At 70.4% G+C, this 55371-nt stretch carries 30 protein-coding genes and 3 pseudogenes; 21 read left to right on the top strand and 12 right to left on the bottom strand.

The genetic code is table 11. The annotated features are described in order from the left end of the window. Window positions 1-151 precede the first annotated feature (151 nt). On the top strand, window positions 152-1645 hold the full coding sequence (locus ACGFU6_RS30045; RefSeq protein ID WP_393615430.1) for a UDP-N-acetylmuramoyl-L-alanyl-D-glutamate--2,6-diaminopimelate ligase: 1494 nt from the start codon (window positions 152-154) through the stop codon (window positions 1643-1645). Window positions 1646-1700: 55 nt separating this feature from the next. Here ACGFU6_RS30045 and ACGFU6_RS30040 read toward each other — a convergent pair. The 5 genes and pseudogenes from ACGFU6_RS30040 to ACGFU6_RS30020 all read right to left on the bottom strand — a co-directional run. Then, window positions 1701-2153 (bottom strand): annotated as a pseudogene (locus ACGFU6_RS30040) (GNAT family N-acetyltransferase); the annotation flags it as partial. A gap of 93 nt (window positions 2154-2246) precedes the next feature. Beyond that, window positions 2247-2468 carry a hypothetical protein gene (locus tag ACGFU6_RS30035; protein WP_393615429.1) on the bottom strand — a complete coding sequence of 74 codons (222 nt, stop codon included), beginning with the start codon at window positions 2466-2468 and terminating at the stop codon, window positions 2247-2249. Window positions 2469-2914: 446 nt separating this feature from the next. Further along, entirely contained in the window at window positions 2915-3844 is a 930-nt protein-coding gene (locus ACGFU6_RS30030; RefSeq protein WP_393615428.1) for a TIGR03619 family F420-dependent LLM class oxidoreductase, read from the bottom strand. A 70-nt stretch (window positions 3845-3914) separates the two neighbouring features. After that, window positions 3915-7142 carry an alpha-L-rhamnosidase gene (locus ACGFU6_RS30025; protein ID WP_393615427.1) on the bottom strand — a complete coding sequence of 1076 codons (3228 nt, stop codon included), beginning with the start codon at window positions 7140-7142 and terminating at the stop codon, window positions 3915-3917. A gap of 467 nt (window positions 7143-7609) precedes the next feature. Beyond that, window positions 7610-8248, bottom strand: coding sequence for a DUF1707 domain-containing protein (locus tag ACGFU6_RS30020; RefSeq protein WP_393615426.1), 639 nt, complete (start codon window positions 8246-8248; stop codon window positions 7610-7612). 862 nt (window positions 8249-9110) lie between these two features. On the opposite strand from ACGFU6_RS30020, the gene ACGFU6_RS30015 reads away from it, so the two are divergent. After that, window positions 9111-12509, top strand: coding sequence for a CARDB domain-containing protein (locus ACGFU6_RS30015; RefSeq protein WP_393615424.1), 3399 nt, complete (start codon window positions 9111-9113; stop codon window positions 12507-12509). Between the two features lie 111 nt (window positions 12510-12620). Here the strand turns inward: ACGFU6_RS30015 and ACGFU6_RS30010 are convergent, their stop codons facing one another. Next, complete coding sequence (locus ACGFU6_RS30010) at window positions 12621-13457, bottom strand: alpha/beta fold hydrolase (RefSeq protein ID WP_393615423.1); 837 nt, start codon at window positions 13455-13457, stop codon at window positions 12621-12623. After that, window positions 13454-14047 carry a TetR/AcrR family transcriptional regulator gene (locus ACGFU6_RS30005; RefSeq protein ID WP_393615421.1) on the bottom strand — a complete coding sequence of 198 codons (594 nt, stop codon included), beginning with the start codon at window positions 14045-14047 and terminating at the stop codon, window positions 13454-13456. The genes ACGFU6_RS30010 and ACGFU6_RS30005 overlap by 4 nt, the downstream gene beginning before the upstream one ends. Before the next feature lie 533 nt (window positions 14048-14580). On the opposite strand from ACGFU6_RS30005, the gene ACGFU6_RS30000 reads away from it, so the two are divergent. The 6 genes from ACGFU6_RS30000 (at window position 14581) to ACGFU6_RS29975 (ending at window position 30780) form a co-directional block, all read left to right on the top strand. Then, entirely contained in the window at window positions 14581-15474 is an 894-nt protein-coding gene (locus tag ACGFU6_RS30000; protein WP_393615510.1) for a sterol desaturase family protein, read from the top strand. Window positions 15475-15553: 79 nt separating this feature from the next. Next, window positions 15554-24976 (top strand): amino acid adenylation domain-containing protein, encoded by a 9423-nt coding sequence (locus ACGFU6_RS29995; RefSeq protein ID WP_393615420.1) that lies wholly within the window; start codon window positions 15554-15556, stop codon window positions 24974-24976. Then, window positions 24966-26642, top strand: a complete 1677-nt coding sequence (locus ACGFU6_RS29990; RefSeq protein WP_393615419.1) for a phytoene desaturase family protein — start codon at window positions 24966-24968, stop codon at window positions 26640-26642. The genes ACGFU6_RS29995 and ACGFU6_RS29990 overlap by 11 nt, the downstream gene beginning before the upstream one ends. 59 nt (window positions 26643-26701) lie before the next feature. Further along, window positions 26702-28399 carry a phytoene desaturase family protein gene (locus ACGFU6_RS29985; RefSeq protein WP_393615418.1) on the top strand — a complete coding sequence of 566 codons (1698 nt, stop codon included), beginning with the start codon at window positions 26702-26704 and terminating at the stop codon, window positions 28397-28399. Further along, window positions 28396-29451, top strand: a complete 1056-nt coding sequence (locus tag ACGFU6_RS29980) for an MDR family NADP-dependent oxidoreductase (RefSeq protein WP_393615417.1) — start codon at window positions 28396-28398, stop codon at window positions 29449-29451. The genes ACGFU6_RS29985 and ACGFU6_RS29980 overlap by 4 nt, the downstream gene beginning before the upstream one ends. Before the next feature lie 144 nt (window positions 29452-29595). Then, window positions 29596-30780: a cytochrome P450 gene (locus tag ACGFU6_RS29975; RefSeq protein ID WP_393615508.1), complete on the top strand. Its 1185-nt coding sequence runs from the start codon at window positions 29596-29598 to the stop codon at window positions 30778-30780. A gap of 5 nt (window positions 30781-30785) precedes the next feature. On the opposite strand, the gene ACGFU6_RS29970 is transcribed toward ACGFU6_RS29975, so the two are convergent. Next, on the bottom strand, window positions 30786-31709 hold the full coding sequence (locus ACGFU6_RS29970) for a hypothetical protein (RefSeq protein WP_393615416.1): 924 nt from the start codon (window positions 31707-31709) through the stop codon (window positions 30786-30788). 234 nt (window positions 31710-31943) lie between these two features. Between ACGFU6_RS29970 and ACGFU6_RS29965 the strand changes: the two genes are divergently transcribed. Continuing rightward, the gene (locus tag ACGFU6_RS29965) at window positions 31944-40094 is read left to right on the top strand and encodes a type I polyketide synthase (protein ID WP_393615414.1); all 8151 of its coding nucleotides are present in this window, start codon (window positions 31944-31946) and stop codon (window positions 40092-40094) included. A 15-nt stretch (window positions 40095-40109) separates the two neighbouring features. Here ACGFU6_RS29965 and ACGFU6_RS29960 read toward each other — a convergent pair whose 3' ends face one another. Next, window positions 40110-40454, bottom strand: a complete 345-nt coding sequence (locus ACGFU6_RS29960) for a helix-turn-helix domain-containing protein (protein ID WP_393615413.1) — start codon at window positions 40452-40454, stop codon at window positions 40110-40112. A gap of 577 nt (window positions 40455-41031) precedes the next feature. Here ACGFU6_RS29960 and ACGFU6_RS29955 point away from each other — a divergent pair. The 5 genes and pseudogenes from ACGFU6_RS29955 to ACGFU6_RS29935 all read left to right on the top strand — a co-directional run. After that, window positions 41032-41724: pseudogene (locus ACGFU6_RS29955) on the top strand (DUF5954 family protein); the annotation flags it as partial. Window positions 41725-41878: 154 nt separating this feature from the next. After that, window positions 41879-42130 (top strand): DUF5954 family protein, encoded by a 252-nt coding sequence (locus ACGFU6_RS29950; protein ID WP_393615411.1) that lies wholly within the window; start codon window positions 41879-41881, stop codon window positions 42128-42130. A 308-nt stretch (window positions 42131-42438) separates the two neighbouring features. After that, the gene (locus tag ACGFU6_RS29945; protein ID WP_393615410.1) at window positions 42439-42798 is read left to right on the top strand and encodes a hypothetical protein; all 360 of its coding nucleotides are present in this window, start codon (window positions 42439-42441) and stop codon (window positions 42796-42798) included. Then, window positions 42795-43142 carry a hypothetical protein gene (locus ACGFU6_RS29940; protein ID WP_393615409.1) on the top strand — a complete coding sequence of 116 codons (348 nt, stop codon included), beginning with the start codon at window positions 42795-42797 and terminating at the stop codon, window positions 43140-43142. Before ACGFU6_RS29945 ends, ACGFU6_RS29940 begins: the two co-directional genes overlap by 4 nt. Window positions 43143-43393: 251 nt before the next feature. Beyond that, entirely contained in the window at window positions 43394-44608 is a 1215-nt protein-coding gene (locus ACGFU6_RS29935) for a serine hydrolase domain-containing protein (protein ID WP_393615408.1), read from the top strand. A gap of 374 nt (window positions 44609-44982) precedes the next feature. Here the strand turns inward: ACGFU6_RS29935 and ACGFU6_RS29930 are convergent, their stop codons facing one another. Beyond that, window positions 44983-45285 (bottom strand): hypothetical protein, encoded by a 303-nt coding sequence (locus tag ACGFU6_RS29930; RefSeq protein WP_393615407.1) that lies wholly within the window; start codon window positions 45283-45285, stop codon window positions 44983-44985. A gap of 1419 nt (window positions 45286-46704) precedes the next feature. Here ACGFU6_RS29930 and ACGFU6_RS29925 point away from each other — a divergent pair. Further along, on the top strand, window positions 46705-46920 hold the full coding sequence (locus tag ACGFU6_RS29925) for a DUF6243 family protein (RefSeq protein WP_393615405.1): 216 nt from the start codon (window positions 46705-46707) through the stop codon (window positions 46918-46920). 887 nt (window positions 46921-47807) lie between these two features. On the opposite strand, the gene ACGFU6_RS29920 is transcribed toward ACGFU6_RS29925, so the two are convergent. Together ACGFU6_RS29920 and ACGFU6_RS29915 are read right to left on the bottom strand one after the other, a co-directional pair. Next, window positions 47808-48605: a transporter gene (locus ACGFU6_RS29920; RefSeq protein WP_393615403.1), complete on the bottom strand. Its 798-nt coding sequence runs from the start codon at window positions 48603-48605 to the stop codon at window positions 47808-47810. 178 nt (window positions 48606-48783) lie between these two features. Further along, window positions 48784-49689 carry an ABC transporter ATP-binding protein gene (locus ACGFU6_RS29915; RefSeq protein ID WP_393615401.1) on the bottom strand — a complete coding sequence of 302 codons (906 nt, stop codon included), beginning with the start codon at window positions 49687-49689 and terminating at the stop codon, window positions 48784-48786. A gap of 280 nt (window positions 49690-49969) precedes the next feature. On the opposite strand from ACGFU6_RS29915, the gene ACGFU6_RS29910 reads away from it, so the two are divergent. From ACGFU6_RS29910 to ACGFU6_RS29885, 6 genes and pseudogenes are all read left to right on the top strand, one after another. Then, complete coding sequence (locus tag ACGFU6_RS29910; RefSeq protein WP_393615399.1) at window positions 49970-51205, top strand: sensor histidine kinase; 1236 nt, start codon at window positions 49970-49972, stop codon at window positions 51203-51205. Continuing rightward, window positions 51202-51909 carry a response regulator gene (locus ACGFU6_RS29905; protein ID WP_393615398.1) on the top strand — a complete coding sequence of 236 codons (708 nt, stop codon included), beginning with the start codon at window positions 51202-51204 and terminating at the stop codon, window positions 51907-51909. The genes ACGFU6_RS29910 and ACGFU6_RS29905 overlap by 4 nt, the downstream gene beginning before the upstream one ends. A gap of 29 nt (window positions 51910-51938) precedes the next feature. Next, window positions 51939-52079: pseudogene (locus ACGFU6_RS29900) on the top strand (IS630 family transposase); the annotation flags it as partial. Further along, window positions 52076-52666 carry a histidine phosphatase family protein gene (locus tag ACGFU6_RS29895; RefSeq protein ID WP_393615396.1) on the top strand — a complete coding sequence of 197 codons (591 nt, stop codon included), beginning with the start codon at window positions 52076-52078 and terminating at the stop codon, window positions 52664-52666. The pseudogene ACGFU6_RS29900 and the gene ACGFU6_RS29895, both read left to right, overlap by 4 nt. A gap of 134 nt (window positions 52667-52800) precedes the next feature. After that, window positions 52801-53154, top strand: coding sequence for a hypothetical protein (locus ACGFU6_RS29890; protein ID WP_393615394.1), 354 nt, complete (start codon window positions 52801-52803; stop codon window positions 53152-53154). A gap of 345 nt (window positions 53155-53499) precedes the next feature. Then, window positions 53500-54240, top strand: coding sequence for an alpha/beta hydrolase (locus tag ACGFU6_RS29885; RefSeq protein WP_393615392.1), 741 nt, complete (start codon window positions 53500-53502; stop codon window positions 54238-54240). Window positions 54241-55371 lie beyond the last annotated feature (1131 nt).

Below are 55371 nucleotides of genomic sequence, written 5' to 3'. Positions count from 1 at the left end.
TCCCCCCCCCCGCCCCCGTGTTTGCACCACCCTACCCCGGGCACCCCCCCCCCCCCCCCCCCCCCCGCGGCGCCCCCGGCGGGGGGGCCGCGCGGCAACCCCCGCGGGGGCCCCGGGCGGGGCCCCGGCCGCATCTTCGAGAGGACCCCGCATGAATCTGAGGGAGTTGCTGTCCGGGCACGATCACGAGGTCCTCCTCGGTGATCCTGAGACCCCGATCACCGCCGGAGCGTGCTTCGACGCCCATCGCGTGACCCCGGGTTCGCTCTACATCGCCGTGCCCGGCCACCTCGAAGGGGGGCCCGGGGCCGTCGGCCCGGCACTCGCGCGGGGAGCCGTCGCCGTGCTGGTGGACAGCGCGGCACCGGACATCCTGGCGGCGGTGCGGGCATCGGCCGGCGGCGCCTGCGTGGTGAGGGTCTCGGACACCCGTACGGCGGCCGCGGTCGTCACCTCCCGCTACTACGGAGAGCCCGGCCGGACCATGGACATGGTGGCCGTCACCGGCACCAACGGGAAGACCTCGGTCTCGTACATGGTCGAATCCGTGCTCAGGATCGCCGAGGGCGCCCGGGTCGGGGTGATCGGCACAGCCGGCAGCCGGATCGGTGACGAACTCATCCCGATGCCCCGCTCCGCCCTGAGCACACCGGAGTCACCTGACTTCCAGTACCTCCTGGGACACATGCGCGACCACGAGGTCGGCACGGTCGTCCTGGAGGCCACCTCGATGGGCCTGCTGCACCACCGGGTGGACCGGGCCTTCCTCGACGTCGGCATCTTCACCAACCTGACTCAGGACCACCTGGACGACCACGGCACCATGGAGAACTACCGCGACGCCAAGCTCCGCCTCTTCCAGGGGCTGTGCAGAAGCGCCGTGGTCAACGCGGACGACCCGGTGGGCGCGGCCATCGCCCCGACGATGCCGGGCAGGGTTGTCACGTACGGCATCGACAACGAGGCCGACTACCGGGCCACGGACCTGAGCATGAACGCCTTCGGGACCCGCTTCACCCTCCACCACGAGGGCGGCAAGTACCCAGCGGCGATCCCGGTCCCCGGACGCTTCTCCGTGTCCAACGCGCTGGCCTCCGTGGCCGCCTGCCACCTCCTGGGCCATGACCTCGCCGGACTGGTGGCCGCACTCGACCGGATGCCTCCGGTCCCCGGCCGGCTGGAGCGCTTCGAGACGCCGCGCGGCACCGCGGTGATCGTGGACTACGCCCACTCCCCGGACTCTCTGGACAAGGTCCTCGCCACCGTCCGCGACTTCTCGCGGGGAGGCAGGGTCATCACCGTCTTCGGCTGCGGCGGAGACCGCGACGTCACCAAGCGGGCCCGCATGGGCGAGATCGCCGGGACCCGCTCCGACCTCTGCGTCCTGACCTCGGACAACCCCAGGAACGAGGACCCCGAAGCGATCATGGACCAGATCGCACCGGGCCTGGAGGCCACCGGAACCAGGTTCGAACGCCGCGCGGACCGGCGCGCCGCGATCGCCTACGCCCTGGAGAACGCCGGACCCGACGACATCGTGCTGGTGGCGGGCAAGGGCAGCGAGCCGTTCCAGATCGTCGGCGAACAGCTGATCCCCTTCAGCGACATGGCGACCGTGCGCGAACTCGCCGCCCTCCAGGACTGACAACAGGCGCCCTGCCCCCGGCGGGCGGGGCGCCCAGGCCTACAGAGGCCGTCGGCAGCCTGAGATCGATGAACGGCACGCTGTCACCCGGAAGTACGTACCTCTCGGTCTCGACGAATCCGAGGCCCAGCGCGAACCGCAGTCCCTCGGGATTGGACTCCAGCACACAGGTCTCGATGACGTCGGCGCCGAGCCTTCGGGCTTCGGCCAGACCGTGCGCGTACAGCTGCCCGCCGAACCCCCGGCCGCGGTGGGCGGGCAGCACGCGCGCGATCACGGTGGCCGCCGACGAGTCCACGGCGGGCGGCCGTACGGTGGAGCAGCCCACCACGACGTCACCCAGATACGCGACCGCGAGCCGGTTGCGGCGGGACCGCTCGCCGACCTCCGGGAGGGAGAGGGCGGCGGTGGGAATGATCGTGTTGTGGACGTACTGCCACGCCACGAGCATGGCGTCGCCCTCGGCCCACTCGATACGGAGGTCGGTTGTCGCGGTCGTCGCACTCATCGCAGCAGGAAACCGCGCAGAGGGTGACGCGTCAAGCCGTGCCGGGCGGACGCGCGCTGACCGCCCGGCACCGGACAACCGGCCGGACCGGGATCAGGCGCCGAACCCGTGTGCGGTGAAGCCCGCCCGGCCCGCGAGCAGGGTCAGCTCCTCCACCCTCGCGGCTCGCAGGCACACCACCGGGTAGCAGTCCGATTCGATGTCGAGGACCGCCAACGCCGCACCGACGTCGCGGAAGTGCCGCCCGCAGGCCTCCAGGAACTCATAGGTCGGCAGCAGCATGTCGTCCGCCCCGACCAGTACCCAGGGATCCACCGACGGCTGGGACGCCAGCCCCCGCAGCCGGGCGCGGATCTCCTCGGAGCCCTCCTTCCGGTCCAGCTCCGCCAGCAGCCGGTGCTCGGCGAGCGCGTCGACGAGCGCTGTCCGGGCACCGGCCCGTCGATGCCGCGGTCCGCCAACGCGGCGCCATGGTCGCGCACGTACCCCGCAGGATCGTCGTGGGCGTGCAGGACCCGCGCGGCGACAGCCTCATGAGCCGGAGCGAGCAGGGCGGCGACAGCGGCCAGGGAGATGCGGGCTTCGTCGGCAGGGGACATGGTGAGCGCTCCTTCGGCAGCCGTGCGGCCGCGTCCGACAGAGTGAGGAGACGCCCTGTCCGGCGCCACGTGAAAACCCTGCCACAGGGGTACGACAACCGGCCCCGCACACCGGTCACAGCGCCCGCCCGGGACGGCCGCGCCGTCCCGGGCGGGCAGGGATCAGACCCCCGCGGCGCGCGCCGCCTCATACACCTCGGTCGCCACGTCGATGAACTCCGTGGCATCACGACACGTGCCCTGGAGGTCCAGCATCATCTCCGGAACCCCGGTCTCCGCGTGTGCCACCAGGTCCTCGACGATCTGCGCCACGCTTCCGTGGAACGGCTGCCGGCCGTCGCCCTCCACCGGCTTGGCGCTGTACCGCGCGTTGGCACGGACACAGACACCGAGCGGCCGCTCACGCCCCCGCTCGGCAGCGACGTCCCGCACCCGCTGCCACTGCTCGGCCAGCCGCGACGCCCCCGACGCGACGGGCATCCAGCCGTCGGCCCGGTCGACCAGCCGGCGAACGGCCCGGGGCCCGTTCGCCGCGAGCAGGACCGGGATGGGGCGAGCGGGTTTGGGCCCCACCTCGGACGGGGCGATCGTGGTGAGAGCCCCCTCGTACGCGACGGGGTCGGGACCCCAGACGGCCGCGCACACGTCGAGCAGCTCGTCCAGGACCGCGCCGCGCTGCTCGAAGGGAGCGACGGACGCGGCAGCGTACTCGTCCAGGGACCAGCCCGTGCCAAGACCCGCGATCACCCGGCCACCGCTGGCCGCGTCGAGTGAGGCGAGGGAACGGGCCAGCTGGAAGGGAACGTGGAGCGGCGCGACGAGAACGCTGGTGCCGAGCCGGGCGCGGCCGGTGGCCGCGGCGGCCAGCGTCAGGGTGATCAACGGGTCCGCGACGCTCCGGTACTTGTCCGGCCAGGCCAGCCCAGGGACCCCGTACAGCCCCTGGGTGGCCGGTTCGGGAAACAGGATCCGCTCGAAGACCCACAGGCTCTCGTACCCGGCCGCCTCCGCGGCCCGTGCCACGGCGGGGACGTCGCGGCCGATGTCGTACTGCCTCATCTGCGGAAGGCCAAGACCGAGCGGGATCGGCATACGTGTGACTCCCTCTGAGAGATGTATGGGACAACTACCTTACGGCGAACCCATAGTGACGGCGCGTCCTCTACGGAGAACCGACGCCCTGTGCCGAGAAGCGGTGGCTCCCCGAACCGACCCGGTACACCGCGCAGCCGTCCTCCTCGCGCAGGAACACCGCACGGGTGCGGTAGACGGACTTCGGGGCGTCGGCCGGGACCCACACCTCGGCGGTCGTGTTGGGAGGCACGGTGCACCGCAGATCGATGCCGCCCGAGCGCAGGCTCCAGTCCGTGGAGACGGGACCGTAGACCGAGGCGAACGTGGCGCGGGCCGATGTGACGGAGCCGCCCGGCCGGGGCCGGATGGCGATCTCGCGGTATCCGGGCCGGCCCGCCGCGATGCCGGCGATGTTCGCGTACATCCATTCACCGACCGATCCGTACGCGTAGTGGTTGAAGGAGTTCATGTCCGGGGTCTGGAAGCTGCCGTCGGGCTGGATGGAGTCCCAGCGCTCCCACATGGTGGTGGAGCCCTTGTCGATCTGGTAGCCCCAGCTGGGGAATGACCGCTGCTGGAGCAGACGGTAGGCGACATCGGTGTGCCCGGTGTCGGTCAGCACCGGCAGCAGCCTGGGCGTGCCGAGGAAGCCCGTCGACAGATGCCAGTCCTTGGCCTGGATCAGCGCGACGAGCCGGTCGGCCGCCGCCGTGCGCAGCGCGTCCGGCAGCAGGTCCATCGACAGGGAGAGGACGTAGGCCGTCTGCGTGTCGCCCTTCACTCTTCCCTCGGCCGTGACGTACGCGGCCTGGTACGCGGCGCGAATGCGCGAGAAGAGATCGAGGAACGGGGCCGGGTCCTCGCCCAGTTCCTTGGCCGTACGGGCCGCGAGGTCGGCGCTGTGCGCGAAGTACGCGGTCGCGATGACGTCCTTCGGTGTCTCGTCGGAGACGTTCAGCCAGTCGCCGTAACCACTGGCAGGCCGCAGCAGGCCGTCGCTGTTCTTCTCCAGGTACGTCAGCCAGGACCGGATGGACGGCCAGGCATCCTCGAGGACCTGCCGGTCCCCGTACGCCTGGTACAGCGACCAGGGGACCGTGACGCCCGCGTCGCCCCAGCCGGCCGCGCCGTTGCCGACGTTGCCGACGATGGGCGCCACGTCCGTGAAGGCGCCCTCGGCGGTCTGGGCGTCGCGCAGGTCCACCAGCCACTTGGTGAGGAATCGGGCCGACTCCATCGTGTAGGCCGCCGTCGGTGCGAAGACGTTGATGTCACCCGTCCACCCGAGACGCTCGTCGCGGGCGGGCGTGTCCGTCGGGATGGAGAGGAAGTTGCCGCGCTGGCCCCAGGTGATGTTGCTGTGCAGCTTGTTGAGCATGGGGACGTCGGTCTCGAACTCGAAGGTGAACGGAGCGGACGTGTGCATGACGCGGCCGGTCAGCGCACTGGCCGGGGGAGTGCCGGGCAGGCCGGTCACCTCGACGTAGCGGAATCCGTGGAAGGTGAAGCGCGGTTCGTACGTCTCGGCGCCGCCGCCCCTGAGGATGTAGGTGTCGGTCGCCGCGGCGCTGCGGAGATTCGCGGTGTAGACGGTGCCGTCGGGGTTCAGGACCTCGGCATGCCTCAGCCGCACCGTCGTGCCCGCCTTGCCGGAGAGGCGCAGCCGTACCGAACCGACCATGTTCTGGCCCAGATCGAAGACGAAGACGCCCGGCGAGGGCTCGGTCACCTTCCTGGCGGGCAGCTCCTTAGCCACCCGGACCGGACCGTCCACCTGCGCGACGACCAGTCGGGGCGCGCTCTCGACCGCGCCGGTGACCCCGGACCAGCTCCGGTCGTCGAAGCCGGGCGAGGTCCAGCCGGCGGTCTCCTTGCGCGCGTCGTACGTCTCCCCGCCCAGCAGATCGGCGGAGAGGATCGGCCCCGAGGCGGCCCGCCAGTCCGTGTCCGACGTGATGCGCCGGCTCGTCCCGTCCGTGAACTCGATCTCCAACTGGGCCAGCAGCGAAGGGCGCTCACCGTACTGATGGGGCCCGAACATGCCGACACTGCCCGCGTACCACCCCGGCGCCACAAAGGCGCCGATGGCATTCGCGCCGGACCGCAGGAGCGCGGTGACGTCGTACGTCTGGTACTGGACGCGCTCGCGGTAGTCCGTCCAGCCCGGAGCGAGCTGATCGCGCCCCACGCGGTGCCCGTTGAGATGGGCCTCGTACAGACCGAGAGCCGTGGCGTACAGGCGGGCCCGTGCGATCTTCTTGCGCGGCAGCTTGAACGCGCGGCGCAGCTGGTTGGCCGCGAACACGGCCGGCACGACCTTGCCCCAAGGCCCGCCACCCCAGGCGGCCGCCTCCTTGGCCGCCGGCCAGCCGCTGTCGTCGAAGCCGGCCCCGCGCCAGCCGTCGGCGGGTTCCTCGTCCGCCGCCTTCCAGGAGGCGTCGGTGACGACGCTCTGTTCGCCCGATGCCGTGCGCAGGCTGAGGGCGGCGATCAGACCGGCGGCCCCTTCGCTCGCGTTGGCCGCCGACACCGCGAGGACGTTGGGTCCCGCACGCAGCTGCGCGAGCACGTCGACCACCGCGGGGCGGCGCCAGCCGTCGTGGTCGGTCGCCAGGTCCGTACGCGCGACCTCGGTGCCGTTCACGGAGACCGTGTACACGTTGTCCGCGCTGATGGCGAGGGCCGCCGCGGTGATCCCGTCCGCGACATCGAAGGTGTGCCGGAACCAACGGGTGCCCTCCGGCGCGCTGCCGGCCGGATCGCCCTCGGGGAACCAGATCCAGGAGCTGTGCTCCAGCGACGGTGCGTCGGTGAGGTCCGGGGGAGCGGACACCCATGCGGCGGACCATTCGGCGGGATCCATCAGGCCGGTCTCCCACCACGAGGGCGCGCTCCAGCCGGACTCGCCACCGGCCGTGTCCCACACCCGTACGGACCAGTGGTAGCGCGTACGGGGTTTGAGCCGGGGCCCCGCGTACGGGACGAGGACGGACTCGCCGGACATCACCTTCCCGCTGTCCCAGACGTCCGGGCGCGACAGACCGGACTGGCTGGACGCGACCCGGACCTGATAGGCGCTCTGCTGGACGTCCGGCGCCGCCGAGGCGATCGGCCAGCTCAGCCGGGGGTGTTGCGCGTCGAGGCCCAGGGGATGCGACACGTACTCGACGGTCGGGCCGGTAACGCGTGGTGCACCGCGCCGTACCGGTGTCCGGTCGGGCACCGGCGCCGGTGCCGCCACGGCCGGTGCGACTCCGGCTGCCACGGCGCCCACCGTGGCAGCAGCGCTCGTCAGGATGTTCCGCCTGCTGATCAATGCGGCCCCTCACACAGAAGTGATGAATCGATTCATTGAATGGTCGTAGCTGAAGGTAGGGGCGTGGGAGGTGCGGGTCAATGAGCGTGCAGCGGGTTTCTCGCCGAAGCTGCGGCCGGACGCGTGTGCCTCATGTGCTTTGCCGCGCAGATGGGTTTGGCAATTGAACGGTTTCAATGGCTGGAAGTGATCTGCGCGGAGGATTGCTCCGCGAACCCTGCGGGAATCCCTGCCCGTTCACCGGATCAGGGTGATCGACATCCGGCGTGCAAGAGGCCGCCCCGGGGTGCGGCCGGCGGCCCTGGTGGGGCAAGTCTCAGTCGCCATGGACCCTCTGCACCAGCACGGAGGCGTGGCCGCACGAACCAGCGGTCATCGACGGTACGTGACGGTGCGCCACCTCGTGCGCGGGAGGCGGGCCGACCGCGACGCGCCTCCCGCGTCCATCGGCAGGCTGCCGCCGTCGCTCAGCGGCCGGGCTGCCCGGGTGTACGACGCAGCAGCTCCGACAGCTTCCGCCGAGGGGGCCGGGCGGTGAGGTCGCCGCCGCGGGACTGTCCGGCCACGAGCACGCGCAGGGCGGTGGGAACCCCGGTCTCCGGCGCCGGACGAATCCTGATGTCGCCGCTGCTGCGTTCCAGGCCGTCGGCGTCGACCACGATTCCGGGCCTGGTGACCAGGATCAGGTTCCCCCCGATCCGCAGGTCCACCTCGATGTGCAGGGTGCTGTGGGTGATCAGCGCGTCGGTGAAGTCGAGCTTCGCGTCGCAGAACATCAGACGGATCTCCATGCGGCGCGGAACCAGCCACCGTCCGGTGCGTGAGACATCACCGAAACGCTGGTCGATCCGGATGAGATCCTTGGCCTGCGAGGGCATTCCCTCGGAGGGCAGGTCGGCGGTCAACCGGGCCAGCTCGCCCGCGGTGCGGGCGGACAGTGCCGCGTCCAGGCGCTCGTCCAGCTCGCCGGCGGTGAGCCGGCCGTCGCCCGCGGCCACCTGGAGGATCTCCACCACCTGGTCCCGGTCCTTGTCCGATGCCCGCATGTCGGGCGGCCTTGTGCTGGGCTCGGAGGAGTCGCCGGTCGGACTGAGTTCACCCGTCATACCGGCATTCTGGTGCACCGTCCGGAGCGTCGCAACGTTGGCGATCACCCTCCTCACGAGCGCAGAACCACCGGACGGCTCCGGCGGGTTCGGACGCTTCCGTTGTGCGAGGCGGTCGGACCGCCGTGCTGCCGCCCGATGCCGTACGTGTGCCGCTGTCGCTCATTTACCCAACCCGATTCCCATCGAACGCAGTTGGATGCCAACGGGCGCCATTCTGTCCTGGGTCGAGGGCCGCTGAGTCCTCTTCGGTTCGGCGCGGGTACTCCTGCGACCCGGCCTTGGCTGGGCAGAGGTAGGAGCTGTCGGTGCAATGCGTGAATTCAAGTGCGCCAAGGGATGTTCGAAGTTGTGAGGCGTGGGGGCCTTCGGTGCGGACCGGGCGTATTCGCGTAGAAACTGCGTTTCTACGCGCGGGATGTGGCTGAACCCGCCTCCGATCGGCTGGCCGTCCGGCTGACGCACCGTTTCCGACGCCCGTCGTGGTGGGTGACTGTGAGTGGGTTCGTCGGACTGAGATCCGATGTATGGATCTTTCGGTGGAGCGGCGGCGGGTGAGTCCGCTCGCGTGCGACAACTGTCGGCGGTGCGCGGACCGTTGACAAAAGTGTGACCTGCTAGAAACCTGTCACCTCAACGCCGCAAAAAATTGACCAGATCACTCAAAATACTAGGCAATGAGCGTGAGTTTTCCGGCAGGTGGCTCTCTCTCCTTCCTGCCGGCGTACCTGATCGCCCCCCATCGGTGCACCGGCAGCCCACACCCCGGCCCTGACCGACCGCATGACGCACCCGCGTCACGCGGTCGGTGACGCGTCGTCGTGCCCTCCCGGTCCCGCAGCCCCACGGAACAGAGGACAGCATGAGATGGAAGCAGTTCAGATGGCGGTTCCTCATCGGCGCGGTCACAGCCGCGTTGATGACGGTCGGGATCCTGCCGGTCACCGCGTCAGCGGCCGTTCAGGGCCCCGACCTCGCTCTCGGTAAGCAGGCGACGGCCAGCGCCTCGAACGGCGCCTACTCGGCGTCGAACGTCACCGACGGCAGCCAGCAGACGTACTGGGAGAGCCCGGGTACGTTCCCGCAGTGGGTGCGGATCGACCTCGGGGCCCGGTTCGACGTCGACCAGGTGGTGCTGAAGCTGCCGAACACCTGGGAGGCGCGGACCCAGACGCTCTCCGTCCAGGGCAGCGCGGACGGGAGCGCCTTCAGTACCCTTTCCGCCTCGGCGGCACGAGTGTTCACGCCGTCGGCCGGCAATGCCGTGACCATCGGCCTCACCGCGAAGCAGACGCGTTACATCCGGGTGCAGGTGACGGCCAACACCGGCTGGAACGCCGCACAGCTCTCCCAGGTGGAGGTCTACGGACAGGACGGTGGCGACGACCCCGGCCCGGGACCGGCGGTCGGATCCAACCTGGCGCTGAACAAGCCGATCGAAGCCTCCTCGTACACGCAGAACTTCGTCGCGGCCAACGCCAATGACGACAAGACCGGCACGTACTGGGAGTCGAACGGCTACCCCTCGACGCTCACGGTGAAGCTCGGCGCCGACGCCGACCTCGAAGCCGTCGTCGTCAAGCTTTCCCCGGACCAGGCCTGGGCGGCCCGGACCCAGGGCCTGCAGGTGCTCGGCCGCTCCCAGTCCGCCACCGGCTTCACCTCGCTGAAGGACAGGGCCGACTACGCGTTCAGCCCCACCGGCAACGAGAACACGGTGACCATCCCGGTGACCGGGCGGTACGCGGACGTACAGCTCAAGTTCTTCTCCAACACCGGTGCTCCCGGTGCCCAGGTCGCCGAGGTCCAGGTCGTCGGCACCGCCGCGCCCAACCCGGACCTGACCGTCTCCGCACTGACGTGGTCGCCGTCCTCGCCGTCCGAGGCGGACGACGTGACCGTGACCGCCACCGTACGCAACACGGGTACGGCGCCGGCCGCCGCGACGACGGTCGATGTCAGCCTAGAAGGAGCGGTGGCCGGCAGCGCACCGGTGGGCGCCCTTGCCGCCGGCGCCTCGGACACCGTTTCGGTCAAGGTCGGCAAGCGGCCGATGGGCAGCTACAGCGTCTCGGCCGTGGTCGACCCGACCGACACGGTCATCGAGCAGGACAACACCAACAACAGCCGCACCGCGGCCTCGAAGCTCGTCGTCTCGCAGAGCCCCGGCCCCGACCTGGAGGTCGTCGGCATCACCTCCAGCCCGTCGAATCCCGCGGTGGGCTCCGCAGTCACCTTCACCGTGTCCGTGCACAACCGCGGCACCACGGCCGTGAGCGCGTCGACGGTCACCCGTCTCCTCGTGGAGAGCACCACGCTGAACGGCACGACCGGCGCGATCCCCGCGGGAGGAACGGTCACGGTCCCGATCGGCGGGAGCTGGACCGCGAAGAGCGGTGGCGCGAACCTGACCGCCACCGCCGACGCGACCGGCACTGTCGCCGAGACGAACGAGAACAACAACGTCTACTCGCGCTCCATCGTCGTCGGCCGGGGGGCCGCGGTCCCGTACACCGAGTACGAGGCGGAGAAGGGTGACTACCAGGGCACGCTGCTGACCTCGGACAAGGAGCGCACCTTCGGCCACACCAACTTCGCCACCGAGTCCTCGGGCCGCCAGTCGGTGCGGCTCAACTCCACCGGCCAGTACGTCGAGATCACCTCGACCGTCCCGTCCAACTCGATCGTCGTCCGCAACTCCGTCCCCGACTCCGCCGCAGGCGGTGGGGCAGAGGCCACGCTCAGCCTGTACGTCAACGGCACCTTCGCCCGCAAGCTGACCCTTTCCTCCAAGCACAGCTGGCTCTACGGCGACACGGACAGCCCCGAGGGTCTGACCAACCGGCCGGGCGGTGACGCCCGCAGGCTGTTCGACGAGTCCAACGCCCTGCTGGGCCAGAACTACCCCGCCGGTACGAAGTTCCGGCTCCAGCGCGACGCGGGCGACTCGGCGTCCTTCTACATCATCGACCTCGTCGACCTGGAGCAGGTGGCTCCGGCGGCCGCCCAGCCGGCCGGGTGCACCTCGATCACCAACTACGGAGCCGTCCCGAACGACGGGATCGACGACACGGACGCCATCCAGCGGGCCGTGACGGCCAACCAGAACGGTGACATCAGCTGCGTGTGGATTCCGCCGGGGCAGTGGCGGCAGGAGCAGAAGATCCTCACGGACGACCCGCTGAACCGGGGCCAGTACAACCAGGTCGGCATCAGTGACGTCACGATCCGGGGTGCCGGCATGTGGCACTCGCAGCTGTACACGCTGACCCCGCCGCAGGACGCGGGCGGCATCAACCACCCGCACGAGGGCAACTTCGGCTTCGACATCGACGACAACACCCAGATTTCCGACATCGCGATCTTCGGCTCCGGCACCATCCGGGGCGGTGACGGCAACGCCGAGGGCGGCGTCGGTCTCAACGGCCGCTTCGGCAAGGACACCAAGATCACCAACGTGTGGCTGGAGCACGCGAACGTCGGCGTGTGGGTCGGCCGCGACTACGACAACATCCCGGACCTCTGGGGACCGGGTGACGGCGTCGAGTTCACGGGCATGCGTATCCGCAACACCTACGCGGACGGCATCAACTTCGCCAACGGCACCCACAATTCATCGGTCTTCAACTCCTCCTTCAGGAACACCGGAGACGACTCGCTGGCCGTCTGGTCGAGCAAGTACGTGAAGAACCCGTCGGTGGACATCGGCCACGACAACCACTTCCGCAACAACACGATCCAGATGCCCTGGCGGGCCAACGGCATCGCGGTCTACGGCGGTTACGGCAACACGATCGAGAACAACATCGTCTCCGACACCATGAACTACCCGGGCATCATGCTGGCGACGGACCACGATCCACTGCCGTTCTCCGGGGAGACGCTGATCGCCAACAACGAGCTGTTCCGTACGGGCGGCGCGTTCTGGGGCGAGGCCCAGGAGTTCGGTGCCATCACGCTGTTCGCGTCCGGTCAGGACATCCCGGGGGTCACGATCCGGGACACCGACATCCACGACTCGACCTACGACGGGCTCCAGTTCAAATCGGGTGGCGGTTCCGTGCCCGGAGCGAAGATCTCGAACGTCCATATCGACAATTCCGTCAACGGCTCGGGAATCCTGGCCATGGGAGGCGCCAGGGGCAGTGCGACCCTGAGCAATGTGACCATCAGCGGCTCGGCCGACGGCGATGTCGTGGTCGAACCCGGTTCACAGTTCGTCATCAACGGCAGCGCCGGCAAGGCGTCCGCCAAGAAGTAGCTCCGGTCCTCGCACCGGACACGACCGGCCTCCGGCCGGCACGCCATGGGGACGTGCCGGCCGGAGGTACGTCCCCATGGCGTGCCGGCCATGATCACGCTCCGGTGCGCCTCAGGCGCGGAGGGCCTCGCGGAGGTGTCCGGCGAACTCGGCGGGATGCGTGCTCAGCCCGGTGTGCCCGCCGGGGAAGTGCCGGAGCCCCGTGCCGAGGTGCTCGGCCAGGAGGGCGGCCGGACGGTAGGGCAGCTCACCGCGTGAGTCCTGCCCGCACGCGAGAACGAGCCGGTCCGACAGCGCCTCCAGCCGGCTGACGTCCGGGGCGTAGGACATGAAGGCCGGGACGATACGCCCGACGAAGTAGGGCAGGTCGGCCATCGTCCGCTCGGCCCGCGCCGCCGCTTGCGGCGGCAGCCCGATTCCGGCCGCCGGCCCGGTGGTGTCACCTTCCTTCCGCAGCCCCGCCGCGAACAGCGCCATCGCCGGACCGAGCCCCTCCACACGGAACGTCTCGGTGACACGCGCGACGAGCGCGCGATGCGCGGGTGCGTCCGGAAGGAGCTCCACCATCGGCGGCTCGTGCGCCACGACGCGTTCGACGTCTTCGGCGTGGGCGGTCAGCAGGTGCACGGCGACGATCGCGCCCGAACTGGAGCCGAAGACACGAGCGGGCTCACCGGGCGAGAGCAGCCGCAGCAACCGGAAGGCGTCATCGGCGTGCTCGGCCACCCGCTGTTCGGCCCCGGGGTCGTCGAGTCCGCTGCGGGACATGCCGCGTGGGTCGAAGGTCGCGACGGTGTACTCGGCGGCCAGCTCGCCGGCGATCGGGTCGAATGACGCCGCGCCGCCCGTCCCGCCCGGAATCAGCAGCAGAAGCGGACCGCGGCCGCGTACCTCGTAGTGCAGGCTCGCGCCGTCCACACGGAGGCTGCCGATGGCCGGTTCCGTCATGCGGAGTCCCCTTCCCGGGCCGGGGGCCAGTGCTCCAGCAGGGTGTGCAGGGCATCGAGCGCCCGCACCCAGGAGTCCTGGGGTGAACGCGCGTGCCCGAAACCGCCCGAGGCCTCCAGGGCGACGAACCCGTGGAAGGTGCTGCGCAGCAACCGCACCGCGTCGGTCAGGTCGGGCTCCGCGAGTCCGTAGCCGCGCAGCATGCCGTAGGTCAGCTCGACCGCGCGCCGCGGTCCGGGCGCCTTCGCCGCCAGTTCGGGATCGATCTCCATGGGGGTCTGCGTCGCCGTGTAGCGGCCCGGATGTTCGTGGGCGTACTCGCGCCAGGCGTCCGCGAACGCGACCAGCGCGTCCCGGCCCGCCCGCCCGGCGGTCGCCTCCGCGATACGCATGGTCTTCTCGTCCGCCGCGAGCAGCGCGATCCGCCCACGCAGATCGTCAAGACCGCGGACGTGCGTGTAGAGGCTCGCGTCCTTCACGCCGAGCCGCCTTGCCACCTGAGACATGGTCACCCGTTCGAGCCCGGCCTCGTCCGCCAGCTCGGCACCCGCGATCGTCACCCGCTCGACTGTCAGTCCGGCCCTCGCCATGCGCCCTCCCAAGATCCTAAGGTTCCTAGATATAACCTAGGGCCACTAGGTTCGGCAACCCGGGTTGCCTGCCGGAGCGACTCGTCGCGAGCCCGCCGGTGAGCGAGAAATAAACGAAAAGAATACTAAGTAACCCACATCGGGGACAGCGGGGCTTCCTCCTATTTCCTCCGGACCGAACGTCCGGTTCAATGATCTCGGAGATCAGTCGAGGCGCTCGGGGGGAAATCTCATCAAGTCACCGGTCGAGGATTGAAGCCGCTGAGAGCGGAAAAGAATATATCGGGCTGCAGCGGGACGCCTCGTACGAGGCCATCGCATCGAATCAGTCTGAATCCTCGGCTACCCACATTCACCGTCCAGGGTACGTGGGTGCTTGCCATTCATTTTCCGTACGTCCCTGGGGTCTTCGGCTTGCGTGTCAAGTCGATGTCCCCTGGTTCCCCTTGCGTCGTCGCAGGCGGCGCGGTCGGTCAGCATTTCCATGGGAGGTGTTTCGGGTGTACGAATACGAAGGGCGCGCCGACGGCTTCATGCGCCCCGCGCGACGATTATCGAACGGGCTCCATCGGCAGCGAATTATCCGTTCGCTCGCTTATCCTCTGCTCCTGGCGGCCACCCTCGGAGTGGCTTCCGGTTCGCTGATACTGCACTGGGATCCCGGCCGGGTCAGCCCGCTTTTCCTGGTGGGCACTCTCATCTACCTGGCGATCCTCGAAAGGCTGATCCCGCACCGTCGGGACTGGCATCCCAGCCGGGCGGAATGGCGTTGGTACGGCGTCTACTTCCTCCTCACCATGGCCGGCAGCGCACTGGCGCAGCTCGGGGTGACGACCGCGGTCGGGAGGCTCGCACCGGCCGATCCGGCACTCCCGCTGTGGGCCGAGATCCCGGCCGCCCTGCTGAGCGGTTCGCTGGCCAGCTACCTGGTACACCGGCTGGGGCACGCCAACCCGCTGCTGTGGCGGCTGCACGGTGTGCACCACGTACCGCAGAAGGTCAACGTCGCGAACAACGGCGTCAACCACGTGCTGGACATCGTCCTGGCCCAGGGCGCCGTCCAGCTCACCCTGGCACTGGCTGGATTCTCCCGTGAGTCCGTGCTCGCCACGGGCCTGTTCGTGGCCGCGCAGGGCTACTTCGTCCACGCCAACATCGACGTACGCATCGGCAGGCTCAACCATTTCCTGGCCAGCCCCGAACAGCATCGTCTGCACCACAGCACGGATCTGTCCGAAGCGGGCCATTACGGCTCCGACCTGTCGTGCTGGGACCACTTCTTCGGAAGTTTCACCTGGCGGTCGGGCCGTGAGCCGGCCGAGGTCGGACTCAGCGACCCCACCTCCTTTCCCGGAACCGGCGAGATTCTCGGGAGCCTTCTCCACCCGTGGCGCCGTGCGAAGACGCCCGGGGGCGAGACCGGCTGACCCCGGGGCCCCGGGCCCGCACCACAGACTTCGGCGCTGCCTCCCGGCAGCGTGACCACCTGATGAGGAGTGTGCGAACTTGGCTGACGCGATCACTGATGCTTCAACGGGCAAAGTGGCGATCATCGGTATCGGCTGCCGCTTCCCCGGCGAGGCATCGGACCACCGGACCTTCTGGCAGAACCTGCTGGACGGCAGGGACTGCGTCATCCCGACACCCGCGGACCGCTACGACGTCACCACACTCAGGAGCGGACACCGGGACAAGCCCGGCCGCCTCGTGGGCGGCAGGGGCGGATACATCGAGGGCTTCGACGAGTTCGAACCGTCCTTCTTCGGCATCAGCCCGCGCGAGGCCGACCACATGGACCCCCAGCAGCGCAAGCTCCTGGAGGTGGCCTGGGAAGCCCTGGAGGACGGCGGCCAGCGGCCCGCAGACCTGGCGGGCAGTGACACGGCCGTCTATGTGGGCGCGTTCACGCTCGACTACAAGATCCTGCAGTTCGCGGATCTGGGCTTCGGGACACTCGCCGCCCACACCGCCACCGGCACGATGATGACGATGGTGTCGAACCGGATCTCGCACTCCTTCGACTTCCGCGGCCCCAGCCTCTCGGTCGACACCGCGTGCAGCTCTTCCCTGGTCGCCGTCCACCTGGCGTGCCAGAGCCTGAACAGAAGAGAGAGCGGACTCGCCCTCGCGGGCGGCGTGCTGCTGCACATGGCGCCGCAGTACACCATCGCGGAGACGAAGGGCGGATTCCTGTCGCCGGGCGGTCACTCCCGCACCTTCGACGCCTCGGCCGACGGGTACGTCCGCGCGGAGGGCGTCGGCCTCGTCGCGCTCAAGCGGCTGGAGGACGCGCTGCGGGACGGGGACCCGATCCACGCGGTGATCGCCGGCAGCGGGGTCAACCAGGACGGCCGGACCAACGGCATAACGGTTCCCAACGGCGAGGCCCAGGTCTCACTCGTGCGCCGGGTCTGCGCCGAAGCCGGCATCACCCCCGGGGATCTGCAGTACATGGAGGCGCACGGCACCTCGACCCCCGTGGGCGACCCGATCGAGGCCAACGCCCTGTCCCGGGCACTCGCCATCGGACGCGCCCCGGGAGCCGCCTGCTTCGTCGGCTCGGTGAAGGCCAACATCGGGCACACGGAGTCCGCTGCCGGGATCGCCGGACTGATCAAGACCGCCCTCGCCCTCAAGCACCGCCTGATCCCGCCCCACATCAACCTCGAAAGGATCAACCCCGCCATCGACCGCGGTTCCTCCCCGTACGACATCCCGGCCAGGGTGACGGACTGGCCCGAGCACGAGGGACCCGCACGGGCCGGAGTGAACGCCTTCGGTTTCGGCGGGACCAACGCGCACGCGGTCCTGGAGGAGGCACCCGCGCACACGGCGCGCGCCGAGAGCCACCGGCGCCCCAGGACGTCACCGTCCGTCGTCCGGCCGCCGGAGCGCACCTGGAGCATTCTGCCCCTGACCACACGTCACCCGGACGCCCTCCCGCAGCTGGCGCGGGGGATCAGCCGCGAGCTCGCCGGAGGCCACGGCCCCGCCGTCGCACTCGACGACCTCGGCCACACGCTCGCCCACCGGCGCCAGCACCTCGAGTCGCGGCTCTCCGTCGTCTACTCCTCCAAGGAGTCCCTGGAGGAGGCGCTGGAGACATACCTGCGGGGCGAACCGCATCCCCGGGTGGCCCAGGGGCGGCAACTGGACGCCCCCGACCGGCGCCTGGTCTGGGTGTTCACCGGCATGGGCCCGCAGTGGTGGGCCATGGGCCGGGGCCTGCTGGCGAGCGAGCCGGTGTTCCGGGACGCGGTCACCGCGTGCGACCGGGAGATCCGGAAGATCGCCGGGTGGTCCCTGATGGACGAGATGGCCGCCGACGAGAGCCGGTCGCGGATGGCGGAGACCTGGCTCGCACAGCCCGCCAACTTCGCCGTACAGATCGGCCTCGCGGCCCTGTGGCGCTCGTACGGCATCCACCCGGACGCCGTGGTCGGGCACAGCACCGGCGAGATCGCGGCCTTCTACGAGGCGGGCGTCTACTCCCTGGAGGACGCGGTCAGGATCGCCGTCCACCGCAGCCGGCTCCAGCACACCCTTTCCGGGACGGGCACCATGCTCGCCGTCGGACTGCCCGAGGCCGAGGCCGACCGCCGGGTGCGCCCCTACGGGGACCGGATCTCCGTGGCCGCCGTCAACAGCCCCGGCTCGGTCACCCTGGCCGGGGACGGGACGGCGCTGGCAGCGCTGGCCGACGAACTGCGCACCGAGCAGGTCTTCACCAAGTTCCTCGCGGTGGAGGTACCTTACCACAGCGCCGCGATGGACCGGATCAAGGACGAACTCCTCACCGCGCTCGCCGGCATCGAGCCCCGTCCCGCCACGGTCCCGGTTCACCTCACCGGCCAGGAGGGTGTCGCGGAGCACGTCGAGCTCGATGCCGCCTACTGGTGGAAGAACGTCCGCGACCGGGTGCGCTTCCACGCCGCCGTGGACCGGCTGGCCGACGACGGCCACCGGCTGTTCCTCGAAATCGGCCCCCACCCGGTCCTCGGGCATGCCATCCGCGAATGCCTGGAGGCAAAGGGCCGCACCGGCGTCTCGGTGCCCTCGGTGCGCCGCGCGGAGGACGAACCCGAGCGCTTCGCCCTCTCCCTGGCGACGCTGCACAACCTCGGGCTCGACATCGCGTGGGACGAACTCCAGCCCGCAGGGCGGACGGTCCCGCTGCCCCGCTACCCCTGGCGCCGCGACCGCCACTGGACGGAGCCCGAATCCGTCGCACAGGTCCGCCTCGGTCTGCTCGACCATCCCCTGCTGGGCCGCCGCACGGACCACACCGACCCGACCTGGCAGGCCCGGCTGGACACCGAGAGGCTGCCGTACCTCGCCGATCACCGCATTCAGGAATCCGTGGTCTTCCCCGCGGCCGGCTACCTGGAGATGGCCGCACAGGCCGTACGGGAGCTGACCGGGGGCACGGACGTCGGACTGTCCGACATCGATCTGCGCAAGGCGCTCTTCCTGGCCGAGGACGAGGCCCGCACGGTCCACCTCTCCGTTTCGCTGGAGGACGGCGCCTTCGTCGTCGCGTCGGCAGCGGCGGGGCCCGAGGCGGACCGGGTGGTGCACGCGAGCGGAGTGGTCCGCACCGCGCAGCGCCGCTCGGCGGGGCCGCCGCTGCACGCCGGCCCGATCAGGGAACGCTGCCCGCGCCGGCTGGACAACCAGGAGTGCTACACGGCGCTGGCCGCGCTGGGCTACCAGTACGGCCCCGCCTTCCGGGCCATCGAGGAGGTCTGGATCGGCACGGACGAGGTGCTGGCGCGGATCGCTCCGCCCGCAGCTATCGGAGGCGGAGCGGCGGACCACCATATCCACCCGGTCCTGCTGGACGCCTGCTTCCAGGCCCTGCTGACGCCGCAGCTCCTGGCCGGGACGACACCGCCGCCGGGCACCGGCATCCGGTTACCCCTGTCGCTCGACGAGATGAGCGTGTCACCCGTCGGTGACCAGCCCCTTTGGGTGCACGGCACGGTGCGCCGCCAGGATGGCGACGCACTGGTCGGTGACCTCGCGCTGTACGCCGAGGACGGGACGGCGCTGGGCCGCATGCGGGGGTTCCGCGCGGCCGACGTGGAGAAGGCCTCGGGGGCCGTCTCCCGGAGCACCGTCGACTCCTGGCTCGCGGAACCCGTCTGGACCGACCGTCCCTGGGCGGCGGCCTCCGGGGCGGTCGCCCAGGGGCCCGGCCCGGACGAGCCGCAGGACTGGCTGGTCCTGGCGGACAACGGGGGAGTGGGGGACGCCTTCGCGGAACTGGTGACCGCGCGGGGCGATCGCTGCCGCACGGTACGGCTGGACGACTTCGACGACCGGCCCGCAGGCGCCGGCGAATTACCCGGTGCACCGGACTGCGGCGCGAGGCTGGAACAGCTCTTCGCCGGACTGGACCGCGACGGCGCGGCCTTCCGAGGCACGGTCGTGCATCTGTGGAACCTGGATCTGCCCGGCATCGCCGACTCCGAGCGCCAGGATCTGGCACGGGCCGCGGACACCGGGGCCTACTCCCTGGTCGCGCTCGCGCGGATCCTGCTGGCCCGGCAGACCGGCGGACGGCTGCACGTGGTCACCCGCGGCGCCCAGCCCGTGTCACCGGGGGAGGCGCCCGAACCGCTCGGCGCGCCCGCCTGGGGCGTCACGCGCGTGCTCCGGCACCAGGAGCTGGCCGGCCACCGGGGCAAGCTGGTCGACCTCGACCCCGATCGGGAACCCGGCGCGCCCGGCGTCCGGGCGGAGGCCGAAGCGCTGCTGCGCGAGTTCCTCAGCGACGACGAGGAGGAAATCGGACTGCGCGGCGACCGCCGGGCGACCAGCCGCATCCGGCCCGCCGACGGTCTGACGAGGCCACTGCCGCTGCGCCTGCGGGGGGACGGAAGCTATCTCGTCACCGGGGCCTTCGGGGCACTCGGACGGCTGCTGTGCCGGACGCTGGTCAAGCGCGGAGCCCGCCGTCTCATCCTGATGAGCCGGACACCCGTACCCGCGCGCGACACATGGCGGGAGACCGACCCGGCGACGGCGCAGGGCAAGGCCGTGGCGCTCCTGCGGGAGCTGGAGGCCGCAGGAGCGCAGACGGTCCTGGCACCGGTCGACGTGACCGACGAACAGGCCCTGACCGGTTGGCTCGACGAGCACCGGCGGGGCGGGGCGCCGCCCGTGCGCGGCGTGTTCCACCTGGCAGGACAGGTGCGGGACAGGCTCGTCGCCGACATGGACCGCGCCACGTTCGACGCGGTCCTCGACCCGAAGGCCGTCGGCGCCTACCTGCTGGACAAGCACCTGCGGGACGAGCCGCTCGAACACTTCGTGCTCTTCGCCTCGATCGCCTCGCTGCTGACGACCGCGGGCCAGACCAACTATGCGGCGGGCAACGCCTTCCTGGACGCGCTGGCCCATCGGCGCCGTGCGCACGGCCTGCCGGCACTGAGCCTCGACTGGGGCCCCTGGGCCACGGGCATGATCGAGGAACTGGGCCTGGTCGACCACTACCTCCACAGCCGGGGCATGAGCTCGCTGTCCCCGGAAGCCGGGATGAGCGTCCTGGAACGCGTCATCGGACAGGACCGGGCACAGCTGCTCGTCGCCACGGTCGTCGACTGGCAGACCTTCCTGGCCTGGTACGACTCACCGCCTCCGCTGGTCACCGAACTGGCCGAGGCCGCCCAGGAACACGCCGCGGATGAGGGCGGCGGATTCCTCGACGCCTTCCGCGACGCCGGGGAGGCGGAGCGCCGCCGCTTGGTCATCGACCGGTTCACGGCGCTCACCGCCACGGTCCTGCGCACCGCCGCGCACGAGATCGACCCCGCCGCCGGGCTCACCGGACTGGGGCTCGACTCGCTCCTCGCGATGGAGCTCCGCGCCAGGACGCAGGCCGATCTCGGTATCGCCCTGCCGGTCGTCGCCCTGCTCAGCGGCGCCTCCGTCGGGGAGCTGGCCGCGCGGCTGTACGACGGCCTGGCCGAACGGGTCGCGGCCGGCGGTGCCGGGGAGAGCGGCGGGAGCGACATCGAGGTGTTCACCGACGAGCTGAACCACCCCCTGACCCAGAACCAGAAAGCCCTCTGGTTCCTCAAGCAGCTCAACCCCGACGGCTACGCGTACAACATCGGCGGCGCCGTCGAGGTGCGCGCCGAACTCGAACCGGAGCTGATGTTCGAGGCGGTGCGCAGGCTCGTCGCGCGCCATCCGGCGCTGCGCGCCAACTTCCATCTGGAGGACGGGCTGCCGGTGCAGCGCACGACCTCCGGCACCGAGCCCGACCTGGGCCTGTTCGACGTCCAGGGCCAGGGCTGGGAGGACATCCGGCGCACCATCATCCGCGAGTACCGCAAGCCGTACGACCTCGAACACGACCGGCTGGTGCGGTTCCGGCTCTTCAAGCGCGGGCCGTGCCGCTGGGTCATCATGAAGGCCGTCCACCACATCGTCTCGGACGCGATCTCGACGTTCACCTTCATCGAGGAACTGCTCGCCGTGTACGAGGCGCTGAAGCAGGGCCGCGAACCCTCCCTCCAGCCGGTGGGCGCCCGGTACCTGGACTTCCTCAATCAGCAGAACCGGTTCCTGGCAGGGCCCGAGGCCGGCGGAATGCTCGAGTACTGGCGCTCCCACCTGCCCGCCGAGGTCCCGCTCCTGGACCTGCCGGTGGACCGGCCCCGTCCCGCGGTGCAGACGCACAACGGCGCCTCCGAGTTCTTCGTACTCGACGCCGATCTGAGTGCCCGGGTGCACGCGCTGGCCCAGGAGCACGGCGTGACGCCGTTCATGGTGCTGCTCAGCGCCTACTACATCCTGCTGCACCGCTACTCCGGCCAGGACCACGTCGTCGTCGGAAGCCCGGTGACCGGCCGCACCCACCAGGAGTTCGCCTCGGTCTACGGCTACTTCGTCAACCCGCTGCCGCTGCACGCCGACCTGTCGGCGGGCCCCACGGTCGCGGAGCTGCTGGAGCAGGTCCGCAGAACGGTCCTCAACGGCCTGGACAACCAGGAGTACCCGTTCGTCCTGCTGGTCGACGAACTGGGCCTCCAGCACGACCCCAGCCGCTCGGCCGTGTTCCAGGCGATGTTCATCCTGCTCACCCACAAGGTGGCCACCGAGCAGTACGGCTACCGGCTGGAGTACATCGAACTCCCCGAAGAGGAAGGACAGTTCGACGTCACCCTGTCGGTCTACGAGGACGAGGCGGAGGGCCGCTTCCACTGCGTCCTCAAGTACAACACCGACCTCTTCCTGCCCCGGACCGTCCGCCGCATGGCCGCGCACTACGTCCAGCTGCTCGACAGCATGACGCGAGCGGCCGCGGAACTGCCCACCCCGAGGCTGGAGATGCTCGGCTCCCAGGAGCGCGAGCAGCTGGTCACCGAATGGAGCGGCGCCTCCCGGCTGCCCGCCGCCGGACGGGAACCGGGCCCGGACCGGGCCGTCCACCAGCTGGTCGCAGACATCGCCGCCGCCCACCCCGAGGCCGTCGCCGTCTCCGTGCCCGCCCTGCGGGGCGCCACGGAACACCTCACGTACGGCGAGCTCGACCGCAGGGCCGACGCCAGGGCCCGGCGGCTGCGCGAGCTGGGTGTGACGGAGGGCTCCGTCGTGGCCCTGTGCCTCGACAAGTCACCGGAACTGGTCGTCACCCTCCTCGCCGTACTCAGGGCGGGCGGCGCCTATCTGCCGGTCCACCCCGACCAGCCCGCCGACCGCGTCGCCCATGTACTGGGCATCGCGCAGGCCACCCTCGTCGTCGTCGACGACACGCGCACCGCGTGGGCCCAGGGTCTGCCCGCCACCGTGCTGACCCCGGCGGAGCTGCGCCCGACGGAGTCCGGGGGGCCCGTCCCGCAGGGGGCCACCGACCTCGACTCGCCCGCCTACGTCATCAACACCTCGGGATCCACCGGCCGGCCCAAGGCAGTACGGGTCAGCCACCGCAGCCTCGCCTCGGCGTACGCGGCGTGGGCCCAGGAATACCGGCTGACGGACGGGGCGCGCGTCCATCTCCAGATGGCCGAGCCCTCGTTCGACGTGTTCACCGGCGACCTGGTCCGCGCCCTGTGCTCGGGCGGCCGGCTGGTGCTGGCCGACCGGGACCTGATCTTCGACACATCCCGGCTGTACCGCACGATGCGGACGGAACGGGTCGACTGCGCGGAGTTCGTCCCCGCCGTCGTGCGGGGCCTGATGGACCACTGCGAGCGAACCGGCGAACGGCTCGACTTCATGAACCTCCTGGTGGTCGGCTCCGATGCCTGGAAGGTGGCGGAGTACGAGCGGCTGCGCGGTCTGTGCGGTCCCGGGACCAGGGTGATCAACTCCTACGGCGTCACCGAGGCCACCATCGACAGCGCCTTCTTCGAGGGGCCCGCCGACGGGCTCGAGCCCGGTCTCATGGTGCCGATCGGCCGCCCCCTGGCGAACAGCACACTCCATGTCCTGGACGACCACGGCGAACCCGTCCCGCCCGGCGTGCCCGGCGAACTGTGGATCGGCGGCGAGGGCGTCGCGACCGGGTACGCCGGGGACCCGGAGCAGACGGCGCGACGCTTCGTGACGCGGAACCTGAGCCGCGAGCCGGGCGCCGAACCGGTACGGCTTTACCGGACGGGCGACCTGGCGCGCTGGGACACACACGGCCGGATGCACCTGCTCGGACGCAGCGACCACCAGGTCAAACTGCGCGGCCACCGGATCGAGGTCGCGGAGATCGAGGCACATCTGGCGAGCTGGCCCGGCCTCGCCCGCGCGGTGGTGGCCGTCCGCCCCGACGCCGCGGGAGACGCGACCCTCTGCGCCTACTGCGTCCCGGAGCCCGGGGCGACGCTCGACCGGCGGGCCGTGCGCCGCCATCTCGCCGGATCGGTCCCGGCGTTCATGGTGCCCTCCCACGTCGTCGAGCTTGCGCGGCTGCCGCTCACCGCACACGGAAAGGTCGATGTCGCAGCGCTGCCGCTGCCGGCCGGTGCGGACCGGCAGGAGTCCTACGAGGCACCGGTGACCCTCTACGAGATCAGTATGGCCCGGCACTGGGAAGCGCTGCTCGGGATGGAACGGGCCGGGCTCGGGGACGACTTCTTCGAATCCGGCGGCAGCTCGATCAAGCTGATCGAGCTCCTGCACCATCTGCGCACGGAGTTCGGCATCGGCGTCCCCGTCAGCCGCCTCTACCAGGCCACGACCCTGCACGGCATGGCCGCGGCCGTGGCGGACCTCGTCAACAACACGACCTCCGAGGAGCTGCCGTACCTGACCTTCAACCCCGGGCCCGGACAGCCCGTCTTCTGCTTCCCCCCGGCGGGTGGCCACGCGCTCGTCTACCGAGGCTTCGCGGCGCAGCTCGACCCCTACCCGATCGTCGCGTTCAACTACGTGCCCGGTGACGACAAGGTCGCCCGCTACGCGGACCTGGTGGAGTCCGTCGGGCCCGACGGCCCCTGCCGGCTGCTCGGATACTCGCTCGGCGGCAACCTGGCCTTCGAAGTGGCCAAGGAGCTCGAATCACGCGGACGCGAGGTCTCCCACGTCGTGGTGCTGGACTCCCGCCGCATCCTGGAGACGTACGAGCCGGGCGAGGACGGCGTGCGGATCTTCGAGGCGGAGCTGGGCCGGCACCTGTACCAGCACACCGGCTCCGAGATCGTCGCCAAGACCGTCCTGGAGCACGCGGCCGAGTACGTGGGCTTCTGCGGCAGGACCCCCAACACCGGGACGGTGGCGGCCTCGGTCGGCGTCGTGACCGACGAGGAGAAGGCGGGTCTCTACGCCGTCGGCGCCCCCGGCACCTGGCACGGCAGTTCCACCCGCGCCACGCACGTCCTGCGGGGCTCCGGGACCCACGCCGACATGCTCGACCCCAAACACCTCCCGCGCAACGCCGCCCTGGTACGCGCCCTTCTCACGGGGGACGCCGACCATGCCGGATGAGGACGACTGGGAGAGCCCGCACCGCACGCCCGGCAGCGCCCCCCGCGTCATCGTCATCGGCGCGGGTGTGGCAGGGCTGTCCACCGGCTGCTACGCGCAGATGAGCGGGATGCGGACCCGCATCTTCGAGAAACACGTGCTGCCCGGCGGATGCTGCACGGCCTGGTCCCGCGACGGCTACCTCTTCGACTACTGCATCGAATGGCTGATCGGCACCGCCGCGGGCAACGACGCCAACCAGGTCTGGCGCGAGCTGGGCGCGCTCGACGGCAAGACGGTCAGGAACTTCGACCTGTTCAACAAGGTCGTCGACGACGACGGCAGGTCCGTGACCTTCTGGAACGATCCGGCCCGCCTGGAGGCGCACCTGCTGCGCGTCTCGCCCCCCGACGCACGGCTCATCCGCTCCTTCTGCCGCGACCTGCGCAGGTTCACGGAGATCGAGCTCTACCCGTTCCTGACCGCGCCCGCCCTGCGGACCGTACGGGAGAGGGCGGCGACGCTGCGCACCGTACTGCCGGCGTTCCGCCTCTTCTGGCGCACCGCCGCCACCCCGATGCACCGGTTCGCGGACCGGTTCGAGGACCCGCTGCTGCGCAGAGCCTTCCGGAACATCTTCTTCCAGGACCCGGAGGGCTTCCCGCTGCTCCCGTACCTGTTCAACATGGCCAGCGCCTACCACGGCAACGCGGGCTTCCCGCAGGGCGGTTCACTCGGCCTCGCCCGGTCGGTCGAGGAGCGCTACACCGGACTCGGCGGGACGGTGACCTACCGCGCCCGCACCGAGAGGGTGCTGGTGGACCACGACCGGGCCGTCGGAATCGAGCTCCGCAACGGCAGGAGGTACTACGCCGACCACGTCGTGTCGGCCTGCGACGGGCACACCACGGTCTACGACCTGCTGGGGGGCAGATACACCGGAGCCAGGATCGACAAGCTCTACACCGAACTCCTGGAACGTCCCGGAACGCTGTTCCCCGCCGTGGTCTCCGCGTTCGTCGGCGTCCACGGCGACCTCCCCACCGGGGACGCCCACAGCACCACGTACCTGCTCCCGCCCGAGGAGGCCGCGGAACTGCCCGGCGCGCTCCAGAGCAGCCTGGTCGTTCAGCTGCGCTCGCGCTACTCGGACGGCTTCGCACCGCCCGGGAAGTCGGTGGTCCACTGCACCTACTTCAGCGACTACGCCTACTGGAAGGCGCTGCGCCAGAGCGATCGCAAGGCCTACTGGGCTCAGAAGCGCAAGGTGGCCGACTTCGTACGGCGGTTCCTGGGCCGGCTCTGGCCGGGCACGGCCGAGCGGATCGACCTGGTGGACGTGGCCTCACCGGCGACGACCCGGCGCTACACCGGGAACCACAACGGCTCGATCCTGGCCTGGAAGGCGTTCTCCGACGCCGACGACGTCTCCGCCGGCCTGGTCGGCAAGGACCGGATGCGGCTGCCCGGACTCAGCGGGTTCTCCATGGCCGGCCAGTGGGTCGGCATGGGCGGCCTGATCCGTGCCGCCTCCACCGGCCGCTTCGCCACCCAGTACCTGTGCGAGGAGCTGGGCCTCCCGTTCAAGGCCTGGGAGAGCGGCGGCACCGACCCCTGGCACCCGGACAGGCTGGGCACGCTTCCCCAGCTCGACCGGTGGTCAGCCAGGGAGGGAACGGGCTCGTGAACACGGACAGGACAGTGACGAACAGGCCTTCGGCGCGGGCGCCGCACGACAGACAGACCATGATCATCATTGGTGCGGGGCTCGGCGGCCTCTCCACCGGCTGCTACGCGCAGATGAACGGCTACCGCTCCCAGGTTCTGGAGATGCACGAGATCCCGGGAGGCTGCTGCACCGCCTGGGAACGCGGCGACTTCACGCTCGACGCCTGCGTCAGCTGGATGCTCGGCAGCGGCCCCGGCAACGAGATGCACCAGATCTGGCTGGAGCTCGGCGCGCTGCAGGGCAAGGAGGTACGTCACTTCGACGTGTTCAACATCGTGCGGGGCCAGGACGGCAGAGCGGTCTACTTCTACTCCGACCCGGACCGGCTGCAGGACCACCTCACCGACCTCTCGCCCGCCGACGCGAAACAGATCAGGGACTTCTGCCGCCGGCTGCGTTCCTTCCGCAAGGCGCTCGCCGTCTACCCGTTCCTCAAACCGGTGGGACTGATGGGGCGGGTGGAGCGATGGCGCATGCTGGCGTCGTTCGTCCCGTACTTCAACGCCGTCCGCAAGTCGATCTCGGTGCTGATGTCGGAGTACTCGGCCAGGTTCAAGGACCCGCTCCTGAGAGAGGCGTTCAACTTCGTCCTGTACGAGAAGCACCCGGCCTTCCCCGTACTGCCGACCCACTTCCAGCTCGCCTCGCACGCCAACCTCTCGGCCGGCGTTCCCGAGGGCGGATCGCTCGGCCTGGCCGAGTCGATCGAGCAGCGCTACCGGCGGCTCGGCGGCCGGGTCACGTACAACACCAAGGTCGAGGAGGTGATCGTCGAGGACGACCGGGCGGTCGGCGTACGCCTCAGCGACGGCCGGGAGCTGCGCGCGGACATCGTCGTGTCCGCCTGCGACGGGCCCACCACCATGATGAAACTACTGGGAGGCCGCTATCTGAACGACGCCTACCGGCGGCTCTACACCGAAACCCTCAATGAACCGGGCATGGTGTTTCCCGGCTACTTCACCCTCTTCCTGGGCCTCAAACGGCCCTTCCCCGAGGGCGATCCGTGCACCACCTACCTGCTGGACGAGGCGCAGGCGGCCGAGCTGACCGGCATCCGCCACCGCAGCATCAACGTCCAGTTCCGCAGCCGCCACTACCCCGAGCTCTCGCCGGCCGGCACGAGCGTCGTCTACGCCACCTACTTCTGTGACATCGCCCCCTGGCGAGCCCTGGACGAAGGGCCGGAGCAGGTCACCCGGAGCCGGGGCGGCCAGGAGCTCCACACGCTCCCCGTGCGCCACGGCCGCGGCTACTACGCGGCCAAACGGCGGGCACGCACGGCGCTCGTGAAGTTCCTGGAGGAGCGGTACCCCGGCATCGGGGACGCCATCGCCGTACGCGACGTGTCCAGCCCGCTCACCCAGGTCAGATACACGGGCAACCACGACGGGACCGTCCTCGGATGGCAGCCGTTCGTGGAGAGCGGCGAAACCCTGGAGGAACTCGTCAAGAAGCACGGCCCCGGACTTCCGGGCCTGGAGAACTTCTACCTGTCCGGCGTGTGGGCGACGACGGGCGGACTGATCCGCGCGGCGGCGGCGGGCCGGCACGTCATGCAGTTCGTCTGCCGTGACGACGGACGGGCGTTCACGGCGTCCCTCGACGAGCACGGGCCGCCGCCGACCCACCTCGTCATTCCGGTCGGAGCGCGCCCCGAGCGCCCCGCCGCGACCGTCCTCGTCCCCACCGGTGCGGAACAGGAGCAGAAGTGAAGATCAAGGAGTGGGTCGTCCGCGAACACGTCGAGGGCACCCCCGACGTCGACCGGATCTACGAGAAGATCGTCCGCGACATCGACGTGGACCTCGCACCCGACGAGATGCTCCTCAAGACGCTGTACGTCTCGGTCGACCCCTACCTCCAGGGCATCGCGCTGGACACCCCGCTGGGCCGGCACATGGGCGCCGACTCGATCATGGAAGTGCTGGACGCGGGCCCGCGGGCCGCGCACCGGCCGGGAGATCTCGTGCAGGGCTTCGGCGGCTGGCGTTCCCACCTGGTCAGCGCCGGCGTGGAATCCCTGTGGCAGACGGGTACCTTCCCGATGGTGTTCCCCGCCTTCCGCCGCCTCGACCCGAGCTGGTACGACGACACGCTGCCCCTGGCGACGGCACTGAGCGCGATGGGCGGGCCGGGCATGACCGCCTGGGGCACGCTCGCGACCTTCCTCGACGCGGGACCGGGAGACACCCTGGTGATCAGCGGCGCGTCGGGCGCGGTGGGGACCCTGGTCGGCCAGCTGGCCCGGCTCGCAGGGGCCCGTGTGGTCGGCACGACGTCGAGCCCGCAGAAGGCGCGGTACCTGTCGGGGCTGGGGTTCGACGAGGTCGTCGTCTACCGGCAGGGCGACAGCGCCGACAGCGTGCGCGACGCGCTCGCCCGCGCGGCTCCCGACGGCGTGGACCGCTACTTCGACAACCTCGGCGGAGCCGTCACCGACGTGGTCTTCTCCATGCTCAACGTCGGCAGCCAGGTGGCGGTGTGCTGGCAGTGGGCGACCCAGGTCGGCCAGGACGCGGTGGGCCCCCGGCTCCTTCCGTACATCATGTTCCCGCGGGCCACCGTGCGCGGGATCTTCTCCCTGGAGTGGTTCACCGACGAGAACTGGCAGGCGCTCCACGCCGAGCTGGGCGGCAGGGTCCGGCGGGGTGAGGTGGTCTGTGACCACACCCTCCACCACGGCTTCGACCGCATCCCCGCGGCCTACGGGAGCCTCTACCACGACCGGGGGGCCAACCAGGGCAAGGTGCTGGTCGAGTTGTGACGCCCTAAGCGGGCCCCTCCGCGTCTTCCCGGCCCGGCCCTCCGCCGGCCCTCCGCACCCGTACCGCCAGGAGGTAACTTGTCCACCGCAGTCGGCACCGGCAACAGCGCCGGTCCCCAACCGCTGTTGGCCCCGCTCCACCGCATGGAGTTCGCCGCCCCGGGCCCGCCACGGCTCACCGAGCTCACGGACGGCTCACCGGCCTGGCTCGTCAGCCGGTACCCCGATGTCAGGCAGGTGCTCAGCGACAGCCGGTTCGGCCGCGCCGAGCTGTACGCGGCGGACGGGCCGTCCGTCACGCAGACGCCTGGGCTGGTCAACGACCCGGACCTGATGTTCAACCAGGACGGCCCCGAGCACCTGCGGCTGCGCCGCACGCTGCGCCGCGCCTTCACCCCGAGGGCCGTCGCCCGGTGGCAGCCCTGGATCGCGGCGATCGTGGAGCAGCTGCTGGACGGGCTGGACCGGCGCGAAGGCCCGGTGGACATCGTCGCGGAGTTCACGATGCCGTTGCCGGTGGCCGTGATCAGCCGGCTGATGGGGCTCGACGACTCCGCGCGTGAGCGGATGCGGCACTGGAGCGATCACGCCTTCACGGACGGCTCCCGCTGCGGCGACGAGGTGGGCGCCGCCATGGCGGAGTTCTCCGAGTTCGGCGCACAGCTCCTCAGGGCACGGCGGCGCGAGCCCGGGGACGATCTGGTGAGTGGCCTGGTCCGGGCCGCCGACGAGGAGGGAGGCATCCCCGAGGCGCAACTGGTCAGCCTCGTCTGCGGGCTGGTGGTCGGCGGACACGACAGCACGATGACCATGCTCGGCAACTCGCTCCTCTACCTGCTCACCGAGAGGGCGCAGGCCTGGCCGCTCCTCGCGGTCGCGGGGGAGGAGTCCGGCGCGGTGGCCGACCGGCTGCTCCACCTGATCCCCCTGGGCGACGACCGAGGAAGCACCCGCCGCGCGACCGAGGGCGTCGACGTCGGGGGCGTGCTGATCCCGGCCGGAGCGGTGGTCCTGGCGGACTGCGGCATGGCCAACCGCGACCCCGCCGTCTTCCCGCCGAGCACGGCGGACGACCTGTTCGCACCCCTGGAGGCCCCCACCCTGTCCTTCGGCGCCGGACCGCACTACTGCCTGGGCGCGTGGCTGGCCCGGACGGAACTCCAGCTGGCCCTGCACCGCCTGGCGGCCAGGTTCCCCGGGCTCCGGCTCGCGCAGCCGCCGGACTCCGTCAACTGGCGGGTGGGGACCACCTCACGCAGCCCTGAGAGTCTTCTGGTGACCTGGCCACGGACGGAGCCGGCCCAGCTGCCGCCCACCCCAGGTGCGTGAGCCGCTCAGGAAGCGCGAACCAGGCTGTTGACCGGGTACGAGAGGGTGTCCCGGGCGGGACGGGAGAGATGGGCGGCGGTGTGGAAATGGCCGTCCGTCTCCTTCCCCCGGGGGTCCTCGCCGGTCGCGGTCACCGCCTCGACGGCGAAGTGCCGCTCCTTCGGGCCGGTGAAGCGTCGCTGTACGAAGGTGTGGGGGACGGCCTTCTCCGTGACCAGCCCGAACGACTCAAGACACTCCGCGATGGGCCGGTAGGAGCCGGTACGCAGCACCAGCGAGGCCACCCAGACCGGGGCCTCGGCCGACTCCAGAAGTGGCCGGAAGGTGCGCGACGACAGGAAGCTGGCGCCGCCCGTGACGGTGATCAGACGGACGCGCCGGGCCGCCCGCAGCAGGGCGGCGGAGGGCGGCGCGAGTTCCAGGTTCTCCCCGAAGGCCTCGTCCAGCAGGCCCACCTCGCGTGCGTAGGCGACGGCGTTGGACGCCGCGTCGAGCCCGAACACGGGGACCGCGTCCGGGCGGCGCCTGGACCGGTAGAACTCGCGGTCCCAGGAAGCCAGTTCCACGGTGGTCATCGCCGAGGCCCTGGGTGAGGTGTAGTGGTCGTACAGCTCATCCAGCGTCAGATCGTGGTTCAGCAGGGCCGCGTTGATGCCGTAGGAGCAGCAGATGTCCAGGACCGCCCCGGCCCCTGCCGCGCACACGCCGGTCGCGATCAGCCGGCGGTGGATCTGCTGTGCATGGTGCGGGGTCCGGTAGCCCAGCGGCCGGAAGGCGCCGAAGAAGGCCCGGGGATCGGGCCGGTCGTAGATCTCGTCGAAGGGCGTCATCACCTCCTGGGCCCCGGCCGCCGCCACCTCGTCGACCGCCTCGGCTCCCGCCCGCTTCTCGTGATCGCTGTCCGCTCCGTCCGATGCCCTGACCGTCACACGCGCTCCCCGTCCGCCCGCCCCGCCCGTATTCGTCCGGTCAGCATCGGTCCGAACCACGAGAAACGGAACAGGCACCGAGCGGCCACGGACGGGAACGAGCCAACCGCTCCACAGGCAGGGTCTCCGCGACCCGCCAACACGCCCGGTTCGAAAATGTGACGGGCCCAACCGCCTGCCGATCCATACTCGCGTCAACGTCAACTGCCTCTCGAAGAGGATGTGTTCGTCCCGGTGACATCACGCTCAGACCGGATCCGGCCACTGCCCGAGCTGCTCAAGGAGCATGCGCGCGGCATCGGCTCCAAGGTCGCGTTCCAAGACTCCCGGTCCCGGGTGACCTACGAGGAGCTGGAGTCGCGGACCGGCCGGCTGGCCGGCCATCTGGCCGGACTGGGGCTGCTGCACGGCGAGCGGGCGGCGATCCTCCTCGGCAATCGCGTCGAGGCCGTGGAGAGCGTTCTGGCCGTCACCAGAGCGGGCGCGGTGGGTGTGCCGATGGACGCGCGCAGCACCCCGGCCGAGCTCGCCCACATGCTGGACGACAGCGGAGCGAAGGTCGTCATCACCGACCGGCCCCATCTGGGCCCGCTGCGCCAACTCCTGCCGGAGCGACCCCAGCTGAGCGTGGTACTCATCCATGCGGGCGGTGGCGACGCCGCGGTCGGCACGGCCGGCACGCTCTCCTACGAGGACCTGGCCGCCGGCGAACCCCCCGTCCCCGCTCCGGACGACCTCGGGCCCGACGAGGCGGCATGGCTGCTCTACACCTCCGGCTCGACCGGTGCGCCCAAGGGCGTGCTGTCCACGCAGCGCAACCGCCTGTCCAACGTGGCCTCCGGCCTCGTCGACGTCCTCGGCCTGTCCCGGGACGACCGGCTGCTCTGGCCGCTGCCCCTCCACCACGCCATGGGCCAGATCCTCTGCGTCATCGGGGTGACGGCGACGGGCGCCTCCGCCGTGATCCTGCCGAGGTTCTCCGTGACCGACGTGCTGGGTGAACTGCGCCGGACGAAGAACCCGTTCACCTTGCTGGCCGGTGTGCCGACGACGTACGGCAAGCTCATGGACGCCGCAGGCGGCGAAGGGTTGCGGGCTCCCGCGCTCCGGGGCTGCGTCAGCGGAGGCGTGGCGGCGGCGCCCGACTTCGGGCGCGCCTTCGAGGAGGCCTGCGGGGTCCCGTTCATCGAGCACTACGGGAGCACCGAGGCGGGGCCCGTCACCATGCCGGTCCCGGGCGCCGCCCGGCCGGCCGGCTCGTGCGGCCGGGTCCTGCCGGGCACCCGGGCACGCCTCGGAGACGGAACCAGCGGAACCGACGGCAGCGCGAGCGGCGGTGCAGCCCCGGGCGAGGGCGAGTTGTGGGTCTCTGGGCCCGGCGTCATGGCCGGGTACCACGGCCGGCCCGACGACACCGCCGACGTCCTGCGTGACGGGTGGTACCGCACCGGCGACCTCGCCCGCATCGATGACGACGGCCAAGTCACCATCACGGGCCGGGTCAGCGAACTGATCATCCGCGCCGGCGAGAACGTCCACCCCTCGGAGGTGGAGGCGTTACTCCTGTCGCTGCCTGAGGTCAAGGACGCCGCGGTGACAGGCCGCCCCGACGACGTACTCGGTGAGGTACCGGTCGCCTACCTCGTGCCGCAGACACCAGGCACCCTCGACAGACGAGCGGTCCTGGCCGCCTGCCGCGAGCACCTGTCACCGTTCAAGGTCCCCGCCGCCTTCCACGAGGTGGCCGCAATCCCGCGTACCGCTTCGGGGAAGCCCAAGAGGTACGCCCCCGCCGACCTTCCGGCGAGGCCGCCGGAGGCCGGCACCGCCTCGCCCGCGGTGACGGGATCGCTGGATCTGCCGGCTCTGGTGCGGGGTGAGGTCGCCGCCGTACTGGGCTGCGCCGTCGAAGAGGTGGAGCCGGGCACCGCGTTCCGCGACCTGGGCCTCGACTCGCTGACGTCGACCGCGCTGGCCGGCCGCCTCTCTGCGGCGACCGGCCTCTCGCTGTCCGAGGCCGCCGCCTTCGACTTCCCCACCACGGCGGAGATGACAGCCCACCTGCGGGCACGGCTCACCGGCGAACCGGCCGGCGCCGCGACCACCCGCGCACACGGGACCGGCACGGACGACGACCCCGTGGTGATCGTCGGGATGGCGTGCCGCTTCCCGGGCGGCGTGGAGTCCCCGCAGGACCTGTGGCGGCTCGTCGACGACGGGGTCGACGCCATCACACCGTTCCCCACCGACCGGGGATGGGACATCGAGGGGCTGTTCGACCCCGATCCCGGGCGGGCCGGCCGGACGTACGTGCGCGAGGGCGGATTCCTGTCCGGGGTGGACCGCTTCGACCCGGCGTTCTTCGGCATCTCGCCCCGCGAGGCGCTGGCCATGGACCCCCAGCACCGGCTGCTGCTCGAAGTCGCCTGGGAGGCCTTCGAGCATGCCGGAATCGATCCCGGCACCGTGCGCGGGACGCCCACCGGTGTGTACGCCGGGCTCATGTACAGCGACTACGCCGACCGGTTCGCCCGCACACCCGAGCAGGTGGAGGGCCACCTCGGAATCGGGAACGCGGGCAGCGTCGCCTCCGGCCGCATCGCCTACACCCTCGGCCTGGAAGGGCCGGCGATCACCGTGGACACGGCGTGCTCGTCGTCGTTGGTGGCCCTGCACCTGGCAGCCCAGGCACTGCGCAGGGGCGAGTGCTCACTCGCCCTGGCGGGCGGCGTCACCATCATGTCCGGGCCCAACTCCTTCGTGGAGTTCAGCAGACAGCGCGCGCTGGCCGCGGACGGCCGCTGCAAGGCGTTCGCCGCGTCGGCGGACGGCACCGGATGGGCCGAGGGCGCCGGAATGCTGCTGCTGACACGGCTGTCCGAGGCGCGACGTGCCGGCTACCGGGTACTGGCCGTGGTTCGTGGCTCCGCGGTGAACCAGGACGGTGCGAGCAACGGCCTGACCGCACCGCACGGACCGGCCCAGCAACGGGTGATCCGCCAGGCCCTGGCCGACGCGCGGCTGGAGCCCGCCGAGATCGACGCGGTGGAGGCACACGGCACCGGCACCCGGCTGGGCGACGTCATCGAGGCGCAGGCCTTCCTCGCCACCTACGGGCAGGCTGGGGCGCGGGAGAACCCGCTGTGGCTGGGCTCGGTCAAGTCGAACCTCGGGCACACCCAGGCCGCGGCGGGCATGGCCGCCGTGATGAAGATGGTCAAGGCGATGGAGTACGGCGTGCTGCCCCGCACACTGCACGCCGACGAGCCGACGCCTCGGGTGGACTGGGCCTCGGGAGCGGTGTCGCTGCTCACCCGGCCGGTGCCGTGGCCCCGGACCGGCCGCCCCAGGCGGGCGGGCGTGTCGTCCTTCGGGATCAGCGGGACCAACGCCCACGTGGTCCTCGAACAGCCGCCCGAAGCGGACCGCGGCGCCCCGGACAACAGCACCCCGGCCGTGCGGGACAGCCCGCCCGTGCCGGTACCGCTGTCATCGAGGAGCGCCGACGGACTCCGGGCGCAGGCCCGGCGGCTGCACGACGAAGTGAGCGCCCGCCCCGGCACGAGCCTGCTGGACTTCGGGTTCTCCCAGGCCACGACCCGCGCCGCCTTCGAGCACCGCGCGGTGGCGGTGGCCGCCGACCGGGCCGGGCTGCTCGCCGCCCTCGGCGCGGTCGCCGAAGGACGGCAGCGGCCGGACGTGAGCAGCAGCGGCCCCCGCGCGGCAGGCCCGGTCGTCTTCCTCTTCACCGGTCAGGGCAGCCAGCGCGCCGGGATGGGCCGGGAACTCTACGAGACCCATCCCGCCTACGCCCGCTCCTTCGACGAGACCTGCGCCCTGCTGGATCCGCTGCTTCCCGTGCCGCTGCGGGAGGTGGTGTTCGCGGGCGCCGGGGGGCCGGAGGGAGAAGAGCTCCTGCACACGACGCGGTACGCGCAACCCGCTCTGTTCGCCCTGGAAGTGGCCCTGTTCCGGCTGCTGGAGTCCTGGGGCGTACGCCCCGACCTCGTGGCGGGGCACTCCGTCGGAGAGCTGACGGCCGCACACGCCGCCGGGGTGCTCTCCCTCTCCGACGCCTGCACGCTGGTGGCGGCACGGGGCCGTCTGATGGACGAACTCCCCACGGGCGGGGCGATGGCCGCCGTACAGGCCGACGAGAACGAGATCGCCGCCTTCCTCACCGGCCGGGAGCGGGAGATGTCCATCGCGGCCCTGAACGGCCGCTCGGTGGTCCTCTCCGGCGACGAGCCCGCGGTGCTGGAGGCGATGGCGCACTGGCGCGGGCAGGGCCGTGACACCACGCGGCTAAGGGTGAGCCACGCCTTCCACTCCGCCCGTATGGAACCCATGCTGGACGACTTCGCCGCGGTGGCCCGGGGGATCACCTACTCCCCGCCGGTGGTCCCCCTGGTGACGGCCGTGACCGACCGGCCCGCCACGGACGCGGAACTGCGCTCGCCCGGCCACTGGGTCGACCACGTACGCCGCCCGGTCCGGTTCGCGGACTCGGTCCGGTTCCTGCGGGAGCGCGGCGCCACCCACTACGTGGAGCTCGGCCCGGACGGCGTGCTCTCGGGCATGGTGCGCGACTGCCTCTCCGACGGCACCCACGCCCCTGCTCGGACGACGGACGCCGCCGTGCCCGAGCCGCTGGTCGTCCCGACGCTGCGCGGGCGCCGGCCGGAGCCCGAAGCGCTGCTCACCACCGTCGCCGCACTGCACGCCCACGGGGTGGGCATCGACTGGCACGCCGTCTTCGCCGGAAGCGGCGCACGCCGTACGGAACTGCCGAGGTACGCTTTCCAGCGCGGGCGGTACTGGCTGGAGGCCGACCGGCCGGAAGCCATGGCGGAGCCGGATACCGCGACCCACCCGTTCCTGCGGTCCGCCACCTCGACGGCGGACGACGGCGGCCTGCTGTTGAGCGGCCCGCTCTCCCTGAGCGATCACCCCTGGCTGGCCGGCCACATGGTGCTGGGCGCCGTGCTGCTCCCCGCGACGGCGTTCGTCGACATGGCGGTCCACGCGGGGGACCGGGTGGGAACCCCGGTAGTGGAGGAACTCACCCTGACGGCGGCCCTGTCGCTGCCCCGGGACGCGACGGTCGAGCTGCAGGTGAAGGTGGCGCGTCCGGACGAACGCGGCCGGCGGGCCGTGGTCTTCCACGCCCGGCCGCACACTCCCGGATACGACGCACCCTGGCACCACCACGCCTCCGGGACCCTCGCGCCCCAGGAACTGCCGGAGCCCGACCCCGCACCCGGCCCGTGGCCGCCCGCGGGCGCCGTCCCGCTGCCGCTCGACGCCGGCCCCGGCGAAGGCTTCTACGACCGGCTCGCCCACGGCGGGCTCCACTACGGCCCCGCCTTCCAGGGCCTGCGGGCCGCCTGGCGGCTGGGCGACGACTTCCTCGCCGAGGTCGCGCTCCCGCCCGGCGAACACGGCGACGCCGGCCGGTTCACACTGCATCCGGCCCTGCTGGACTCGGCGCTGCACACCATGACGCTCGGGCAGGCCGAGCCGGAGGACGGCGGGGTGTCACTGCCGTTCGCCTGGAGCGGTGTGCGGCTCCACGCGTCCGGGGCGCGCCGGCTGCGGGTGCGGGTCTCCCCGACGGCGGAGAACGGGGCGCGGCTCGAGCTGACCGACGGGTCCGGAGCCCCGGTGGCCACGGTGCGGTCGCTGGTCCTGCGTCCCGTTCCCCGCGAGCAGCTGAACGCGGTCCGGGCGCACGACGACTGCCTGTTCCGCCTGGACTGGACGCGCCTGGCCGGCTCCACCGCCTCGTTCACGGCGCCGGGTACGTGGGGCCTCCTCGGCGAGCCCGGCCCCCGACTGCGCGACATCCTCCTCAGGTCGGGTGTCCGGGCGAAGGCGTACGCGGACCCCGCGTCGGCGGGCGCCGACGCACCGGCCGTCGTCGTCGCCTGTCCGCCGCTCACCGCTGCGGACGGCGCGGACCGCGCGTCGGCCGCACACCGCACCGCCGGATGGGCACTGCGGCTGGTGCAGGACTGGCTCGCCGAGGAACGCCTGGCCGACTCCCGCCTGGTCATCCTGACTTCGGGCGCCGTCGTCACCGGGGCGGAGCCGGACGACCGCACCGCGAGGGGCGACACCGCCCTCGTCTGCGCGCCGGTATGGGGTCTGCTCCGCTCGGCCCAGACGGAGAACCCCGGCCGTTTCGCACTGGTCGACACCGACGACAGCCCCGCGTCCGAACCATCCCTGGCGCTGGCCCTGGCGGGCCCGGAACCACAGACGGCCGTGCGGGACGCAATCGCGTACGCACCCAGTCTGGTACGAGCCTCCCGCACGGCGACCGACGAAGAACCGCCACGCCGGCTGGATCCCGAGGGGACCGTCCTGATCACCGGGGGAGCAGGCTCCCTCGGCGCCTCCTTCGCCCGCCACCTCGTGACCGGGCACGGCGTACGCCACCTGCTGCTCGCCGGCCGGCGCGGCGCCGACGCGCCCGGCACCGCCGAACTGAGCGCGGAACTGACCGAGCTGGGCGCCGAGGTGACGGTGGCCGCGTGCGACGTCGCCGACCGCACCGCGCTCGCCGCACTCCTCGCGGAGGTGCCGGACAAGCACCCGCTGACCGGCGTGGTGCACACCGCGGGCGTGCTCGACGACGGCGTGATCGCGGCGCTCACACCGGAGCGCCTGGACCGCGTGCTGAGGCCGAAGGTGGACGCGGCGCTCGCCCTGCACGAGCTGACCCGTGACTGCGAACTGGCGGTCTTCGCCCTGTTCTCGTCGGTGGCGGGGGTGTTCGGATCCGGTGGCCAGGGCAACTACGCGGCGGCGAACTCGTTCCTGGACGCTCTGGCACAGCACCGCAGGAGCACCGGCCTGCCCGCTACCTCCCTCGTCTGGGGGCCCTGGCAGCAGAGCGGCGGCATGACCGCCGAACTGCGAAGCGCTGACCTGCGCCGGATGGCCCGGTCAGGCCTCGTCCCGCTGCGGACCGAGGAGGGCCTCGCGCTCTTCGACACGGCCGTCGGGAGCCGGGACGCGGTCCTGGTAGCCGCCCGCCTGAACCCGGAGGCGAGCGCCCCGCCCGGGGCACCGCTCTCCCGCATGCCGGGGCAGGGGCCCGTCCGCCGGGCGCTCTCGGAACCCGAGGGCGGTGCATCCCTGCCGCAACGGCTGGCCGCCGCGCCCGCCGGCGAACACGGCGCACTGCTCCTGTCGGCAGTACGCGAGGAAGCCGCCGCGGCTCTCGGCTACACCGAGGGCGGATCCGCGGTCGACGCGGACCGGCCACTGGCCGAGCTGGGCCTCGACTCACTGGCCGCGGTCGAACTGCGCAACCGCCTCGCCAAGGTGACCGGCCTCGCCCTGCCGGTCACGCTCCTGTTCGACCACCCCACACCGGGTGCGGTCGCCGCCCACCTGGCGGAACAGTTCTCCAGGAACGCCCCGGACACCCTCACCACCACGCCCGTGACACCGGCCGGAGCGACGGACGCAGCCCCGGAAGGGGGCGCGGCGACCGGCGGTTCCGCCGCCGACTCGCTGTCCGCCCTCTTCCGTACGGCGTGCGCCCGCGGCAAGGCTTGGGACGGCATGGCACTCCTGACCATCGCCTCCGGCTTCCGCGAGGCCTTCGACAGCGCGGAAGCCCTCGGCGCCCCGCCCGCAGCCGTCACCGTCGCCACCGGATCCGCCCTTCCCCGGCTGCTCTGCTTCCCGGCACTCAGCGCCCTCTCGGGCCCGCACGAGTACGCCCGCTTCGGGCTGACCCTCCAGGGCCTGCGGCCTGCCGAGGTGCTGCCGAATCCGGGATTCCTGCCGGACGAGCCCCTGCCCGCCACACTGGACGCCTTCGTGTCGGCGCAGGCAGCCGCCGTCCTCGCCTGCTCGCACGGCGAGCCGTTCGTACTGCTGGGGCGTTCGGCCGGGGGCTGGGTGGCGCACGCCGTCGCCGAGCGCCTGGAGGCCACGGGGGCGGGCCCGTCCGCCGTCGTCCTGATCGACACCTTCCCCGGCGACAGCGTCGGCGGAGGCGGCGACGGGCCCGCGCTCTCCGCGATGACCGTCGCAATGCTCGACAGAGCCGCCCAGTTCGCCTCGGCCGAATCCGTCCGGCTCACGGCGATGGCCGGCTACCTGGAACGGTTCTCCGGCTGGGAACCCGCGGAGCTGTCGGCTCCCACGCTCTTCGTCCGCGCCCGGGACCCGCTGCCCGGGATCGAGGCGGCGGGCACCTGGAGCCTGCCGCACTCGGAAGTCACCGTGCCGGGCGACCACTTCACCATGCTGGAGGAGCACGCCGGTACGACCGCTCTCGCCGTCCACGCGTGGCTGTCCACCCGTCGAGACAACCCGCGGGGTGTGGCCCCGGCCGGGCCCCCGGTGTCGGAGCGCGACTCGTAGGAGTACCCGGCCCGGTCAGCGCGGCCGGAGTGCGAGGGCCCGGACAGCGGCGTAGAGGGCGGCTGCGTCCGCCGGCCTGAGCAGGGAACGTCCGGTGAGGCGGCTGACACGGTCGAGCCGGTTGCGCACGGTGTTGCGGTGGCAGTAGAGGACCTCCGCGATCTCGGACGTGGACCCGCTGTCGGACTCCAGCCAGGCGGTGAGCGTCTCCATGAGGTCCCTGCGGTCGGGCGCGGCCAGGACCGGATCCAGCAGGGTGACGGCCATCCGCGCCATCCTGCCGATCCAGCCCGGACCGCTCGCCGACATCCGCGCGGTGCACGTCGCAGCGCTCCTGCTGGCCGGCGAAAAGGACAGCATCGTCTTCCCCTTCCTCGTCAAGGCCTTCTGCAACGCCGCGGTCCACATCCCGGCCCTGTACGCAGAGGTGCGCGGGGCCGACCACTTCACCATCGTGGGTGACCCCGGCCCGTTCGCCGCACCGACTACGGCATGGTTCCCGGCCCAGCTCATAGGCGACCAGACGGCCCGCGCCCAGTTCTTCGGCCCCGGCTGCGGCATCTGCACCGACACCGCCACCTGGTCCGACGTCCGCCGCAACGACCTGGCGCTGGCCGTCCGGTCACGGCTCCGTAAGCCGCCCGGCCCGTGCGCCGGGGTACCGCGCCGCCCGCAGTGCCCCGGCCTCGGCCGGACCCGGCACTGCGGGCAGTCCGGCACGTCGACCAGCACGTCATGTCGTGCTGCACGTCACTCGGCGCCGCCTGTATCCAGGCCCGGGCCCAGGCCGTGGCCGACGCCTGGACCTGGACGATCGCCGCGGAATCGCCGTACCCCGCCCGCCGCCCGGTCGACAGAAGATGCATCAAGGATCCACGTGCTCGACCGAGCTGGTGAATCCAGGACGCGGGTGCGCCGTGGCCGTCAGGATGAAGACATGAGCGAAGAAGGTGCGTGGCCGGCCGAGCGGCCAGTGGTGGTGAGGGTTCCGGTGGAACCGGTGGAGGCCGCGATGGAGGCCGATGCTCTGGACGCGGCGCTGCGCAGCACCTTGGCCGTACGAGGGCCGCTGTTCGGGGTGGCCGCGCAGAGTGAGGGGGAGGGGCGCCGGTGGCGGGTGGTTGTCGCGGTCACCCACGGCTGCCCGCAGCAGGCCCGGGACGCACTGAACTCGCGGCTCTGGTTCCGGGCGAAGGACGATGCCAAGGACAAGGCGGAACGGCGGGCGCTGCTGGCGGCGGTCGCCCGGCTGGAGCGCGAACGAGTCGACGACCTCACCGTGCTCGACACCCGCTACCGCGTGGTGAGGGCTGAGGAGTACGCGGGCATGGACGCGCACGGTGACATCGAAACGCCGAGGCCGACCGACCCCGAGCCCCTCACCCCCGACTGGAGCGTCGGCGCCCAGGGCCCGCGGGTCGACGAGGCCCTGGTCCTGGACCCGGACGCGCCGCTGTCCCCCGTCCAGGCGGCCGAGAGGCTGTCCCTGCGCTCCCTCGTATACACCGGTGCCAGGTTCCCCGACTCGGCGCTGCACGACTCGGCACGGGCCGTGGAGACCCACCCCGATGTCCTGCTTATGCCGGCAGCTTTCCAGATCGTGGAAACGGCCCGACAGCGGGCGCTGGACGCCGGGCAGCGCCCTGCACACCACCGTTTACGCCGCACGCTCCACACTGCACTTCTCCCTTGTCTGGTTCGAACCACGCCTGCGTGGCCTCACCTCCCACGATGCCGCGCGAGACGTCGACGCTCACACCGCTGTCCCCGAGGGTCCAGCCGACGTGGCCCAGGCGCTGGCGGAGTTCGCCGAGGCCGCAGACCGGCTCCGCGCGGGCCCGCTCAACCAGATCGAAACCCACGGCACCGTCTCCCGGATCGTCCGCACCTGCCGCCTGCTGCGCTGGGGCCCCGACGGGCCCGAAGGCCCACGGCCTTCCGACACCAACACCCAGACCCCCGAAACCCTCCACCCACACCTTGACGAGGACGGCACCGTCCATTTCGACGGACCCGCGAAAGAGGAAGCTTCGTGACTGCATGACGAAGCGGGTCAGCGCGGCAGCTGACGGGAAAGCGACCGGCGGACCTGCTGGTCTCGCGCTCCCGCGCGGATGAACGCACTGCGGACGAAGGCACTGCACTCCTGGTCTTCCACCGACCGGATCGCGGGCAACAGCCTGCCGGGTCTGTGAAAGGCGTGGGCCGGGGTGTTGCTCGCAGCGGACCGTCACCGCTGCTGGGTCCACAACGCGAGTACCGGGACAGTGCCCTGCCGCAGTTTGCACAGCCGGGCGCGACGAAAGTGACCCGGGAGATCTGCGAAGCAGAGGAACGCGCCCACATGCACAACTTGATCGAGGCCTTCGTCCGCGCCGACGGCACAGAAAGGCCCGAGGCCGTCGCGAGGATCGCCGACGACGGCGTCAGGCTGCTGGAGTTCCACCGTTACCCGGCCAAACACCGGATTCAGCTGCGGACCACGAACCCGATCGGGTCGGTGATTCCCGCCGCCAGACTCCGCACCGAAATCAACCGCGCCCTCGGTAGTCCGGGCGCCGCCCGGACAATAATGTTCCAGCTCGTCGAGTCCTCCCATGGCCTCCGGTGCGAGACCACCGAAACCCGCCTGGCCGCCGTAGTCCGGGCCTGCGGCAGATCCGAGAACGACGTGCTGGTCGAGGGCACCGAGGCGGCGGCATGACCGGGCCCCTCCATCTCGCCTGCCGCGCAGCCGAGGTGGAACTGCAGATCGACCAGGTCACTATGGTGAACCCGGTCGAGGTCACCGCCACCGTGCGCTGCGTTGCGGGGCCGGCTCGTCTCGGCGCACGCTTCGACCGGATCCGCGACTCCGCAGAGACCATCGAGCTGGAGCTGACACAGATCCTCGCCCACCCCGGGCTCGCCGTCGCCGCAGTCGACCCCGTCCACACCGCGCTGGTGACCCTCCGGGGCGCAGGGGGCCGACTCCTGGCCTCGGCCACCGTGGGCTCCGGCTGGCAGACCATCCAGGGCAGCAACCCACCGCCGACCACTGACAGATGAACTGCACGGAAGACCGCTGACCATCACCAGCACCCCCACGCAGCGTCACACCAGGCCCCTGACCAGCCACGTCAAGCCAGCGCAGACTCAAGTCAGCGAACCATAAGGGGGGGGTATCCCCCCGCCGTTCCGGATGATCGCCCCATCGCATCGGCCGGCACCGCTCGGGCATCGTAAGCGGGCGACGAGAGGGCGAGGTGTGAAGAGCCCTCCACAGCACCGGACTTGCTGCGGCGACGGAGGATGGACACGTGATCAAGTACAAGCGCGCACTGGGTGGGGCACTTACGCTGGCCGTGGCAGTTACCGTGACGGGAGGAAGCCTGCCGGGTAACGCTGCCACTGCGGCGACCACGGCCAAACACACGACCGCACAGTCCGCCCACTCTGCCGACGACGCTCAGCTTCGTGCGCTCATGCAACGGTTGACCACCGAAGACGGCGCGCCCGGAGCACTCGTCGCGACGCGGGCCAGACGCGGCAGCTCGGTGCTGACCAGCGGCGTCGCGGACGTGGACAGCCAGGCGTCGGTGCGCGGCGACAGCAGATTCCGGATCGGCAGCATGACCAAGCCCTTCGTGGCCACGGTCGTGCTCCAGCTGGTGGGAGAGCGCCGCGTCGATCTCGACGCCCCGGTGGAGCGCTACCTCCCCGGCGTCGTCCGCGGCCACGGGAACGACGGCCGGACGATCACGGTCCGCATGCTCCTCCAGCACACCAGCGGCCTGCCGGACTACCTCGACTACCTCAACCCGCAGGACATCCTCGAGAATCCGCTGGCCCACCACGACACCCGCGACCTGGTGAACCTGGCGCTTGCCCACCCGCCGACCGCCGAGGAGCCCGGTGAGAAGCCCGGCTTCGCGTGGAACTACTCCAACACCAACTACGTGCTGGCGGGCATGCTCATCGAGGCGGTGACCGGACATCCGTACGGTGAGGAGATCCGTCGGCGCGTCATCGGGCCGCTCGGCCTGCACGACACCTCCGTGCCAGGCGATGCCACGTCGATCCCCGGACCGCACCCGCGTGGGTACGTTCGTCCGGGTGAGGACGCGCCGCTCCTGGACATCACCGCGTTCAACCCCTCCATCGCTGGTGCGTCCGGCGAGATGATCTCCAGCGGCACCGACCTCAACCGCTTCCTGGACGCCCTCGTCCGAGGCAAGCTGCTGCACCCGGCCCAGCTCAAGGAAATGATGAAGACCCGCTCGACCGGCGGTGACGACAGCCGGGCGTACGGCCTGGGCCTGGAGAGCCGGACGCTGCCCTGCGGCGGCGGCCTCTACTGGGGCCACGGCGGCGACATCTTCGGCTACCAGACAGCCGGCGGCGCCACAGCCGACGGCAGGCAGGCAACGGTCATGGCGAACGTCGACCCGGGTGGAACGGACGCGCAGGACGACGACATGGAAGCCGCCGTCCAGACGGGGCTGTGTGAGGGGCGGCACGCACACTCCCAGTAGCGGTTCGCGCCCATTCGACTACGAGGCGACCGCGACCAACGCTGCACATGCCCTGGAGCTGTCGCGATTTGCCGATGCCGTGCCATGAGGGTGAGCGCCAGGGTCGCGTGATGTACCGATGATGGTCGGAGAAGAGGTATTACGCGGCCGAGACCGTGCTGGAGCGGCTGCGTTGGACTGCACGCTTCGGACAGAGACGCCGAGGAACAGGGGCATTGCCTCTATGCCTTGAGGCATAGAAAGGGGCCGAGCCGCCACGCGGCGGTAACGACTGTCAGGCGTGGGAGGCGTCCGGCGCGAAGGCCACCCTCGGCGGCTGTCCGGGCACCGAACTGGTGATGGCACAAATGGAGCGCGCAAGCCTGAACCTGCAGCTACGTCCCGGCTGCATCAACCAAGATCTGTGCCAGTTCGCGCGGCTGGGAATACATCGGCCAGTGGTCGGTGTCTATCTTGACCAGCCGCCAGTGCCTGCTGTTCAGCAGCTCGGCCACGTCGTCGTCGAGCTCGGGCAGGGTGAGCACACACTGGATGTAAGTCGCGGGAAGTTCACCGAGCGGCCGTGCCAGCAGGGCAGGCTCGGCCAGAGTGTCGCCAGGGTACGGCGTAGAGCCATGCATGAGACGTGCGATCTGCTCATCGGTGAGACCCTCGCCGTCGAAGTGAGCTGCGGGCACGAGCGGCTAGAAATCTCCATCCTCGGCGATCGATGCCTTCACCCCTGCCCCGCCGTCCGGCCAGGCGGAGACAAACGACTCGCCATGCCCAGGGGGTGCTTGGCCCGCATCGATTACTGGACGAGGAGAACCTGCTTCGAAGCACGTGGAAGCCGGCACGGCCGAACAACTGGCGCTTGAGCATCTTGATCCGGCACGGCCTCCGACGACGCCCGAGCTCTAGAGAGGGTCAGGCCGACGATGCCGGGCCACTGCCTGAGGTGGGACGAACAGAACGGCCCATCTCCGCCTCGACCACGGAGACCACGCCTGACCAGCGGAAACTCAACACACATGGTCGAAGGGCAATGAGTTCCAGCGAAATGAGTGGTGGGGAACCGTAGGCCCGTTGGCGATGAGTCAGAGTGGTTCGCAAGCGGCGGCATTCTTCCGAGACGTACACCGGAGCAGAGTGGTATGGCTTGTCCGGAATGATGAGACAAGCCTGACTCGCCTCTCGGAGGATGGCACGCGAAGTCTTCCCTATCGGCCAGCAGTGCGCGCCGCTGCCACCGACTGATAGGCGCGCATCTATCCCTTATCACCTGTCCTGGCCGGAGCAGCGCCAGGTGCCGCAGCGGGCAATCAGCGACTTCACACCGAGGTCCCAGAGAAGACGGCGGTACTTGACATGGTTGCGCAGGGACCATCCGGCGCCATTTTCGCGTCGCAATGGGGCCGGCCCTATTCATGGCCCAGCGCTGGCATGCCCTGAAGGAGCGAGACAAGGAGCGGGATGACCCGTATTCCGTCTGCGGTTACCTTCGGTGACGGTAGCGATGGGCGGAATGCTAGTCGCATCAGTGAATAAGTGGTGATTGCTGGCTGTTCCTCTTGATCAGTGATGTTCTATTGCGTTTCGCGCCCCCTCGGCCGGCATGCGGCTTCGTCCAGAGTGGACGATCGCTTTGGGTGACGGCGATAACCCCACGCCCGCCCTCCCACGCAGGCGCTGCCCAGGGAATCTGCGCCTGTTGTCGCGGCCGGGCTACCACCTTGCCACCGGCTTTGACCTGCTCGCGGTTGAAGCCCAGTACCGCTGAGATCCGTCCTGGTAGAATTTTCGGGCGCTCACAAGGCCGTTTGCCCTCACTGCGTAGTGGAGACGACAAGCGATATCGGCGTTACAGGTGTGCTGATGTCCCGCACACGGAGGGAAGCGGCTGACTCCGGAGGCCCGCGATCGACTCGACCGAAGCCGGGCGAGCCAAAGGCGTGGTGCGCGGGGCTGACGGAACCGGGTAACGTCTTGGGCATGTTCTTCCAGACGCCGATTTACGAGTGAGCGCGTGATGGGCACCTGCTGACGTCCCTCGACGCCGCCGCGCCCGTCCCCAACGATGAATCCGTAGATCACTTCACATCATTCCGGGAGAACCCGTGACCGTGAGCAAGAACATCAACAACCCCGTGGGTATGGGCGGCGGCCAGCGTAAGAGGCTGTCCCGCGCCGAGCGGCAGAACAATGGTCCGCACCGTAACCTCGACCGCCAGGGTGCTGCCGACCGGAAGGCGGAGCTGGTGCGCAAGATGCGCGAGAAGGCAGGCGCAGCCGAGGAAACCGGGCAGGCGGGCGACGACACCGTACAGCGCTGACCACAGACGCGCGGCAGCACCACAGGGCAGGGTCCGGAACGCGGCACGCGTTCCGGACCCTGCTTCCGTACCGGGCGCGGGCGGTTCCGCTCAGCGCTCGTCCGACCATCCGCATCTCGCCATTCACCGCGAAGCCGCAGAAGCTCACCTGCGGGAGCGCAAACGCGCACCTGCTCGGGCGACAGGGCGTCTACGCCGAGCTCGGATATTTCGGCCCCCAGCAGCCGTGACCTGTACGACCCGTGCCCCGGCGGGCGGGGCGGTTGGAACTGGCGGGAGGTACGCCCTGACTGCCGACGGGGGACATCGCGGCCCCGTCGTTCGCCCAAGGGGGGCATGGACGCGTACCCAGCTCGACGAATGAGGCATCCTCTGGCATCCGGAGAAGGGCTGGAAGGACAAGCTGAACGCACGCTGGGAGGCCGCTCAGCAGGGCCACACACCCTCCGATCCACCTCCGTCGACGCCGCCCCGGGGACCCTCGACTTTGGCTGACCCGACAGCGGCAGGGGCCGAACCGGATGACCCCGCCCGACCCCGTTGCCCGCTCCGGCCCGATACGCGTCCCTCACGTCGTTCTTGGCCTCGCCCGGGCAGAGGCCATCGATCCGGAGCCGCATCGTCAGGCCGGGCGTGTATCGGACCGGGCGGTCCGGCATGCGATCCACCGCCAGTGAGAGGGCCCAGATGGAGGCCGATTGGCCGACCACGACCAGCAGTCATGCCGCACCGGAAGGCACGAGGCCTCATTCCGCAGAGCCACGCACAGGGCAACGGGGGCTTCAGGCGGCGACCTGTCGAGTGGCGGCGAGAGCTTGAACTGTCGGCATACGAGAGGCGCGGAATTTGCCCTCGTTCATGGCTCGTAGCAGCGCCTGTCCCGTGCGTCAGCTCAGACGCTTCCGCGTCCACCAGACACACAGGGCACTGAGCCCGATGGCGAGGGCGAGGTAGACGCCGGTCTCGGCCCATTGCAGGATCCAGAAGTTGTCGGCGGGCTGATAGGTGATGCGCTGTTGGTAGCCGGCCCTCGTCAGGCTGCTTACACATTCCTTGATTGATTCGCAGTCGGCGTATCCGGGTGGCATGCCGTGTGCGGGATGACCGGTGCCGTCGAGGGTCTGTTCGGTGATGACCCAGACGTCGGGTTTGCCGAACTCGACGTGGGAGACGGAGTCGAGTGCGTAGTTGGCAAGGCGGTCGGGTGTGAACGGGACTTGGACGGTGGTGGTGGGGGCCAAGTGCTCGCGGACCCACACCGGCATGACGAGCTGGACCGAGGTGTACGTCGCCAGGGTGGTGGCCATGGCAGGCAGGGTGCGGCAGATGATGACGCCGAAGGTGACGCCCAGCACGAAGGCGAATGCGGCGTAGCCCAGTGGGGCGATGCCGCGGATGAGGAACGCGGCGGGGTCGATGCGCGGGACGAAGTTGTCCCCGTTGTCCGAGCCGCCCGAGGCCACGGCCCGGTCGATGGGGCCGGCCCACCAGGACACGGCGAGACTGAGCAGACCCGCGGTGGCCATAGCGACGAAGCCGGTGAGGACGAGCCTGGTCAGCAACCAGCGAGTGCGGGTGACGCCCTGGTTCCAGACCAGTCGGTGGGTGCCGGTCTCCAGCTCGCGTGCGACGAGGGGTGCGCCCCAGAACATGCCCAGGAGGGCAGGGAGGGCGAGGACGGCCACTCCGCCTGTGAAGTACAGGATTGTGTCGGTGCCGGTGAGCTGCTGGATCAGGCCACGTCCAGCGGTGGCGTGCAGATCGGACAGCTGAGAACCGGTGGCGGCGAGGACGGCTGCCAGGCAGCCAGCACGGCGAGGGCCGGCGTTGCCTGCGCGCGGAGCTGGCGCCAGGTCAGCCAGATCATCGGTGGGTCTCCGGAGTGGTGGGCCGGCGGGATTCGGAGGTGGCTCGGCGTCCCATGTAGGCGAGGACGATGTCTTCGAGGGAAAGGGGGCTGACGGACCATGCGGGATCGCGCGGTGCGCGGTCCGGGACCTCGGTGCGTACGACGAAGGCCGCCTGCCCGTCGACACGGCTCGTGCAGACGATGCGGTCACCCGAAGGTGGGGTGGCCTGGCCCGGGTTCGTTGCTGTGAGCCGCTGGTGGCAGGCCACCAGCTCGTCGATGTCACCGGCGACCTGGACGCGGGAGTCGACCAGGACGATGACGTGGTCGCAGGCCCGCTCGACATCGGAGACCAGGTGGGAGGAGAGAACGACGCTGGTCTCCTGTCCCGCGACGGCGCCGGTGAGGTCCTGAAGGAACTCGCGGCGGGCCAGTGGGTCGAGGGCGGCGACCGGCTCGTCAAGGATCAGCAGCTCGGGGCGCTTGGCGAGGCCGAGGGTGAGGGCGAGCTGGGCGCGCTGGCCGCCCGACAGGCGCCCGGCGCGCTGAGCGGTGTCCAGACCGAGTCGGCGGATCCGCGCTTCGGCGAGAGGCGCGTCCCAGCCCGGGTTGAGGCGAGCGCCGAGCCCGAGATGCTCGGCGACGGTCAGGCCGGCGTAGGTGGGGGTGTCCTGGGCGACGAAGCCGACCTTGGCGAGCTGCACGGAGCCGCCGACAGGAGAGCCGCCGCACACCTCGATGGTGCCGGTGGTCGGGGCGAGCAGGCCGGACGCCAGGTTCAGCAGCGTCGACTTTCCTGCCCCGTTGGGCCCGACCAGACCGACGATCCGGCCCGCCGGAACATTGAGATTGCAGTCCGACAGAGCCCAGCGTCGTCGGTATTTCTTGCCCAGTGCGCGGGCTTGCAGTACAGCGTCCACGGGGATGGAGTCCTCTTCGACAGGGAGTGCCGACCCGGCGGCCGACCTGATGGACGCTATGAGTGGGAGACGGGCGGGCGCGTCCGGCGACCGGACCCTTTCCGCCCCTGCTCCGGAAGGACCCGGCACCGGGGTCCTCCGTGAGACGTAATCGACGGAAGTACGACGTCGCACGATTACTGACCGCGAGGACGACGAGGCAGGAGAGGGCCGAGGCGACAATGGGGCGGTGAAGAACGCATCGGCCACAGCGGCACAGCACTGGCTGCGAACTGGGTTCGTGACTCTGACACACCCCAGCGGCCCGCTGACCCGGGCAACCCGGAGCAACCTGGTCTTCGACGTGCTCCTGGCGCTGACCGCGGTCGTCATCGGGGTCAACGACGCCCTCAGCGTCGGCACGGGCACGACGTACGTCCTCGTCGACGGAGCGCTGGAGGCGCGCCCGGAAGGGGCAAGCACCTGGTTCGGCGCGGTCGGCCCGATGCTGCTCGCAACGCTCCCGTTGGCGCTGCGCCGCCGGTACCCGCTGGCCGTGCTGTGGGTCGTGATCGGGGCCTCGCTTCTGGCCCCGGACAGCCTGGCCCGGACCGTCTTCTACGTCTTCGTGATCGCCACATACAGCGCGGTCGCCTACAGCTCGTACAGGATCCCGGCCGTGGCAACCGTTCCTCCGGCGTTGCTCGTGATCAGCATTCCGCAACGCAACCCGGACCTGCCCACGGTCCCGACCGAGTACGTACCGGCGCTGATCCTGGTGCCCCTGGCCATGGCCGCGTACGGCATGCGGACATGGCGGCTGCGCGCCGACGAACGGCAGGAACGGATCGCAGAGGTGGAACGGCAGCGGTCGAAGGAACTGCGCCGTGCCGCCGAACGCGAGCGCTCCCGTATCGCACGCGAACTGCACGACGTCGTCACACACAACGTCAGCATGATGGTCATCCAGGCCGGGGGAGCCCGCAAAATGCTCGACATCGACCCCGATGACACTCGCGAGGCACTGCTCGCCATCGAAGCGGGCGGGCGTGCGGCGATGGCGGAACTGCGGCACGCCATGGGGCTGCTCGCCATGAACACCCAGAACGCCGCCGACCGCGGCATCGGCCCGAACCTCGCGCCGCAGCCCGGCCTCGACCAGCTGCCCGCTCTGGTCGGACGGGTGCGCGACACCGGAGTGAGCGTCGACTACACGGTGGCCGGCGAGACGCGGGCGGTTCCCCCGGGCGTCGGCCTGACCGCCTACCGCATCGTCCAGGAAGCCCTGACCAATACGGTCAAGCACGCCGCCGGCGCAGAAGCGACCGCTCTCCTCGCCTACACCGACGACCACCTTCGCGTAGAGATCACCGACACCGGAGGAACCCCGAGCCCAGCCGCCGAAACCGGCAACGGACATGGCCTCATCGGACTGCGCGAACGCCTCACCGTCTACGGCGGAACCCTGGAAACGGGCCCCTGCCCCGACGGCGGCTTCCGCGTAGCCGCCCTGATCCCCCTGGAGACAGCCCTGTGACCGACCTCCCGCTGCGTGTCGTCGTCGCCGACGACCAGGCCCTCGTCCGTACCGGCTTCCGCATGATCCTGAAAGCCGACGGCATCGAGGTGGTCGCCGAGGCGGGTAACGGCATCGAGGCCATCGAAGCAGTCCGCCGCACCCGCCCAGACGTGGTGCTGATGGACATCCGCATGCCGGAGCTCGACGGCCTGGAAGCCACCCGCCGCATCGTCACAGGCGCCCCCGAAGCCCCACGCGTCATCATCCTGACCACCTTCGACCTCGACGAGTACGTCTACGAGGCCCTCGCCGCAGGAGCAAGCGGCTTCCTCCTCAAGGACGTCACCCCGGAACTCGTCACCGCCGCCGTGCGCATGATCCGCACCGGTGACGCCCTCCTCGCCCCGACGATCACCCGCCGCCTCGTCGAGCGCTACGCCCGCCCCGCCGCCCCCGAGCGATCCTCGCTCCACCGCGACCTCGACGCCCTCACCCCACGCGAACTCGACGTCCTCCGCCTGCTCGCACAGGGCCTCAGCAACACCGAACTCGCCGCACGCCTCCACCTGTCGGAGACAACGGTGAAGACGCACGTCTCTCACATCCTCGGCAAGCTACAGCTCCGCGACCGCGTACAGGCCGTGGTCATGGCGTACGAGACGGGCCTCGTCGGCCGGGGTGATGAATGCGCTGCTGGTCATGCGGGACGTGGCCAAGAGTGATCCGAAGCCCTCCACGCACATCCCCGGTCCTGCGTGGCTACCTCCGTCGGCGCAACGCCAACGCCCGCAACCTCGACGTCCTCGCCGCACAGCGCAAGGCACGTGCCCGCATTCGCAGCGAGAAGGACACTCGCTGGGGCGGACATCCTCTCAAGGCGGCCCGACCATGAACAGCAGGGCAATGACATCGATCCGGCTCGTCTACGAGGCCTACGCCACCATCACCGACAACGAGGCCGGAATCGCTACCGGCTGGCTGCAAGGCGTCCTCTCAGCGACCGGTCGCCTACAGGCCCGGGAACTTGCCGATCGCCGCCGCGACGACGGCATCGCAGCGGTGTTCACGTCCGACCTGCACCCAGCGATGAGCACCGCACGGATCGCCTTCGCGGGCAACACAGTCCCGATCCACCACGATCCCCCGGCTGCGCGAATGCCACTACGGACGCCTCAACGGCCGGCCGCAGGAGGCTCTTGCACCGCTGCGGGGGACAGCACGTCGACGAGCCCCTCCCCGGAGGCGAGAGCTACCGCGAGATACGCCACCGAGGACTTCCTCACCGACCTGACCAACTGGTGGCCGGCAACCGCATTCTGCTGGTTGCTCACTCGGCCAACCTACGGGCACTGGGCTGCCTACTTGCAGGCGCCTGCTTCGAAGACCTCGTCCGAGCCCCGGCCTCCTGGCAACCCGGATGGGGAGTACATCCTTCCTCCAGCCGACCGGACTGGTGAACCTTCCCGGTCGCAGCGCTAGAGGCCGCCTCACCAAGGCTGGTCACGGAACTGACCAGGGCACGGGAATTACATAGCCGCTGAGTTCGCGATGCCGGTATCGTCTGGCCTTTCCGCCCACCCGTAGCTGCGGGCCACGTTCAGAGAGCGACGCAGATGACCAGCCAGCAGACAACGACGACCCTGTGGCGCCCTACCGGTCCCAAGGAACTGGACCTGGTTCGGGAACTGAACTGGCGTGCTTGGCCGCCCCGGCTGCCCGAACAGCCGATCTTCTACCCGGTCCTCAACGAGGACTACGCGGTCAGAATCGCTCGGGACTGGAACGTGAAGCACGATGGTGCAGGCTTCGTGACTCGTTTTCAGGTCGAGTCGGAGTTCTTGAGCCGGTATCCCATCCAACAGGCCGGCGGGCGAACGATCCTCGAACTCTGGGTTCCGGCCGCAGAACTGGACGACTTCAACGCCCACATCGTCGGCAAGATCCAGGTGGTCCACGAGTTTCTTTGAGGTGCTCCACTGGTAACTGGTCATTGATCACTGGCCGACGAAGTCGCCAATTCCTGCCCCTGGCCGGGGGCGTAGGACCTTTCGGGATCCAGAGGGACGAGGCCGCCGGATTCGGGGACCTCAACAACGCCCCGGCCAAACTCTCCGATGAGCAGTATCGCTGGCACAGTCACGAACTCGTGATTGGCGAAGCACGGCGAGCGTTGCTATCCTTTCGGAGGCCGTGCGAGAGAAAGAGGAGGTGGTACCCGTGAACGAATTCACATGGGTGCTCTCCTCCGGGGTCACGGTCGGGCGATAGGTCGTCCGGGAGCGCCACTCTGAGCACTCCCGAAAGGCACGACCATGCATTTCACTTCTGAACAGCACCTCGACGACGGCGTCCTCGAGCGCGAATTCACCCTTGGCGAGATCCCCGGCATCCTGTGGACACCTGGATCGGCGTCCGCATCCGCACCCGCGCCGCTGATTCTGCTCGGCCACCCCCCGCTCGGACTTCACAAGATGCGCTCCCGGCTGACGGGGCGAGCCCAGGATGCTGTGGCGGATGGCTTCGCCGCAGCCACCATCGAGCTTCCGGGGAGCGGTGACCGGCCTCGTTGGCCCGCTGTCGAGCAGGCTCGCGCAGACCTGCGCAGGGCGATGGCGGCCGGTGAACCGGTTGGCGAGGACACCATCGATGCCCTCATCCTCCCGCTGGTCGAAAAGGCGGTCCCGGAATGGCAGGCAGCCTTGGACGCGCTCCTAGCTCTGCCCGAAATCGGCGGGCCGGTCGGCTACTCAGGGGGAGTGATCTCTATTGGGACCCGGCTGGCTGCGGTCGAGCCACGCATCTCGGCGGCCGTTCTGTTCGCTGGGAGTTTCGTTCCTCGCGTCATGTTCGACGAGGCCCGCCGGGTCATCATTCCACTGCATGTCCTGTTGCAGTGGGACGACGAGGGGAACGACCGGCAGGTGGCTCTGGACCTGTTCGACGCCTTCGGTTCCAAGGAGAAGACGCTGCATGCCAACATGGGCGGTCACACCGGCGTCCCGCAGTTCGCGGGGGACTCCGCAGCACGGTTCTTCTCTCGGCACCTGAGCTAGTGCCGTGACCACGTAGGTTCGCCGGGTTGCCTGTGGGGACGGGCAGCCCGGTGCGCTCTCGCCGCGGCTGGGAGACGCATTCATCAGCCTGGCCGCGGCTGAGGCCGGTCCGCTCCTATGGCCGCGGTGTACTGTCCGAGCGCCAGGTGGTGAGGCGGGGAGCCCGGCAATTCGGCGAGGCCGGTGGCCCACAACAAGGTATGGGGCTCGGGGGGTGAGTGGTGCTCGGGCGCTTGCCGGCGAGCTTGATCGTATTGCGCGTGAGGGGGGTACTGTCTCGCCGGTCACGACCAGCCGGGGGCTTTCTGCCCGTTCGAATTATCTTGATAGTCGGCCCGGTCGTGAAATTCTTGCCAGGCATGGGGTCAGTGTTCGGTTGCTGCGTTCCTGGGAGCGTGGGGTGCGTCCCAGCCGTTCGAAGCTTGAGGCGGTCGACAGGGCCTATCAGGAGCGTCGTAGGGCGGTTGCTCGATAACGCCGGTCGGGGTCGGCGGATCGAGATATACCCCGTGGACCAGTCGGCGTGTATGAAGAGCATCGTCGTGTTTCGGGTGAATTTTGCATATGGAATATGAGGTGGTGTATAGGCTTTCCGCATAGGCGGCATTCCCTTTCCTTGTGTTGGTCTATCAGTCCGTTGCTGGGCCGTGTGTGTCCGTCGTGGGAGCTCGGTTCTTCACCGTATACGGGCTCCTCTCCGCGTCGGCAGCGAGGCAGGGCATATGCGTTTCGCAGGTGCAGATGGATTCTTCGTAGATGGCTTTTCCGTATTCGCCTTCGTAAAATTGACGAGTCGTCATGAGTGTTTCTGACTCCTTTGGGGGAAGTAAAGTGGCATAGACCAATTGATGGGTGGTCAGGAACAGCTGTGACGTCTCGGGAGTTGGGGCTGGCCTCGGATGTTGGGCTTCAGGAGACGTCAGAGATGGGCACATACTTGTAGCTGAAGCAGTCGAGGGGCGGAAGCTGCGGGGAACTGGCAACGAGGACCAAGACCACGATGAGCACACCGTTAAAGTGCTCTGAACAGCAGAAGCGGACGGGAAATCCACCCTTTCCCGTAGCCAGCCAAGGGCAGGCCAGAGGCCGGCCCTACGGGCCGAAGGCCCGGCATCGTCACCGAAGGTGACG

The organism is Streptomyces sp. NPDC048462, assembly GCF_043200175.1.
Lineage (GTDB): Bacteria > Actinomycetota > Actinomycetes > Streptomycetales > Streptomycetaceae > Streptomyces.
Note: the sequence above shows the minus strand (reverse complement) of the source record. Positions and strands in the feature narration are given on the sequence as shown.

Coding starts and splice junctions, on each gene's coding strand:
- ACGFU6_RS30045 (WP_393615430.1), top strand. CDS start 152: ATGAATCTGAGGGAGTTGCTGTCCGGGCACGATCACGAGGTCCTCCTC.
- ACGFU6_RS30030 (WP_393615428.1), bottom strand. CDS start 3,844: ATGCCGATCCCGCTCGGTCTTGGCCTTCCGCAGATGAGGCAGTACGAC.
- ACGFU6_RS30020 (WP_393615426.1), bottom strand. CDS start 8,248: ATGACGGGTGAACTCAGTCCGACCGGCGACTCCTCCGAGCCCAGCACA.
- ACGFU6_RS30015 (WP_393615424.1), top strand. CDS start 9,111: ATGAGATGGAAGCAGTTCAGATGGCGGTTCCTCATCGGCGCGGTCACA.
- ACGFU6_RS30010 (WP_393615423.1), bottom strand. CDS start 13,457: ATGACGGAACCGGCCATCGGCAGCCTCCGTGTGGACGGCGCGAGCCTG.
- ACGFU6_RS30005 (WP_393615421.1), bottom strand. CDS start 14,047: ATGGCGAGGGCCGGACTGACAGTCGAGCGGGTGACGATCGCGGGTGCC.
- ACGFU6_RS30000 (WP_393615510.1), top strand. CDS start 14,581: ATGCGCCCCGCGCGACGATTATCGAACGGGCTCCATCGGCAGCGAATT.
- ACGFU6_RS29990 (WP_393615419.1), top strand. CDS start 24,966: ATGCCGGATGAGGACGACTGGGAGAGCCCGCACCGCACGCCCGGCAGC.
- ACGFU6_RS29985 (WP_393615418.1), top strand. CDS start 26,702: ATGATCATCATTGGTGCGGGGCTCGGCGGCCTCTCCACCGGCTGCTAC.
- ACGFU6_RS29975 (WP_393615508.1), top strand. CDS start 29,596: ATGGAGTTCGCCGCCCCGGGCCCGCCACGGCTCACCGAGCTCACGGAC.
- ACGFU6_RS29960 (WP_393615413.1), bottom strand. CDS start 40,454: ATGCTGTCCTTTTCGCCGGCCAGCAGGAGCGCTGCGACGTGCACCGCG.
- ACGFU6_RS29945 (WP_393615410.1), top strand. CDS start 42,439: ATGCACAACTTGATCGAGGCCTTCGTCCGCGCCGACGGCACAGAAAGG.
- ACGFU6_RS29940 (WP_393615409.1), top strand. CDS start 42,795: ATGACCGGGCCCCTCCATCTCGCCTGCCGCGCAGCCGAGGTGGAACTG.
- ACGFU6_RS29895 (WP_393615396.1), top strand. CDS start 52,076: ATGAACAGCAGGGCAATGACATCGATCCGGCTCGTCTACGAGGCCTAC.
- ACGFU6_RS29890 (WP_393615394.1), top strand. CDS start 52,801: ATGACCAGCCAGCAGACAACGACGACCCTGTGGCGCCCTACCGGTCCC.
- ACGFU6_RS29885 (WP_393615392.1), top strand. CDS start 53,500: ATGCATTTCACTTCTGAACAGCACCTCGACGACGGCGTCCTCGAGCGC.